A 47,227-nucleotide genomic window follows, 5' to 3' on the forward strand; every position below is an offset into this window, starting at 1 on the left:
AAGTTCTCCTTCAGGATAATATCTGATAGGCTCTATTTCAACATCTATTCCAGGAAGATGCATGCCTTTTTCTTCTATTAAAATTGCAGTTTCTTCGGATATATCGCCAGCCAAGGTTATGGGCTGATATTTTCTGTATCCTTGGTTCTTGATAGCGTTTCTAATCGCCATAATATCTAACGACTGCGCTATCGAGTATTTATCGTCAAGTTTGTAATATTCCCGTATTGCATCATATGCATCCTCTGCGCTCAAAACGTTTTCCAGTCCATATGATTTTAAAAATTCCTCTTTATCCATCTGCGCTAAAAATTTCATATTTTTGACCGAGATAGGGGGCGTTATGCCCTTATATCTAAGCAGGTTCTGCGCTTCATATACACTAAGATCCCCATCAATTTCCTCTCGAGTTCTAAGCATATCAAAGGCTGTCTGTGCGTCCTTTGTATCGCGCAGCTGATTTTTCTCCTGCCACTCGGCAATTTCCCGGTCATATGAAAATTCAAAGTTTCCATTTCCACCATACGTTATTGGAAAAACTATGTGCTGCTCGCCTTTTTCATCCAGTATATCCATCAATGCCACAGCCGTTTTTTCAAGATCCTCTTTCGGCATTTCACTAATAATAAGTTTAACTGTGAATGAAGGCACATTTCCTGCAAGCAATACACCATTTCGATCCGATATTTCTCCCCGCCATGCAGTCACAGGCATTTCTTTTATTAGCACATTTTCGGATATTTCAGCATATTTTGCGCCTTCAACAATGGTAAGACTGGCCAACCTAAACAGTAAAAATACAAAGATAACAACCACCATCGTCAATAGTTGATTGTTTCTATTCTTCATGAATTCATTCATTTAATCACCTACCGCCTGCTGTTCCATATTTTACAATTATATTTCCAATAAATTTATAGGCAATCCAACAAAATACAATATTCAATGCCAATTCGGGAAGTATCAAACGCAAAATTATTGAAGATAAATCAAATTGCATTCCAGCAAAATAATATATTACAATCATCACACTGTATTGGCAAACGGTTGAAAAGGCTATCATCACAATAGGCGTAACTCCGCTTTCCTCGAAAAAATTTCCGCTGATTGCGGAAACCGATACAGCTATTGTCAAATAAATCAACATATACATCCCAAAGGCTGGACTGAAGAAAAAATCTTGAAGAATTCCTCCTGCCACAGCTGAGCAAATGGCTATGGGCATTTCATATCTAATTGAAAAAACAACTACTAAAACTAGTGCCAGATTCGGAATGGCTCCAAGAATCCGCATATGCTGAAGCAAAGTCGTTTCTAGCAAAAAACCTATGGTCATGGTCAAAACAGTCAATCCATATTTCATGGTTGTTCCACTCCTTCTGCAGGCAGAATCACCATGACCCTATTTATTGTTTTGAAATCAACCACCTGTTCCACCTTTATTTTTTTCAACAACTCGTTTTTCTCAATGATTACATCGCTTACAGTCCCTATGAAAAGTCCTTCCGGATAGATTCCAAGACCCGATGTTACTACTGCCTGTCCCGTCGAAACTTCCGCCTTCGGATCAAAAAGGTATCCCGACAAACCTCTTTCGGTACCACCTTCGACTATACCAATTGCAAACGCTTTGTCATCTAGCAGCTTGAAGCTCACAGAGCTTTTGTTGTCGATTATTGAAACAACCTTGGCCCAATCCTTTCCCGCCTCATACACAATACCAATAAGCCCACTTCCGTTTATGACAGCCTGCTCCGCATACACCCCATCATCCATTCCCTTGTTTATTATGAACATGTTAAACCATGTTCCAGGGTCTTTCGCCACCACATCGCATGTCAGAAAATCATAGCCTTCCTTCTTTGCATAATTCAATGCCTCTCTCATTTCAGTAAGATCTTTTAGCTCCTTTTGTGAAAGGGTCGCATCAATAAATTTGCGCCTGAGCTCCTGGTTTTCCAGCAAAAGCTCTTTGTTAGTCTTGTCAAGACGCCAAATGTTCAATACAGGATTGATGATGTTCCCGAAAAAATCCGCTCCAACAGTCAATCCCCTCTGTACGAAGGTCAGATTCCTGCCTGCAAAATTTTCTATAGGACTTATTTCTCCACCTCCACCAAAAGTAGATATTATAAGAATTAGCAAAAATGCAATTGCAACCCCAGCAACTATTTTTCTCTTTTTGGGTTCATTCAAATTTCGTCACCACGCATGTCAATAGGTTCGTTTGGTTGTAATAAAAGCCCGCTTATGTTCATCAAGAGTTTCGATGGCAATACCTGTTCCTAGCGCGACGCAATCAAGTGGATTGTCGGCTACTCTTACAGGCATTCCCGTTTCCTGTCTTATCAATTTATCTAGTCCCGACAAAAGTGCGCCTCCGCCTGTGAGTATTATTCCATTTACCATAATATCCGATGCAAGCTCGGGAGGCGTTTTTTCCAATGTGTTCTTTATATTTTCAACTATAATCCTGACCGGTTCGCCAAGAGCATCCTTTATCTCTAATTCATTGATTCGTATTGTTTTAGGAAGTCCCGTTACCAAATCTCGACCGCTTATTTCCATTTCCTTTATTTCTTCTTCTACATAAGCAGATCCCACCGTCACCTTTATTTTTTCCGCTGTACGTTCTCCAATCATTAGGCTATACTTCTTCTTCATAAAGGTTATGATGGCTGTATCCATCTCGTCCCCGCCAACCCTTACCGAACGGCTGCTTACGATTCCACCCATGGATATTATTGCCATTTCAGTTGTTCCACCGCCTATGTCGACAATCATGTTTCCTATTGGTTCACCGACTGGAAGACCGGCACCTATTGCTGCCGCCATAGGTTCTTCTATAAGAAATGCTTTTTTTGCTCCAGCAGACATGGCCGCATCAATTACTGCCCTTTTTTCCACTTCGGTTACCCCGCAAGGCACTCCAAGAAGAATTCTCGGAGCAAAAATGAACGCATTTTTCGAGCACGCTTTTTTAATAAAATATCGAAGCATGCTCTCAGTAGTATCAAAATCGGCAATAACGCCATCCCTTAACGGCCTGATTGCTTTTATATTTCCCGGTGTTCGACCTATCATAAGTTTTGCTTCATTTCCTACTGCAAGCACCTCATTTGTTGCTGTGTCTATTGCAACAACTGATGGCTCTCTAATCACTATACCTGCACCCTTCACATAAACTAGTGTATTTGCGGTCCCCAGGTCTATTCCCATATCCTTCGCAAACAAATTTTTAAAACACATATTTCTATCCCCTTCCAAAAACTAAAATAAACCATTCTCCTTGAGACTGTAATAATTGCCATCCCCGATTACGATATGGTCAAGTACCTTAATGCCTATCAACTCTCCGGCCTCCGAAAGTCTTTTGGTTATCTGTATATCTTCCTGGCTTGGCGACGGATTGCCGCTCGGATGATTATGCATAAGTATTATGGCATTGCTGCTATACACTATTGCAGGTTTAAACACCTCTCGCGGATGTACTATCGAAGCATTAAGGCTTCCGACAGAAATATTCTCGTCCTTAAGTATTTCGTTTTTTGTGTTAAGATACAAGACCTTGAAAACTTCCCTATCCAAAAATCTCAATTCGCTCATGTAGCGGTTTGCCACATCCTTGGGTGCATGGACATCAAATCGTTTTGTAGCAGTTAACTTGTCCATCCTTTTCCCTAGTTCTAGAGCAGCCAAAAGCTGACACGCCTTCGCTTTCCCTATCCCATTTATTTTTACCAACTCGTCTACTCTGCATCTTCCCAGATAGGCCAAGCCATCCTTGTTCTTGTATAATATCTTCTTTGAAAGCTCTATTGCGGACATTCCTTTCATCCCGGTTCTAAGCAATATGGCAAGCAATTCCGGATTTGACAGGCTGCCTGCTCCATTCAATACAAGCTTTTCTCTCGGTCTTTCGTCTTCAGGCAATTCCTTCATAATGTATGCGCTTTTCATGTCATCCCCCTATTTTTTAAATTTATGCGCCAACCTTCCCACCGGAAGGCCTACAACATTAAAATAGTCCCCATTCACGGATTCCACTAAAGAAGCTCCCAAGCCCTGTATCGCATATCCTCCCGCTTTTCCCACCGGCTCGCCGGTACTGATATAAGCCTCTATCTCTATGCGGCTCAGATCTTTAATTTTAACGGAAGTATACTCGAAATAAACCTCTTTTTCTTCTTTGCTGATTATTGCAACACCCGTATAGACGCGATGAGTTTTTCCGCTTATTCTCTCTAGCATTTCAATTGCATCAGACTCTTTTTCCGGCTTTCCCAGAACTTTTTCATGAAAAACGACCGTATCGGCTCCTATGACTATACTGCTTGGTTCTTTTAAAAAAATATCCCAAGCTTTTTCGAAAGCCAAAGCCATAACTGTTGTAACTGGATCATCTCCAATAATTCGCTCAACTATATTGCTTGGTCTTGAAACAAAATCTATTTCCAACAAGTTTAATATATCAATTCTTCGCTTAGATGCCGACGCCAAAATGATTTTTCTTTTTTTCATAGAATCACCATCAATATTTTGTAGCTGTCAAAAGACCGATCAGGCCTCCGACGAGACCCAGCACATTGACATTAAACAACAATCCGATATGAAAATCAAGAACATACAATTTCAGCGAAAAATCATCCAACCCAAGAGAGATGGTTTTGGAAAAAAACGGAACAACATCGGACAGGGCGTTCCCCGCCAAGTTTCCAAGAATTATTCCAATTAAAACAGCAACTGAAATTACTAAAACAGACCTGTTTCCTCTTTTCAATCTACTCACTCCCAATCCTTAAAAAATGTTGAAATTCCAATATTTCAAACTACAATAAGTGTAACATTTAGTATCTGCCTTATCAAGCAATATTTAGGACAATCAAAAAAGCGGAAGCGCTTTTCAAAGCCGCTTTCCGCTTTCATTTTTACTTGAGTTTTATAACATCCTTTGGGCATTTTTCAACACATGCTCCGCATCCAATGCATTTCTCGACATCTACCTTATGGGTTTTTTTTAATTCCCCCTCTATTGCCTCTACGGGACAAACCTTGGTGCAAAGTGTACAACCAATGCAGGTTTCTTCATCTATTTCAGCTTTCTTTCTGTTTTCAAGATTGCCTGCAATAGCACCTGTAGGACATTTTTCTACGCAAATCATACACTCTGTGCATTTTGTATAGTCAATGACAGCCAGATTGTCAACCACATGTATTGCATTGAATGGACAATTCTTTTCGCAGATTTTGCAACCTATGCATCCCACATCGCAAGATGCCTTTACGTTCTTGCCAGTGTCCTTGCTGTTGCATTCTACAATAACTTCCTGTCCGTACGGAACAAGTGTAATCACATTTTTGGGACATGCCTCTATGCAATTGCCGCAAGCAGTGCATTTGTCATCAATGACTTCGGCTATGGCCTTGTCATTTATGAAAATAGCATCGAACGGACACACATCTACGCAAGTACCAAGTCCTAAACACCCGTATGAGCAACTCTTGCTCCCTCCGTTGACTATATTAGCCGCCTTGCAGTCCTGTATTCCAATGTATTCGTACTTTTCTCTGGCGTTGTCGCATGTACCATTGCAAATGACATGCGCAATCATCTTAGCACTGTCTTCAACAACAAGTCCCATGATTCCAGCCACTTTTTCGGCCGTTTCCGCTCCGCCTACAGGACATCCATTGACAGGAGCATCACCCTTAACCACAGCATTCGCGAATCCGTCACATCCGGGATATCCGCATCCGCCGCAATTGGCCCCGGGAAGAACTTCTCTTACCGCAACTGCCTTGGGGTCAATTTCAACTGCAAACTTTTGGGAAGCATAAGCCAAACCTGCTCCGAAAATTAGTCCCATTCCACCAAGGCTCAAGGTAGAATAGATCAAACCGTTTATATTCATATTCATCACCCTTTCCTTTTAGACTAGTCCCGCAAAACCCAAGAATGCCATAGACATAAGGCCTGCGGTAATCAGAGCGATTGGGAAACCTTTAAACGGTGCCGGCACATCCGAAATAGCGAGTCTTTCCCTAATTCCGGCAAAGAGAATGATTGCCAAGGAAAAGCCCACAGCCGCGCCAAAGGAATGGAAAATCGTCTGGACGAAATTCAGTTTATATTGTATGTTCAACAACGCCAAACCAAGAACGGCACAGTTTGTAGTTATCAAAGGAAGGTATACTCCCAATGCCTGATACAGAACCGGACTCAACTTCTGAAGAACAATTTCAACAAATTGCACGAGCGCCGCAATTACAAGTATGAATGCGACAGTCTGCAGATACTCTATATGGTAAAATACCAAAATATACTTTTGAACAAGGTATGTAATCATACCAGCCAAGGTTATAACAAATGTAACAGCCATGCCCATTCCAGTCGCAGTTTCAACCTGTTTTGAAACACCGAGAAAAGGACAGATTCCCAAAAATCTCGACATAACGAAGTTGTTTACGAGAATCGAACTGACCAGGATAACGAAAATACTAGCGTTTTCCACTTCAATCCCCCCTTATGACAAACTTTTTTTAGACTTGATCACATTATAAAGCGCCAACAAAATACCCAAGGCAATGAAAGCCCCCGGAGGAAGTATCATCATTATAGCCGGTTTGTATGCAAACGGCAATTGCCATCCAAACAAGCTTCCTGCTCCAAGCAACTCTCTAACCGAACCCAAAATCGTTAATGCCAAAGTAAATCCTAATCCCATTCCCAATCCATCGAAAATGGAAGCTACTACTGTATTTTTCGATGCAAAAGCTTCGGCTCTTGCAAGTATAATGCAGTTAACAACTATAAGAGGAAGAAAAAGTCCCAAAGCCTTGAAAAGCGATGGCATATAGCCTTCCATAACCATTCCGACAATAGTTACAAAGCTGGCAATAACGACAATGAATGCCGGTATTCTGATTTTGCTAGGTATAATTTTACGCATCATGGAAATGGCTGCATTCGAAGCGACCAAAACAGCCGTTGTCGCGAGCCCCATTCCAACTCCATTAATAGCCGATGTAGTAACCGCCAGAGTTGGACACATGCCTAATACTTGCACGAATATCGGATTCTCATCCAATAATCCATTCTTAAAAATCTTCATCAGATTCAATATAATTCACCTCCGGATAGTTTATAGGCCAGATACGAGCTTATAGGCATCAACAGCCATGTTGACACCTTTAGTGACCGCTTTGGACGTTATGGTTGCACCGGAAATTGCTTGTATTTCGTTTCCGGAGGCACCCGCCTTTACAACCGCTAGTTCCGACTTAGTGCTTTTGCCTACATATTGTTCGTAAAAGTCCGGCAATGTCGAATTTGCGCCCAAACCAGGTGTTTCCTGATGATTGCCGACACGCATGCCTGTAACCTCTCCGTCGGATGAGATGCCGGTTATTACCTCGACGCTTCCACCGAATCCGCTAGGCAATGTCTTCACTGTATAGCCAACTAATGTTCCCCCTGAAAGGCCTTCGTAAATCTCGACTACCAGCTCATTTTCAAGCTTGACCTTATCAAGCAAACCATCTTCAATCATTTCAAAGGACTCCGCGTCAGGCAATACTTCCTTCCTCGACAATTGGCTTGTCATTTCTCTCTGCGCCACAATTTTATCGATGGTGAAATCATAAGCAAGCGACAACAATGCAGCCGCAATAGCGCATATTAAAAGAAGAATCAATCCTAATTTGCTGATTTCTTTCATTATTTTTTCACACCTCCGAACACATTGGATTTAACATACTTGTCAATCAAAGGCGTAACAACATTCATAAATAGAATAGAGAAGGACACACCTTCAGGATAGCCTCCAAACAATCTGATCATAACCGTGATCAAACCGCAACCAACAGCATAAATGATTTGTCCCTTTGCCGTCATGGGAGAAGATACATAGTCTGTAGCCATGAAAATAGCTCCCAAAACCAGGCCTCCGGCAAGCAGATGGAACATCATGAAGTTAAAATTAAATCCACTGTATATCAATGTGAAAACAGCAACCGTACCCATATATACTAAAGGAATTCTCGGGCTGATAACTCCGCGATAAACAAGATAAATTCCTCCTATAATTAGAGCCAAAGCAGAAACTTCACCTATGCAGCCTCCTACTTTCCCGATGAAAAGATTGAAAATGGAAACGCTTTCGGGTAAAACGCCGCTTCCCTTTATTAGTGCAAGTGGCGTGGCTTCCGTCACTGCGTCTACCGGAAATTTCCATGTAGTCATCTCAACAGGCCATGAGGCAATCAAAAATACTCTGGCTGCCAAAGCGGGATTGATGAAGTTGTGTCCAAGCCCTCCAAAGGCCTGTTTAACTATTGCAATCGCAAATATCGACCCTACAACCGGCATCCAATATGGAATCTCCGGCGGCATATTGAGCGCAAGCAAAAGTCCTGTTAAAGCTGCACTGTAATCCATTACGGTGATAGGTTGTTTCCTCATGTTTTGTATTATTGCTTCAGTCGCCATGGCTGCCGCAACAGATAGCAACACAACAATTAAAGTCTGAAATCCGAAGTAATACATTCCTGCAAGCGTAGCAGGGATAAGAGCTATTACGACATCTCTCATTGTTTTATCAGTCGCTTCATTCGACCGTATATGCGGCGATGAAGTAACTATCAGTTTTCTTTCCATCTTAACCCTCCTGTTTATTTTGTTTTCCTTCGCTTGGAAATGATTTCCCTTTTGGCCATTCTAATGGAATGGAGCAACGGCCGTTTCGAAGGACAAATGAAAGAACACGAACCGCATTCAATGCAATCCATGGCATTATATTTTTCCGCCATATCGAACATTCCATTCAATGAGTAGGCACTAATTGCAAACGGTTGAACAAATGAAGGACATATATCTACACATTTGCCGCATCTTATGCAAGGATTGTATTCAGGCAATCTTGCTTGTTCTTCCGTAAACACCAATACACCGGATGTAGTCTTAGTTGAGGGTAGATTGTCAGTAAACTGCGCAAAACCCATCATTGGTCCTCCAAGAATGAGTTTTCCGGGATCGCCTTTGTATCCTCCGGCTTGGGCAACAATTTCACTTATTCTTGTCCCATTCTTTATCATAATATTTTTAGGTTCGACTATTCCATCGCCTGTAACAGTACAAATCCTTTCAATCAAAGGCATTCCTGTTCTTATTGCCTTGGATATTGCCGACATTGTTGCCACATTGCTCACAACAGCTCCTGCATCCATTGGAAGCGCTCCCGAAGGGACTTCCCTTTGCGAGCATGCATAAATCAGCTGTTTTTCTCCGCCTTGAGGATATTTTGTCTTGACTGTCACAACTTGAATGCCCGGATATTCCTTTGCCGCTTCTTTCACAGAAAGAACTGCATCCATTTTATTATTTTCAATGGCTATGTAAGCCTTTTCAAGTCCCAACACCTTCATCACAGCCCTTAAGCCGTAAACAACATCTTCCGGAGTCTCAAGCATCAAACGATGGTCCGCAGTCAGGTAGGGCTCACACTCGGCGCCGTTTACTATTAGCACGTCGATTTTCTTGTCCGGAGGCGGCGACAGTTTAACCCTTGTAGGAAAGCCTGCTCCACCCATGCCGACAATGCCTGCTTCGTTGATGATATCTAGAATTTCTTTCGGCTCAAGCGTCTCGACATCACCCTTTGGAACAACACTCTCATGGATTTCATTCAATCCATCGGACTCGATTACAACGCAAGTTCCAGTTCCGTTGATAATCATCCTTTTTTCAATTTTCTTCACCGTTCCGGAAACACTGCTATGAACTGGCGCAGATACGAATCCGCCCGCTTCACCAATTTTCTGCCCAACCTTGACTTTTTCGCCAACTTCTACGATTGCCTGGCAAGGTGCGCCGATATGTTGCTGAAGGGGAATTACTACTGTTTCAGGTTCCAAAGCCTTCTCCACCGGCAAATGCTCTGTCATCGATTTGCTGTGCGGAGGATGAATGCCTCCCCTGAAAGATAAAAGATTCATTGCTACTCACCCCTTTATAAATAGTTGTCACATATATATTTATTATATCGCTATATAATTTACAATATAAGTAATATCATGCGCTCAAAAAACACAAAAAAAAAGCATCTAATCCATTAACATAGTATCTTTAAAGGTTTTCAAAGTCAATCATTGTTAATTGCATAACAAGCATTTGATGGACTCGGGAAGATCATTGTCTTATGTTTTTAAGTCCCTCTCTCAAATAATCCCTTATCCAGCAAATCACATCCACATTATTCAAAGGTACGTCTTCTCCTAATATTTCCTTTATTTCTTTAGTGTCCAATGTGAAACATTTTTCGTTAATCCAGTGTTTGTATATGAAATCTATTTCTATATCCGATATTACGGCTGTCACAATCGTATCAACAATGTTACCGAGAGGAGCACGATCTATATGGTCATATCTGAATGAAACTTCAAGAATAGTTCCCTTGCCAATTTCAGATGTCATTTCAAATTTTCCATCGCAATTTTCAGCTGCAAATTTCATCATGGGAATTCCCAGACCTACTCTTCGGGTTATCCTGCTTGTATAGAATGGATCCGTAACTTTTGCGAGTGTTTCAGCATCCATTCCTCTACCGTCGTCCTTGACACAAATCTCCAAAACATTTTTTTCTATTTTTTCTCGAATCTCTATCTCCACTAAAGTAGAATCCGCATGAATCGAATTCTGCGCAATATCCAATATGTTCATTGACAATTCCTTCATTTGGCATCCCCTTTACTACTTTTTCTTAGCGCCTTGAATATGCTTTTAATACTAATGTCTTCAACTTCGAGCCAATGGTCTCTCTCCGAAATATCATGCAGATAATGGGCGTCCGAATTGAATATATACCGGTAGTTTTTGTACATTGGATTTTTGCCAATGAACTTTTCAAGCGTAGTCATTTTATAAAGCTCCAATGCATCCACATTCAAATCCGGCGAAATGAACCCTAGGTTGGATATTAGGCTAAATGCTTTCTTATCTATATGGGCCGGTATAGCAAGCCCCTCATAGTGATGGGCCAATTCAACCAATGCGTAAATGCTTAAATCTACAGAATGTATCAACAGACGTTTTTCCTCACCTATCAGTCTGTCATCCTCATCTAGAATCAACTGACGCCCCAAAATTTCTTCACGATTCGGAAGCCATTCGAAATGGGTGTTCAGCTCCTTTCCGAAGGCTTCAATTTTTTCAATGGTTTCAAATAAGCAAAGCACATGAACTTCCTCTTTGGTTTGCACTTCCATTCCGGGAATAACGATGATCCCGTTCCTACGGCCCAGAGCCGTGCACGCAGAGCAGTTTGCGGCGATATTGTGGTCTGTTAACGCTATTGCGTCAAGCTTTTTCAGCATTGCCATATTTATTATGTTATTGGGAGTCATATCCTCATCGCCACATGGTGAAAGCGCCGAATGGATATGAAAGTCATAATACAGCTTCATTTTAGTCCCAGCTCATTAAGATTGCAAGCCAATGTAAAGCTGTCCAGTTCCGAAGTGCAAACAACTATGTTTTCTTCATCTGCTTTCGCCAAGGTTTCTTCTTCGATCTCAATTGACTCCGGCACAATAATCATCGGAATTTCCAGAAGCGATGCCACGGCGATAATGTTAAGGTGGGTCTGTACCGTAATCCAAATATCTCCCTTGCTTCCGTTGGCCATGACCCAACTCAGAAGATCGCAGATATAAACCCCGTTAACAGTTTTGAGTGAGTCTTTTTCGCCACTAACTTGATTCAATTTTAATTCCTCGATAATCTCTTTGATAATCATTTTTTAGCCTCCTGTCCTTTTCTTATTATGCAGTCGTCGATTGAAGCTTCCCCACGCACGATGTCCTCTGCCAATGCCCTGCAACTTGGAGCACCACATGTCCCGCAGTCTATTCCAGGAAGCTGCTTGTATATCTGCTCAATCATATCCATTTTGTTGATGGCAACTCTTATGTCCGAATCCAGTTTCATTACATTTTTTGGCTTTATGTCGTCAATCCAATCCTTCATTTCCAAATTAATGATTTCTAAAGCTTTGGCTTTATCGATTGCTTCGAACTGGCTCTCTCCTATCTCTTCGGAAATACGCCTGATTCTCGCTTTTGCGATAAATGAATTCTCCATTGTCAGCGGTCCGCCTATGCATCCGTTCACACAGGCATATCCCTCGAAAAAGTCCACATCGTTGAGTTTTCCAAGCTCCATTCCTTCCAACACCTCGATGACATTTTCGACGCCGTCCACAGCAAGATAATTTTTTGCTTTGATGCTATAGCTTTGACCGTTTGCCTTTGCCCACCCTATGCCTATGCTCGATGAATTCTGAATTTGTTTCCTTATTTCTACATCAGGATAAAGCTTCAATATCTTCGAATAGACCGATTCTATTGAAATGGCCCTGTCCACATATGACTTCCTTATTCCGACCGGATTCTTTATGCTTGTTATTTTTGCCGGGCATTCCGTTATGTAGAATGTCCCTATCTCATCCATCGACAGGCCGGTCTTCTCCATCGCTTCTCGTTTAGCAAGCCTTGCAGCTATTTCCATTGGAGTCTCAAGTTTTATTATCCTATCGATAAGAGACGGAAATCTTATTTGTATCAACCTGATTATTGCCGGGCACAGCGTCGAAATGAGAGGGCCGTCTTGTTCTTTGTTTTCCAGTCTGTCCTTCAAGGCTATGGAAAGATAATCAGCAGCCTTAGCTACGTCATAGACTTCATCAAACCCCAAATTGTAAAAAGAGTTGAATATCTTGTTTATTTCCTTGTTTAAATGGAATTGCCCATAAATTGGAATGGAAACCAGCGCGACATTATATTTGTAGTATTTCATATCCGACAATTCGTCAGTCAACGCTCTTTTTGCATGGTAGGGACAAACCCTTATGCATTCCCCACAATCTATACATCGTTCATTGATAATTTCAGCTTTGCCATTACGCAAGCGTATAGCTTCAGTAGGACATCTTTTCAAGCAATTTGTGCATCCGTTGCATTTAGTTATATCCAAATTGACTGAATGCCAATAATTTTCCATCAAATTACCTCCATCAAATATTAAAAATCATTTCCACTATAGTATCCGATCCCTTGGAAGATTCAATACTGAATTGGTCACTTGTTCTTTTCATGTTTGGCAACCCCATGCCTGCACCAAAGCCCATTTCACGTGCTTCATTCGAAGCCGTAGAAAACCCTTTTGTCATTGCATTCTCAATATTCTCGATACCCTTGCCTTTGTCATGAGCAACAATAATTATTCTATCATGTGAAATTTCTGCTATAATTTTTCCGCCTTCCGAATGTATTACTATGTTAATTTCAGACTCATAGGCAGCGATGGCAACCCTTCTTACTATCGTTGAATCAATTCCTATTTGATTAAGCACCTTTTTAATATTGCTAGATGCAATTCCTGCCTTCGAAAATTCTTCCTTTCCGACTTCGTATTCTAGCTTTATTGTTTTTTCAGTTTCAGCCATATAATCAATCCCCTTCTATTTTAATCCCATTAAGTCCGTTCTTGTAAAGCAAACCGCTTGCCTCAAACAAAGTGTGCTTGACCCCCATCAAAACCATTTTCTTTTCTTTCGCCAATCTGCATACCTCTTCATTGGGCCTTTTACCTCTAACGAAGACAATATTTGATAAATCCAGCATTTCAGCTGTTCTTATGACCTGCAAATTGGTAAGGCCAGTCAAAAGAAGAACCTTATCATCGACAAAAGCTAAAACATCGCTCATTAGATCACATGAAAAAGCAACCTCCACACTCCTGTCCATATATTCATCTCCAGACAATATTTCAGCACCCAGTATTTCTTTCGCTTCTCTCAGTAACATTACAATCCCCCTTGGACTCGCATTATTCAATGCATATAAAGCTCTGATAAATCCGCCATAAAGCTTCTATATTCCAATCCGGTCGCCTTTTGAAAAGCTTTGCCAAGTGATTCATACCAAGCGCCAAGACTCCCAATGAAAATATCATCAGAATCTAGTTTTTCAACCCTCTGCCGCATGCTTTCTATTTCCGCAATACCCTTTATAATTTTTCCACTTAACGCTTCGCGAGTCAGATTCGAATTCAAATAATCAATATAGCCGGTCTGTATCTCTCCAATTATTGAAAGTGCCCTCTCATAGTCTTTTATGCAAACAACTGACTTTTCCTCTTCATTCTCAGGATATGAAACTTGAATCGTTCTTTCTATTTTAAACAAGAACGCATCTCCCACTATTTCCTTTGCTACACCCTTGAAATATTCGCCAAGCGCACTGTTTTCATACACAAAATTAAGCACCTTGAAATTATTTTCCTTCAGAATGACTCCGAACTCTCCATTTTCTTTCAACTCTTTCAAAAATGTTTCGGCATTTTCTATCGATGAAAAGCCTCCCAATTGATATGCATACAGGTTCACATTTATTTGTTTAGTCTTTTTCTCTATTTGTAAATCTCTATCGTCAGCATCAACTTTTTCGGTTTCTTTCGCTTCAAGCTCCTCATCGAATTCTTCAACAAGACTTAATTCACTCACCGGTTCACTTAATTGTGTTGTTTCCTCCTTGTCATTTCCAGCCAGCATGAATTTCACACCGTAAAACCCAATTAAAGCAGAAAACACACAAAGAATTAAGATTGTAAGAATAATTCTGCTCGTTTTGTTTCTTTTGTTTCTTTTGTTTCTTTTGTCTTTGTATCTTTTAGTCATATCATCACCTCTGCATCGTTAATATTATATCACATTTACCTGCCTATATTATCCATGGTTTTTTTTGTACTCTTTTTTCTCTCTGCCATTTCAACCGGCGACCTTATATAATCCCTGACCTGCTTGTAGTTTGCCGCCCTTAAAATCCTATTTTCCTCAAGGGATACGAATTTTGTCATTACGCCTGATCCGAATGCTATTACCGACTGCAGGTCGTTCATCATTTGTATGTTGTATAGGCAAGCCTTACCAAGCTTTGCATATCCTATGTTTTCCATGTTTCCAAGCATATACTTCTGACGATACATGTAATAAGGCTCCATTCCTAATGAAGTTGCTCCATTTTCCGCAAGGGCTATCATTTTCCTCACTGTTTCTTCATCCGGCAATATACTCATAACAGAACTCTTTCTCATTTCAGCATTCTTTTTCAGTGCCAGTGTATGAACCGTCAAGTTGTCCGGATTGATATTGTTAACAGCTTCCATCGTTCTGCTCATTTCATAAAGTCTTTCTCCCGGAAGCCCTACTATAAGATCCATATTTACAGATTGGAAGGCATATGGCCTCACCATCTCCCATACCCTATTAACATCTTCCGACGTATGTCCCCTTTTTACAATTTCTAGGGTCTTGTCGTTGAACGTTTGTGGATTTATGCTTATCCTATCCACCCCTCTATTCTTCAATACTGACAGTTTTTCCTCATTTATTGTATCTGGACGCCCAGCCTCTACCGTAAATTCCTTGAGTCCATTTAAGTTGAATGTGCCATGAATGACATCCATTATTTCATTGAGCAGTTTTGCGGAAAGTTCCGTAGGTGTGCCCCCTCCAATGTAAATAGTTTCTATTTCGAAAGGTTCGATTTCAGATGCATAATGTCTTATTTCATCAGTGAGAGCCTTGACATACGCAGTTTTAATGTCTTCCCCCGCATTTGCCATTGTCGGGAAGGAACAATACAGGCATTTGCTCGGGCAAAACGGAATTCCTATGTAGATTGAGATTTTTTTTGGATCGGGAGGATAAAGAAATTCATGTTCAATACTAGCCACATTCATAACCAAATTAATTTTTTCGTCAGAAATAAGATAATCATTTTTCAGCTTCAATCTTACTCTTTCAGGTTTCATGCCATCTTTAATCATTTCATGCACAAGTTTTGAAGGCTTTATTCCCGTTAGTGTTCCCCATGGCAAAACGATTCCGCTATTCTCGCCTAAAACGGCTTTGACTATTAAAAATTTCAGCCGCCTTCGCACTTGTTTTTTATTCTCGCGTTCATCCTTTGAAAAAAGTTTAACAGATTCGCATTTTTCAAAAATTCTATTTTCTCTGTCCTTCCAAAAAACTTTGACATTGCAATAATTCTCTTCTTTGCTGTGAAAAATAGCCAACAAGGGACCGCATACATCATGGTCCCTTGTTGTTTCTAATTTTTCTGTTTTAAAAATTGCTTTTGCCAAAGCTTCTATATCGTATCTAAACGTCGAATCCGTCATATATATTTTCATTTCACTGATTCCTCATCTGCAATATGAATGGATTGTTTTCTCTTTCATATCCAATTGATGTTTCGGATCCATGGCCAGGAAAGACCCGCGTCTCGTCAGGAAGTTTCATTAGCTTGTCCATTATTGATGACATAATAGCGCCCATGGAACCCTTGTCTAAATCCGTTCGTCCTATCGACCCTCGAAAAAGGGTATCTCCTGAAAAAAGAGTGTCCTCGATTTTCAAGCATATTCCACCCGCGGAATGTCCCGGGGTATGGATTACAAGAGCATTTATTCCGTCCACTGCTATAATGTCGCCATCCCTAAGCAAATCATCTTCAATAAAGCTTATTGCATTTCCTCCGGCTGTTGCAGACATATTTTTTTCAGCATCATGCAACATATACGCGTCTTTCTTGTGAATAACAATCTTCGCTTCTGTTATGCGTCTAAGCTCTTCGGCTCCGCCTATATGATCCAAGTGTCCATGCGTAAGCACTATTTTTTTCAAATTCAATTTTCTCTTTCGAAGATATCTTGCAATATCTTCCACATTGCCACCCGGATCCACAACTATGGCTTCGTTCAATTGTCCCCCATGTACTATATAGCAATTTGCCGCATATATTCCAGTTACAATACGTTCGATTTGCATTCGGCACCACCTAAAATTTTTTGTTGCTGTCAACAAGAATTGTGACAGGTCCGTCATTAACAATATTCACCATCATATGTGTTTGAAAAACACCCGTTTCCACATGTATGCCAAGCATCTTCGCTTCTTCAACAAACATTTCATAAATCTCATTCGCAGGTTCGGGTTTCGCTGCATCGGAAAAGCCGGGACGCCTACCCTTTCTGCAATCACCCAGCAGCGTAAACTGGGATATCACGAGCATCTCGCCCTTGATGTCAAGAAGCGAAAGGTTCATCTTGTCATTATCATCCTCAAAGATTCTTAGATTCGCAATCTTTTCAACCATTTTTTTTGAATCCTTGGGTCCGTCGCCTTCTTCTACACCCAAAAGCACATTCAATCCCTTTTCTATTTCTCCCATTATTTTTCCATCGACAGAAACACTCGATGCAGAAACCCTTTGCACAACAGCTCTCATCTTTTTCCTCCTATGAAGTCACACGCTTGACATCCATTATCTCCGGCTTGTTTTTCAATTTCTTTATAAGTATTTTCAGCTGGCCGGTATCGAAAATCAATATAGTCAGATTAATTATTGCGACTTTTTCCTTTGTAATCCTTGCATTTATACCGACAACTTCGAGATTTAATTCCGATATAAGATTTGTAACCTCCGAAAGCAGTCCCTTCTTGTCAGGAGCAATAATCTGTATCCCTGTTTCATAGGAATTCTCTTTATCCCTATTCCATTCAACATCAATAAATCGTTCTGCAGTTGTATCTTCATTCTTTATGTTGGGACAGTCGCTGCGATGAATGGTTATTCCTCTGCCGCGTGTTATAAATCCTATTATTTCATCCCCAGGTACAGGACTGCAGCATTTCGCAAAACGCACCAGAATACTGTCGATTCCCTTAACCGTTATTCCTTGGTCCTGTTTCTTATGCTTCTTGTCGCTCTTATCCGATTTCTTTTTTGACTTTTCCGCGATTTCCTCTTCGATGGACATTTTCTTATCGTCTTTATGGTCAACCCTGTATTTTTCCTTTAATTTAGGCATTACCTGATTGAGGGAAATCCCTCCATATCCCAACGAAGCATACAGGTCTTCAATTGCATTCAAACTAAGCTTCTTTACTGCGGAATTAAGCCAAGAAGCTTGCAAGAATTCCTTTGTACTATATCCTAGTCTTTTCACTTCTTTTTCAAGCATATCCTTACCCTTGACAATATTTTCCTCTTTGCGTTCCTTCTTGTACCACTGCTTTATCTTATTTTTTGCCTGTGTGCTCTTTACAAACTTTAGCCAATCCCTGCTTGGACCGTTTGAATGAGAGCTTGTAATCACCTCGACAATATTTCCAGTCTTAAGTTTGTAATCTAGTGGCACTATTCTTCCGTCAACCTTTCCTCCTATACAGCTGTTTCCCACTCCTGAATGTATTTTATATGCAAAATCCACCGGTGTTGAGCCAACAGGCAATTCAACTACATCCCCCTTCGGAGTAAACACAAAAACCTGATTTGTGAAAAGGTCTATTTTGAGGGATTCTACAAATTCCTTGGGATCCTTTAAATCTCTCTGCCATTCAAGCATCTGCCTTAGCCATGTAAGCTTATTGTCTATGTTTTCCTCTTCTACGCGGCCTTCCTTGTATTTCCAATGGGCTGCGATACCATATTCGGCAATTTTATGCATGTCTTTCGTTCTTATTTGTATCTCAAACGGCTCGCCTTTAGGACCGATTACGGTTGTATGGAGGGACTGGTACATATTTGTTTTGGGCATAGCTATATAGTCTTTGAATCTTCCCGGTATCGGTTTCCACAACGTATGAACTATTCCCAATACACCGTAGCAATCCTTAATGTTATCGACGATAACACGTATTGCCGTTAAATCGAAGATCTCCTCAAAACTTTTTTTCTGATATACCATTTTTTTATAAATACTATAAAAATGCTTTGGGCGCCCTGTAATATCGTATTCTATATCCGTATCTGCTAATGAATCATTGAGTTTATTAATAACATTTTCAATGTATTCTTCTCGTTCTCCACGCTTTTTATTGATCTTTTCGACCAACTCGTAATACCCCTCGGGATCAATGAACCTTAGAGATGTATCCTCAAGTTCACCCTTTATTTTCGATATTCCAAGCCTATCCGCTATAGGCGCATATATCTCTATTGTCTCCATAGCCTTTTCTTTTTTCTTTTCCTCGTTCATGTACTCTAGGGTTCTCATGTTGTGCAACCTGTCTGCCAGCTTTATTATGATGACCCGGATGTCCTTTGCCATAGCAAGAAACATCTTTCTCAAATTTTCTGCCTGTCTTTCCTCTTTCGATTCATACTTTAAACGAGTCAGCTTTGTCACTCCGTCTACAAGCGAAGCAACTTCATCTCCGAATTCCGCAGCTATTTCATCATATTCATACTTGGTATCTTCAAGGACATCATGAAGCAAACCCGCTATTATCGTATTTTCATCCATTTCAAGTTCCGCCAGAATCAAAGCCACCTGGAGTGGGTGAGTAAAATACTTTTCGCCGGACTTCCTGAGCTGCCCCTCGTGAGCACTTTCAGCAAAATGATACGCCTTAATAATATTGGCATATTCAATATTTGGATTATATTGTTGTATTTGTATTATGAAATTTTCCAACATAGGTATTCCTCTTTCCCTTGTGAAAATTTAAATTCATTATATACCAAGCGCCCTATTAAAACAATGCAGCGGACGCATCACATCCGCTGCTTAGTAGTGGGTTTCAATTTTTCTCAATCAGTATTTTACAACCGATTCCACTCTGTATCCTTCAAGACGCTCCCGCCCTTTTAAGAATTCCAGCTCCATCAGAAAGAGAATCCCTACCACTTCTCCTCCTAATTTTTCAACCATTTTAATTACTGAGATAATGGTTCCTCCGGTCGCTAGCAAATCATCTGTGACAAGTACCTTCTGCCCTTTTTTTATGCCGTCTTTATGCATTTGCAAGACATCTGTTCCGTATTCCAATTCGTATTCATAATCCAATGTTTCATATGGAAGCTTCCCGGCTTTTCTTACAGGAACAAATCCTTTTCCCATTGAGTATGCGATAGGCGCTCCTATCAAGAAACCTCGTGCCTCCGGCGCTACAATCAAATCGAAGTGAATATCCTTAACTTTCTCAATACATTCGTTTATAGATTTTTGGTAGGCTTCTCCATCCTTCAGAAGAGTCGTAATATCCTTGTAGCTTATACCCTCTTTGGGGAAGCCTTCTATAACTCTTATTTTATCTTTTAATTCCATTTTTTCCTCCTTGTATGAATCATGTTATCTATAGATATTCGTTCATGTTCTTTAATAGACCGTTTTCAAATATATCGATTTTTTCACCGGGTGCTTCGAGCACAGCATACATTCCTTCCTTAAAATCGATTAATTCGCAATCCTCCAATATCCAAAGGGATGCATTTAATTTAAGGAAAGGTAGGCCTAAACTTTTTTCGAGATCATATTGGCTGACAGGGCCGTTTTTCATAAGGACTCTATATATATCAACAAGGTGGCTCCTGTCAGGAATCATCTCGCAAACCATTTTATCGAAAGCATTCTTATCCCCGGGTTCCGATACATCCAAGCAATCCATGGCTCCCATCATTCCGTAGCCGTCATAGTTTACTATTTTTTTATATCCTCTTTTTGCCGCTGAATGTAGATTGGGAAACACTGCAATGTGCGACACTCCATTTAATGGTTCTTCATCTCCAAAAAAAACTGCTTCCACCGAATAAAAATCCCGAGGCAGATGCTCCTCCATTTGTCCAATAAGCTTGTGCAATCCTTCCAATGTATAAACCGCTACAAGTGTACCTTCCTCAAGAAGCATAGCCGGAACAAATTCCTTTCCCGATACTTTGCATCTGCCTTCAGACAAACTGTCTTTTGTCTTTATTTTTTCAAAAAATGGCAAGAAGGCTTTTAGGTATCTCCTTCCTAAATCGCCCTCGGCATAGTATGCAATTTCATTTATTCTAATGTCCTTTAAGTTCAATTGTATTGATTCCACATTTCTGAAAACATTTTTTTCAAGATTAAACACAACATCCATACTCTGTTTTCTTTTAAGAAAGGAAGCATACATATCCATGTTAAATCCAATGGCGTCAAACATTCTATTGCTTTCCGAAAATGCGGCCTTCAAATGCTTTTGGTTCTTTCCTACATAACGGAAATTATTCAATTTAAGATTGCGCAAAAGAAACTTGGGTCTTGCATTTCCGCATCCGAACGGAGCCAAACGATCAATGTCCTCTATAAGCTTAAAATCGATTTTTCGGGTATCTATTACACAATCGATACCTAGCCTTGGTGCAAGCTCGGCTTCTGCTATTTTTTCCATTGCCAAAGTTTCGAGATCCTTTGCAAAGGCATCTATATCCATTGAAGTAATGGAAAACCCAGCTGCTTGTTTGTGCCCCCCGAATTTAATAAAGTACGGCCTGCAAACATCAAGCAAATCGTACAAATTAATCGATCCATAAGAACGGCATGAGGCCTTTCCCACAGATTCGTCAATTGCAATCATTATAATCGGCCTACAATATTTTTCGCTGAGTTTAGAGGCTACAATTCCTATGATTCCGGAATCCCAGTCTACCTTTCCAATAACCATTATGTTCTGCTCGTTCAAATTTTTTTCTTTAATCAGGGCTTCCGCCTCGGAATATATTTTTTCTTCTATCTCTTTTCTTTCGGTGTTCATTTCATTTAGGGAAAATGCCAAATGCTCCGCCTGTACGCTGTCCCGCGACATAAGAAGCTCCAATGCCTTGTCCGCACTACCCATGCGTCCTGCCGCATTGATTCTAGGCGCCAACATGAATGCAATATTGCCTGCGTTTACAGGCTTTTCATTTAATCCCGAAACGGCTTTTAATGCAATCAATCCGAGGTTCTCACTAGAACTAATCACTTCAAGGCCCTTTTTAACAATTATTCTATTTTCATCAAGCAACGGGACTACATCCGCAACCGTACCCAATGCAGACAATTCAATATACGAGTTCAAATCGTCATTTTCATTAGATAAGGCCTGTACAAGTTTGAATGCAATTCCCGCCCCTGCCAATTCTTTGAAACCGAATTCACAATCATTCCTTTTGGGATTTACAATAGCATAGGCATCCGGAAGATTTAAAGGGGTCTTGTGATGGTCAGTAACAATGACATCCATTCCCATGCTGTTTCCGTAATTTATTTCCTCAGAAGAGGCAATACCGCAATCAACTGTCACTAGCAAGTTGCAACCTTTTTCGCAAATCATCCTGACTGCATCAATGTTTAGCCCGTATCCCTCGGTTTTCCTTTCCGGAATATGATGCATTATATTATCGTATCCAATATTTCTGAAATATGTCAATAGAATTGCAGTCGATGTGACCCCGTCAACATCATAGTCTCCATAAATGCAAATGGTTTCATTTTTTTCAACTGCTTTATTTATCCTATCAACAGCCTTTTTCATATCCTTTAGCAAAAAAGGATCTCTAAGCCTTTCCCATGACGGATTTAAAAAAGATTCGGCTTCGCTTATTTCCGTAAGGTTTCTATTGCACAACAAGCCAGCCGTTATTTCACTTATTTCAAATGCTTTGACAAGCCTTTTAATATCGACATCATCCGGTTTCGATTTAATATCCCATCTATTGCTTTTGTTTATCATTACAGCTCCTGCCCGCTACTTTTTCTCAACGACGTCTCCGCCAAGCTCTTCTTTCGCTTTTTCAATTTGTTTGACCGCTTCCTCTTCAAGTTTTGCCTTTTCCTCTGCAGACTTGGTCTCAGACGCTTTATATCGTCCAACTTCCTTTTCAAGAGTTTTTATTCTACCGTTCAGCTTTCTTGTTCTTAAACCGCTTTTGAATTTGCTAAAGACAGCGAATAGCCCCATTATGAGCGCTCCAAAAGCCGCCGAAATAAGTATAACCACTGATTGTGCAACCTCAATCTTTCCCAGAAAATAGCTGATTTCAATAATATCCGAATTGATTACTGCAAAAAGTGCTACTACTACAGAAAAAAGCAACGATAATATGAAATAAATTTGCATGGCATTCCCTCCAGTATTTAATAGTAATAATTTCTATATCTATACCCGTTTTCCTTCTCTATCAAAAATAAATATTAATTATAAAGATTTCTTTATACTACAAATGGCGGCAAAAGCCGCCATTTGTAAGGTTTATGTTTAATACTATGCAGCTTTGTAATTATGCTTCTTGCTTTCATGATTTTTCCAAAGTGCCCAAATAGGACTTGCTATGAAAATAGATGAATATGTTCCTGTCAGAACTCCAACTAAAAGAGGCAATGCAAATTCCTTGATAGACTCCACACCCAATACATAAAGACTTCCTATTACAAGAAGCGTTGTAAGGGATGTGTTCAAAGACCTTCTAAGCGTCTGATTTATGCTGATATCAGCTACCTCAAAATAGCTCTTTTTGTTCATATACTTTATGTTTTCCCTAAGCCTGTCAAAAACAACAATTGTATCGTTTATGGAATACCCCACTATTGTAAGAATAGCCGCAATTACTGAACTATTGACAGGTATCCTGAAAATCGAATACATGGCCAAAACAATCAGCACATCATGCAACAGGGCAATGATTGCCGAAACCCCGAACTTGTATTCAAATCTAAATGTTACATACATTAGCATTCCTAAGGATGCAAGCAATATTGATATCAATGCCTTTTCCTTTATCTCATCACCGATGGTCGGTCCGAACTGCTCCGTTTGTCCAAATGCAGAATCCTCTATTCCGAATGTCTCTTTCGCCGAATTGAAAATTTCAATTCTTTCATCGTTGGTAAGATTGGACTTTGTTTTTATTATGACCTCGTGACTCTCGGCCCCTGCGTGAATAATATCGGCATTAAGATTGTATGGTTCAAGAACAGTCTGAATTTCTTCAATACTGTAATCCCTTCCCATGTCAAATTGCATCATTGTTCCACCGGTAAAATCGATGCCAAAGTTCAATCCTGCTACCATTGCCACAATCATTCCTATGATAATTATCGATGTTGAAATTCCAAACCATATCTTATAGTTCTCGCAAATTTTAAATTTCATCTTTTCTACCCCCTAGGCGCCATACATCTTGGTATTTTTAGTCAGGTTCATGCCCACGATCATTCTAAGGAGCATTTTTGTGACAACAACAGCTGTGAACATGCTCGCCACTATACCTATCATCAATGTTACGGCAAACCCTTTGATCGGACCTAGTCCGAAGTAATAAAGAACTATGGCCGCTATGAAAGTAGTTACATTCGCATCCACAATCGTCCTAAGCGCTTTAGCGAATCCAGAGTCTACAGATGCTCTCAGTGTCTTGCCGTTTCTGATTTCCTCTTTTATTCGCTCAAATATGATTACATTGGCGTCAACCGCCATTCCTATTGACAGAACCATTCCCGCAACCCCCGGAAGCGTTAATGTCGCATGCATTAATATGAGAGAATAGAGTACTATTACAATATAAAGCATAAGAGCTATGCTTGCCACAACTCCAGGCAATCTGTAATAACCAAGCATGAACAGAAGCACCAAAAGCAACCCTATTAGGCCGGCTTTCACGCTTGTGTAAAGAGAATTGATTCCAAGTGTTGCCCCAATTGCCTTGGTTTGTACCTCCACAAGGTCTACAGGCAAGGCGCCTCCTCTTATAAGCGCTGCGAGATTCGAAGCCTCATCAACCGTGAAACTGCCAACGATTATTGCGGTTCCCCCGGCTATTTCACTGTCTACCCTCGGAGCTGAGATTATTTCGTCATCTAGCACTATCGCCATAATGTTGTTTGGCGATGCCATTTGAGCCACTTCTTTCGTTCCAAGCCTAAAAGCCTCAGTCCCATTACTGTTAAATTCTAGCGCAACGGCCGGCTTGTCCGTCTTGGGATCAAAAGTCAATTCAGCATTCTTAACCTGGTCACCGGTAAGAATAACGGTTCCGTCAACCTTCACGAATTGCAGTTGCGCCGTCTTTCCTATGGCTTTAATTGCATCTTGGGCATCGCTTACCCCCGGGAGTTCAACCCTTATTCTGTTGGTTCCCTCTCGCACAATATTGGGTTCGGTCAAACCCATTGCGTCTACACGCCTTCTTATTACTTCTTGGGTTTGATCCATAATTTTTGCCAAAGCTTCACCAGTTGCATCGGTATCAGCTTCCAAAACAACATATGCTCCACCCTCAATGTCAAGTCCCAGTTTCATTGAATCACTTACGGAACCGATTTTAAGGTTGCCCATATCGATACCATTTAAAGCTGTAAACACTGCCGCAATTACAACCAAGACTATGACTATGAAAAGTGTGATGTTCTTTGTTTTCATAGCATCCTTCCTCCTTGTTTTTTATATTTATAATCAGACGCAAGTTCTACGTAATTTCTTGCCGAAACTTCAAAATAATCCATTTCTACCTTTGTCAAAGAGCGAACAACCTTTCCCGGTATTCCCATTACCATGGAAGCGCTAGGAATTTTTTGCCCAGGAGTAACAATGCTCCCGGCTCCTATTATAACATCATCTTCAATAATCGCACCATTTAAAATAATTGCGCCCATTCCGACAAGAACCCTATCACCTATCATGCAGGCATGAACGATAGCCCCATGGCCTATTGTTACATTCTCACCCACTATACAGGGAAAATCTCTTGCTATGTGCAATGTGCAATTATCCTGTATGTTCGTACCTTTTCCAATTCTTACATAGTTTTCATCACCCCGGATTACCGTTCCGAACCAAACATTTACATCCTCTTCAAGAGTAACGTCCCCTACTATATCGGCAGTCTCGGAAACATAGCACGAATCATGTATTTTCGGCCTTTTATCTTTGTATTCCTTTATCATCTTTGCACCTCTATACTAGACTTTTCTGTTTTATTCCTTTTTCATTCAATACGGCCTTGACATAGATAGCGCATTCGACACGCTTTCTTTCCATCTTGCAACCCAACTCATACGGCTCAAAGATGTTTCCGTTTGAATAGTAGGCATTTGCATGGCAACCGCCTCCGCAATAAAATTTCGCCCAACAATTTCTGCAAGCTTCCTTTTTATAAACATGTGCATTCTTGAAGTCCAGCGGCTTCTTCAAGTCTTCGTATGCATCGCTTAGAGTACCCATTTTCATCGATTTTTCCCCAACGAACTGATGGCATGGATAAAGCTCTCCGGTTGGGGTTACAGCCAAATATTCTATTCCTGCCCCGCATCCGGACAAGCGCTTGTATGCGCACGGACCCTGGTTCAAATCAATTTCGAAATGGTAGTAATTGATTGGACGCCCTTCCTCATAGCGTTTTATAATTTCGTCGGCCAAGGCCTCGTACTGCTCCATTATTATTGGAAGATGTTCCTCCCTCAGAACATACGGTTCGGTAGGTTTTGTAACTACCGGCTCAAGCGACAGACTGTCGAAACCGATGTCCGCCAGAAAGCGCACATCCTCAACAAAGTTCAAATTATATGATGTGAAAGTTCCCCTCGCAAAATACAAGCGGTCTTCGCGCATGGCAACAAATTTTTTATATTTTTCGTAGATATCGTCAAAGGACCCCTTACCGCTGGCATAATACCTGAGCCTGTCATGATTTTCCTTCTTGCCATCTATGCTAAGCACCACATTATCCATGTATTCATCGAGAAAAGCCATGACATCATCAGTCATTAGGACTCCGTTGGTAGTGAGTGTGTACCGAAAATGCTTGCCGGTCTCATCTTCCCTTTTTCTGCCGTAGAATACAAGTTCCTTCACTACATCGAAATTCATCAGTGGCTCTCCGCCGAAAAAGTCAACTTCGAGATTCTTTCTGTTTCCTGAATTCTCTATAAGGTAATCGAGTGCCTTTTTCCCCGTTTCCAAAGACATAAGACACCTCTCGCCATTAAAATCACCCTGTGCAGCAAAGCAATACTCACATCTCAAATTACAGTCATGGGCTACATGGAGGCACATTGCCTTTACAACCGGTTTTGCAGTAAGAAGCGGGTTCTCTCCCAGCATATCGTCTGCAAAAAGCTCTTTCCTTTTAATCAGAGATTCTATTTCGAGCCTTGCCTCGTCAACTGTTTCCATCCCATAAATGTCAATGCAACTTTCAAAGACCGCGTCTTCTACATCTATTCCATTTTCCGAATATGAGTCAAGCAAATCGAATACAGCCTCATCAACTATGTGAACCGCTCCGCTATTTATATCTAAAACAATATTCATTCCCCTGTGTCTATACTTGTGAATCATCGGCTTTCCTCCCACTAAATACGCAAAGAGAAAAAGCAGCTTTCAAGCTGCTTTTTGAATTACTTTGTGTTTTCACAAACTTGGTTACCAACTGTACATGAGGTTTTGCATGCGGACTGACAAGATGTTTGACATTCTCCGCAACCTTTGCTTTTAATTTCCTTCAATTTACCTCTGCTAAGGGTTTTTATGTGCTTCATTCTATTCATCCGTCCTTTCTTTAAATATACTACTCCTTAATACCGAAACAATTCTATTGCTCTTCAACTGTCCCTATCGCCCATTTGCTGAGCTGGAGCTTTAATTTATCAGCTCCGATTTCTATTGTAAGAATTTCGTCGCTGCTTTTAATAATTGTTCCGTTGATTCCGCCAATGGTGACTACCTTGTCGCCCACCTTCAAGTTTTCTCTCATCTTCTGTATTGCCTTGTTTTTCTTCTGTTGCGGTCTAATCATAAGAAAATACAAAATTCCAATAAATAGCAATGGAAACAGAAGCTGGATAGTAGATGAATTCATCGATATTTCCCCCTTATTTTTTTTTACTTAGCCCTATATATCTTTCCCTATCATATTATCATAACCATAGTTTCTAAAAAAGTCTTTTTTTAGCGTTTTGAATGTATCTTCATCTATAGCTTTACGTATCTTTTCCATCAAATTAAGCAGAAAATGCAAATTATGATAGGAAAAAAGCCTAGCAGACAAAATTTCATTCGATTTATACAGATGCCTCAGATACGCTTTTGAGTAATTACGGCAGGTATAGCAATCGCAATCCGGGTCTAGCGGCGAAAAATCTCTAGTGTATTGTGCCTGCTTGATTGAAATCCTCCCTCGGCTAGTCATTGCCGTTCCATTTCTAGCAAGACGCGTTGGCAATACACAGTCAAACATATCAACGCCCCTTTCCACCCCTTCGAATAGGCAGTCCGGAGATCCCACACCCATAAGATACCTAGGGTTTTCCTCAGGCAAAAGCGGAGTTGTATAATCGAGCATTTCATACATTATATCCTTTGACTCGCCTACGCTAAGCCCTCCAAGAGCATATCCCTTAAACCCTAGTTCCACAAGCTCCTCTGCGCTTTGCTTCCTGAGGTCCTTATACATCCCTCCCTGCACTATCCCGAAAAGCGTTTGGTTTTCAGTGTTCACATGGGCTTCCTTGCACCTTTTCGCCCACCGCGTAGTCCTTTCAAGGGAATTCTTCACATATTTGTATTCCGCAGGATAAGGAGGACACTCATCAAAAGCCATAATTATGTCCGACCCTAGGGCCGTCTGTATTTCTATCGCTTTTTCAGGGCTTATAAAATGCTTCGAGCCATCTATATGGGATCTGAACTCAACCCCTTCCTCGCTTATTTTACGCATTGGACCAAGACTGAAAACCTGGAATCCTCCGCTATCTGTCAAGATTGGCAAATCCCAATTCATGAATTTATGCAAGCCTCCAGCTTCCTTGATCAAATCATGCCCGGGTCTCATATAAAGATGGTAGGTGTTGCTAAGAATTATTTGGGCTTTTATTTCCTTCAGTTCCTCCGGCGTCATGCTCTTTACCGTAGCCTGTGTTCCTACCGGCATAAATATCGGTGTTTCTATTGATCCATGATTTGTTGTCATTCTACCTAGCCGTGCAGCATTTTCATTAGATTTTTTTAATACTTCAAATTTAAAAGACATAAAACCCTCCCCGTCAGTAAATAAACATTGCATCCCCAAAACTGAAGAAACGGTAGCCTTCCGATTTTGCGGTTTCATATGCTTCAAGTATCGTCTCCCTATCAACGAAAGCACTAACCAGCATTATAAGTGTTGATTCCGGAAGATGAAAGTTCGTGATTATCGCATCAATTACTTTGAATCGATAACCCGGATATATAAAGATATTGGTCCATCCACTTCCAGAACATACAAGCCCGCTTTCATTCCCTAGGGTTTCAACCACTCGGTTCGCTGTTGTTCCTACTGCTATTACGCGATTCCCATTCTTCTTGGCTCTGTTTATGCGATCCGCATTTTCCTCGTCAAGAACATAGTATTCAGAATGCATCTCATGATCCTCTATGAGCTCTTCCTTGACAGGTCTAAATGTTCCCAATCCAATATGGAGAGTCACATAGGCTATTTCAATGCCCTTGTCCATAATCTTTACAAGCAGATCCTCGGTAAAATGGAGTCCTGCCGTAGGCGAAGCCGCCGAGCCACTTTCCTTTGAATAAACCGTCTGGTATCTTTCCTGATCCTCTAGCTTTGCCATTATATAGGGAGGAAGCGGCATCCTTCCCAATTTTTCGAGTATCTCCTCGAATACACCCTCATAGGTGAATTCTATTATTCGAGTACCCCCTTCGGCAACATCAAGCACTTCAGCTCTAAGCTCTCCGTTCCCGAATTCGAAAACGCTTCCCGGTTTAGCCCTTCTTCCGGGTTTAACCAATGTCTGCCAACGGTTAATGTCGAGCCTTTTAAGAAGAAGAAACTCCACTTCCGCCCCTGTCGTCTTTTTTCCGAAAATTCGCGCGGGAATAACTCTTGTATTGTTTAGAACCAGACAGTCTCCAGAATTTAGATATTCAACAACATCCTTAAACCTGCCATGCTCTATTTCACCGGTTTTTCTGTCCAAAATCATCAGTTTCGATTCATCCCTCTTGCTTAGAGGCTCCTGGGCTATAAAAGATTCCGGCAACTCGTAATAAAAATCGCTTTTGTTCATTGTTTTATGCTCCTACTCTATAGTTGTATCCGTGTAATAAAATGACAGTATATCTCTGTAGCCATATCCTTCTTCGGCCATGGCCTTGGCACCCTCCTGGCTCATTCCCAGACCGTGGCCCCAACCTCTGCCTTCAATAACAAATCCTTTTGCCCCCGGATTCTCTTTTTCTCCGAATTCCCCCAGCACATGACAATTCTCAAAATCGGTCTTGCTGATTTTTCCGTTGCCACTCAAAACCGAAATCCCCTTGGCTGGAATCCTTTCGATTGATGTTCCTCTATTAATACAGTAAAGATCATTATCCTTCCTTATTTCGAACAATGTGCTTTTCAACTTGTCATAGCCGAAAACGGTTCTCATTGCATTTTTTAGCAATTTGACATCGGCTTTTTCCGATTCTATCAGCAACTCCAGAACATGGTTGTTTTCGCTTCTTCTTGCAATGGACATATCTATCGATTTACCAACATCGTATCCCGCAGATCTCATGATTTCATAAATCGAATCTTCGGAGTATTTTATTTCCCAGCTGTAATGGGGTCCTCCAGCCGAAAAATCGTCCCGAATTCCCTTCAGATAAGGAACCTCTGTAGACCATATGTTTTCACTATTTTCCGTAAATCCGCCACTGTTTGCATGATAAAATGCGCTTACAACATTGCCATTCCACATAAGCAACTGTCCCTCTGTCTCATCCACAGCCCGATTGCACACCGGCCCTTCATAGTCGTAACCGACATAAGCCTGGGAATTGTTGGTACCGCACAGATTGAAACCCAGGTACGAATATTTACTATAATTGGAAATCGCAAAATTTCGTGCCGCTATCGCCTGAGCCTTAAGTGCCTCCAGCGGCCATGAGTTTGACATTTCCCACGGCAAAACACCGTATAAGTATTCATTCATGTCAAGGTAGTTGATAACAGTCAAATCACTTCCGACATAGCGTTTTATCATTACCCCGCCCCTATATTGATGGCCGTTGTATGAAAACACGGAGTCTTCGTTTTTTTCGCCAAAGGGTTTTATCAAATATTCATTTCTCATGGAGTCATAAGCTAAAACCGTTCCGCCTTCGGACTCAACCAGAATCAACGAATCGTATTCGCTTACATTAAAATCAATTTTATCCGTTTCATTTGAAAAACTCTTTGCTTTTGATTCCGCCTCAGACTTGCTTGAATATGGTCCAGCACACATGCTCCATCCATCGTCGTATATTGAAAAAAATACTTCATCCATGTCTTCCAGCATTGCAATATCATCGGACAAACTTTGCAAATCCTCTGAAACAGATCCTGCCTTTACCAGAAACACGCTTTCGTCAAAATCCGACGCTTTTTCTATTCTCAATTTTTTGAAATCAATATATGGACAAAGGTTTTCATAGTTGTCGCCGTTTACAACTCCGAATTCGAATCCTTCACTCGATGCCACTGCAACGCTTTCAACAGATGGATTGTCGAATGTCAGTCCTATCCTTATGGTCTGCGGAACATTTTCAGCGCCATATGACAAATAAAACGAAAACATAAATGCCAACAAAGCCAGACCCGAACTTTTTATTGCTCTTTTCATTGCCACAGCCCCTTTAACTATATTCCTGAAAACAGATTAAGCAAAAGCTTCAATATAATACTGACAATTATACTCGAAACCAACGGAAAATAAAAGGCGATTACAAATGTTCTTCCTCCAAATCCCATATGGTTATCTCTTCTTCGCCATTGTTAACCATTCCAAGATGCTTGTATCCTCTCGAAGTGACCACCCTTCCCCTCGGTGTTCTGTTTATAAAACCAAGCTGCAAAAGATAAGGCTCATACACATCTTCTATTGTATTTTTTTCTTCTCCTGTGGATGCCGCCAGCGTATCAAGCCCTACCGGGCCACCATCAAATTTTTCTATGATTGTCATTAGAATCTTTCGGTCAACTCCATCCAATCCCAATGGATCAACCTCCAGAAGCTCCATGGCCTTTGCAACCGTATCTTCATTTATGGTTCCATCGCCCATGACCTGTGCGTAGTCTCTAACCCTCTTAAGCAGCCTGTTTACAATTCTGGGTGTTCCCCTGCTTCTTGCAGCAATTAGCGAAGCTGATTCGTCATCTATCGGCACCCCTAATATCTCAGATGATCGCAAAACTATCTTTTTGAGGTTTTTCACCTCATAAAGATCAAGTTTGCATATTACTCCAAAACGATCTCTGAGCGGCGAGGTCAGAAGGCCTGCCCTAGTCGTTGCCCCTATAAGCGTGAATCGTGGCAAATCCAAACGCACGGTTCTTGCGCTCGGTCCCTTGCCTATTATTATGTCAAGAGCGTAATCCTCCATCGAGGGATATAGTACTTCCTCGACGCTTCTGCTCAGCCTATGAATCTCATCTATAAACAAGACATCGTTTTCCTGTAGGTTTGTAAGAATCGCTGCAAGATCTCCGGGTCTTTCGATTGCCGGCCCCGAGGTTATACGAAGGCTAACACCCATCTCATTTGCAATAATAGATGCAAGTGTAGTCTTGCCCAATCCCGGAGGACCATAGAGCAACACATGGTCAAGCGACTCATCTCTCTGTTTTGCAGCATCTATAAATATTTTCAGTTTTTCTTTAAGCTTTTCCTGCCCTATATACTCATTCAAAGACTTGGGTCTTAGCGACTTCTCTATTTCCGTTTCATCCCTTTTTTTATCGGGGGTTATGACCCTATTGCTTGGATTGTTCTCAATCATTTCCGCCTCCTCATCTCTTTAGCAAGCTCTTGAGCGCTTCTTTTATTATTTGCTGCGCTTTCATTCCATCTTCGTAAACAAATTGTACAGATGCCGCAGCATCCGTTCTGCTGTATCCCAAAGCCATCAAAGCATCAACTGCATCCCTGTGTTCCCCTTTGAAAAGAGACATCCGATCTTGCCTTGACCTGTCCATGATTTCCATTTCTCCGAATTCCTTGATTACTTTTTCCTTCAAATCCAAAATAATCCGCTGAGCTGTTTTTTTGCCAACCCCCGAAACGCTTGTAAGCGAAACGCTGTCGGCCGATGCAATGCATCTTGCCACATCGTTGTAGTCTATCGTAGACAATACCGCCAATGCCAATTTCGAACCTATGCCGCTGACCTTATTTAGCATTCTAAACATTTTTAATTCGTTCTTTTCATAAAACCCGTAAAGGCTTATATTATCTTCCCTTACCACCATATCCGCATAAATCTTGATTTCCTCTCCGTCTTGTATATCTCCAATTGTATTCATGGAAGTGAATACCCTGTATCCTATTCCATTATTTTCCACAACTATGTAGTTTTCTCCCGTATCTTTTACAATTCCTTTTATATAATCAATCAAGTCCTGTCACCTCATCTTATTTTAAAATATTTTCCCATCACTCCCGAATGCGCATGGCATATGCCTACCGCTAAAGCGTCCGCAGCATCATCAGGTCTGGGTATTTCCTTAAGATTCAGTATCGTCTTCACCATTATCTGAACCTGCTTCTTTTCAGCTCTTCCATAACCAACAACCCCCTGCTTGACCTGAAGCGGAGTGTACTCAAAAATTTCAAGCCCTGCTTTTGCCGCCGCAACGACTGCCACGCCTCTAGCGTGCGCCACCATTAATGCCGTTGTTACATTCTTATTAAAAAACAACTCTTCTATTGCAACAGCATCAGGCTTGTATTTCTCGAAAAGATCATAAAGCTCATTGTATATTTTTTTCAACCGATTTGGCAGTTCCACATCCGAACTGGTCGTGACCGTACCGTATTCTATCACATCAAATTTATTCCCTTCATACGAAATCACTCCGTATCCCAAAATTGCGTATCCGGGATCTATTCCTATAATCAGCATGCCTTCATTCGCCTGCCTTCCATTTCTTTAAATTCGTTTGGCCCATATTAAAGGGATACAGCAAACACCGTATCCCGCATCATCAGCCAAAAAGTGATACCAAACCACCAAATGTAGACAAAACCATAACAATCGCAATTGCTATTGCAATTAACTTAGCTGTTCCCCTATTCATGACTTCACCCTCTCTTATTATTTAAATGATTCTTCATTTATACCATCATACTTTCTTCCATCATTAAAGTTCTTCAATTTTTTATTTATTATACCATAAAAAATTCAAAAAAACTATTTACACAGAACGTTTGTTCTATTATAATGAAATCAAAAGAACATTTGTTCGAGGTGATATTATGAAAAAGAGTTATCGTATTGCAAACCGAAAAAAATTCATATCTAGTACCGCTCTTTTGCTTTTCCTTTCTTTCTGTCTACTGTCAGTTCCTTTTAAACTTATTCAGGCAGACGGTATTCAGGAAAGACAATACATTGAGGTTGTCATAAAACCGGGCGACACACTATGGGAAATAGCCGAATCTCAAAATTTGAATCGCGACATCAGAGAAGCCATTTTCGAAATAAAAGAAACAAACCGTCTTTCAGGCAATATAATACAACCCGGGCAAAAAATACTTGTACCCGTTAAATTTACTAAATAAACAAATTCGGCAGACACCACTAAAGACGGAATCTGCCGAATTTGTTTATTGTTTTGTATTTTCTATTTTATGATTTCCATTCAGGTAATTATTCTTTAAGCTTTTCCTCTGCTTTATGGTAATTCTCCTCAAACTCAAACCTTAATTTTTTGATCTTATTTTCTTCATTCTTGAAAATCATAACATTTCTTCCCCGAACATTCTGCGTCTCCACATATCTGTAGCGGTCGTTATACAATTTCATTATGCTATCTAATCATATCCACAGGTGGGGCAACAATTGAGATTATAAAAAGATACATTGAGGAGCAAAATTCTCCTCAATAAAAACTAATCTTCCATTTCCCAGTTGTGATGAAGGTTCTGAACATCGTCATTATCTTCAAGCATATCTATCAGATTTTCCATTTTGGTTATGTCTTCGCTGTTTTCAAGCCTTGACATAGTTTGTGGAATATATCCTAATTCCGCCTTTACAAGCTTGTATCCATCCTTGAGAAGATAGTCCCTTACTCTAGCAAATTCTTCCATCGATGTTATGATTTCCGTAAATCCGTCCTCAACCTGTATGTCTTCTGCCCCGGCATCCAACGCCTCCATCATCAATGTTTCTTCATCAAGCTCATTGTCTTCCTCAGAAAGAACCAGTATCCCCTTCCTGTCGAACATGAAAGATACGCATCCGTTAGATCCCAAGTTTCCACCGTTCTTTGAGAATATATGCCTTACATCCGCCGCAGCACGGTTTTTATTGTCAGTCAAAATTTCAACCATTATGGCAACGCCGGAAGGACCATATCCCTCGTAAACGAATTCCTCAAACTGCTCTCCATCGGTCTCGCCTGAGCCTTTCTTGATTGCTCGTTCAATGTTGTCGTTCGGCATATTGTCAGCTTTAGCTTTTTCAACAGCACTCTTCAAAGACATGTTGTACTCTATTTCAGGACCGCCTTCTCTAGCAGCTACCATTATAGCTCTTGCATGTTTTGTAAAAATCTTTCCGCGCTTGGCATCCTGCTTGCCTTTTCTGTTGATTATTGTTCCTATTCTTCCCACTTTTCCACCTCATATCCTTATTTATAAACCCTATTAACAATTAAAATAACTTTCCCTATAGTACTACAATAAAAGCCTTTTCCCTAAACATCTTTCCTAAAATTCAGGCGCCTCCGGGGGCATTTTTCTTTTGTGCTCCGAACGCGAATGCATCGTTTCAATTATCTTTCTATCCTTGTCCGGTATGGATTTACCCTCTAGATAATCGTCGATCATGTCGTATGTTGTTCCCATTTCATCCTCGTCGGTCTGTCCGTCCCAAAGTCCAGCCGAAGGGGGTCTTACAAGTACTGATTCAGGCACGTCCAACATCACTCCCCATTTGTAGACATCCCTCTTGGAAAGCCTCGATATTGGAAGCAAGTCAACTCCTCCATCGCCATACTTTGTGAAGTATCCCGTGTGGGTTTCTGCAGCATTGTCTGTACCAACTACTAAATAATTCATTGCTCCCGCAACCGTATAGAGGGTGCTCATTCTAAGTCTTGCCCTCAGGTTTGCATCTGTAAGCTTCATGCGACTTTCATCTAATGGTTTAACCTCTCGCAGTTTTTTCATGGTGTTATTCAGTATAATCTCATGTGCAGAAGTCAATTCAACTTCTAAGGTTTCTATTCCACAAGCCTCAGCACATAGGATTGCATCCTCTCGGTCCTTGCCGCTGCTCTTGCATGGCAGTATAACTCCAAGTGAATCATTCGGGAAAGCACGCTTTATTAACCCTGCCACTACAGTGGAATCAATCCCGCCTGAAAGCCCTACCAAAAGTCCCTTCGTTCCGCTGGCCTTGACCATTTCCCTTAGCCAGTCCACCGTCATATCAATCTTCTGTTCTATCGTTTTTTCCATTTCTCCCTCCCAAAATACATCATTAAGAAATTATAGCATATATGCCCTTTGCCATCTACAGTATTGTGTTTGCCCTTCCATTCAATTCCGCCATCACACAACCCTCTGTTACAGCTTCAAAACCCATTTCCTCGGCTTTCTTTATTATCTCCTCGCCAGTGGTTCCCGGTTGAAACCATACATGAACTATGCCGGCTTTTTTGAACGAATCCAAAAGGCGTATGCCTATTTCAGGTTTAACAACCATATCAATGCATTCCGGAACGACAGGCAGATCTCCAACGCGGGGATATACCTTATCTCCATCTATAGTCTCGCATCCGGGATTTACCGGATACACTTCATACCCGAATCTTTTAAGTGTTTTGTAAATCTTGTATCCGAAATTCTTCTTGTGATGACTGGCTCCTACTACTGCCCATATCTTTTTCCCAAGCATTGCTTCCTTGCGTTCTTCTTGAGAGTTCATCTTTTCTCCTCCTTTCAATCCAACAGCTTACCGTCCTCTATAATATGAAAACCTGCATCAGACCTTTCCATTTCCGCTTTCCCGTTTGTAATATTGACGATGCTATTTGTGAATTCATCCTCATCCTCAGGCCGTGCATATATGAACATATGAACGCTATCGTCAAATTCGGTTTTATCAAGAATGTACTTGCTGTCATAAAGAAAATTTTTGACTTTTCCGTGCATCGAGTAATCTACCTTAACAACGACTTTTAACATAAGCGTCTTGCTGACTATCCCAGCCTCGTCTAAAGCCCTTTGAGCTACATGCGTGTACGCCCGCACAAGCCCACCTGTTCCAAGCTTGATTCCTCCAAAATACCTGGTCACTACAACCACAAGATTGGTCAAACCCTTGTTTTTTATCATCTCAAGAATGGGAATACCTGCAGTGCCGCTTGGCTCTCCGTCATCGCTGTATCTCTGCATCTCCTGCTCTTCACCCAAAACAAAAATAGGAACATTATGCCTTGCATCCTTGTGCCTCTTCTTTATTGCGTCTACAAATTCATTTGCCTCTTTTTCGGTTTCAACAGGCTTTACATAGGCGATAAATTTTGATTTTTTTATCTCATCTTCCCATGAAGCAGGGCCCCGCAAGGTTTGATATTCGTTTTTCATCATTCTTCCTCTTTCACAATCAAAAATTCCCTGTATCTGCCCACATCGAGTCGGCTCAATTCAACAAAAGCCTTTGTGCCGTTTTCTTCGTAAATAGTTTCCAAAACATTGTGTCTTTCCTTTAGTTCAGAATACACTCCTCCCTTATCAAAGGGAATAAGAAACCAAACCTTGACCATGCTTTGAAACAATTCGCCGTGGATTTTTTCCATCAGTCCATCGATTCCCAAACCTGTTTTCGCAGATATATTTAAGGTTTCTTCTATGCCGCGAATCAGCGCAGTTCCGTCCTCAACTAAGTCCATCTTATTGTACACAACAATTTCCGGAATTTTTTCCGACACTCCAAGTTCCTTCAATACACGATTGGTGGTATCCTTTTGCATAAGATAATCGGGATTCGAAGCATCAACGACATTGACTAGCAAATCAGCATCTAGAACCTCCTCCAGCGTTGATTTGAAAGCCTCGACAAGCATATGTGGCAAATCGCTTACAAACCCCACCGTATCTGTCAATACAAATACCTTTCCTTTTTCCATCTCCATTCGTCTGGTTGATGTGTCAAGCGTGGCAAAAAGCATGTCTTCCTCGTAAACCTTGGTACCTAAAATCTCTTCATCCAAACTTCTTTCGATAAAATAATTCATTAAGGATGACTTGCCTGCATTTGTATAGCCAACAAAAGCCACCATCGGAATTTCATTTTCAGTACGTTTCTTCTTCTGAACCTGCCGCACCTGGTCGATTTTTCTGATTTGTCTCCTTATTTCTGCAACCCTATTCATTATGTGGCGTCGGTCTGTCTCTAGCTTTTGTTCTCCTGGTCCTCTTGTTCCTATTCCCGCACCCGTTCTAGATAAGGAATTACCCATTCCTCTTAGTCTGGGCAAGCGATACTTTAGCTGAGCCAACTCCACTTGAAGCTTTGCCTGCCTTGTAGTAGCTCTTAGCGCAAAAATATCAAGTATGAGTATGGTTCTGTCTATGACAGTCTTTCCAATGACCTCCTCGAGATTCCTTACTTGCGAGCCTGTAAGTTCGTTGTTGAAAATAATTATGTCCACTTCCAGGCCTTCGGCAAAGCTTCGGATTTCATCAACCTTTCCCTTCCCTATGAAAAAAGCAGGGTCCGGTTTTTCTCTCTTCTGCGTGACCCTATCTATAACTACTGCTCCTGCCGCCTCGCAAAGTCCCTGCAGTTCATTCATTGATTCATTTATGGGCAATTCTGTCATCCTCATTCCATCAATGCCCACCAACATCGCTTTTTGCTTATTTCCATCTTTATTATTTATCAATATTATCGCCCCTATTTTTTGTGTATATTACAATTCTTTCATTATTGCTAATCGAGTTACATCTTTATGTTATAATATTATAGCATTTAAATACAATCATAATTGCTGAAACAAACTCGTGGAGGGATAAAATGGATTATAATAAACCAAAACCCAAAAAAAAGAAAAAAGGATTTAAAAACGCACTTAAGGTTATTCTAATTGTAGTAATAATTGTCGGATTTTTGGCAGCAGGCGCAACAGCAGGCCTAGTTGCATCAAGCCTCAAGAACATCAAAAAAATTGATACGTCCAATATAAATCAGATACTTGACGAAAACTCTTTCATCTTGGATCAGAACGGACTCGTCATTGAAAAAATACAAAGCGACGGTCTTCGCACAATAGTCGATTACGACGACATAGACGAGGATCTTAAAAACGCATTCCTTGCAACCGAAGACAGAACCTTCTTCCAGCATCACGGATTCAACTATAAAAGACTCGTGGGTGCAGTTTTACAGGGTGTCACAAGTGGTGGACGCATAAAAGGAACAAGCACAATAACCCAGCAATTGGCAAGAAACCTATATCTTTCAGAAATAAAAAGCGATCGTACATATTCACGGAAAATCCAAGAAGCCTACTACACAGTTCAGCTAGAAAAAGACCTCAAGAAAGAGCAGATATTCGAGGCCTATTTAAACACTATTTACCTCGGAAGCGGAGCGTATGGCGTCAACGCTGCTTCTCAAACCTATTTCAGCAAGAATGCTGATGACTTAACAATCCCCGAATCAGCGCTCATAGCGGGAATCACCTCGTCTCCTACAAACCATTCCCCTATAAAAGTTTTAAAAAAGGAAGATGTAAACGAAGACGACTATATAATCGATTCAAACGATGAAATTTACACCACAGTATTCAACCCAGACAGCATAGACAGGTATCACAGTGTATTGGGATTCATGAAGCTCGAGGGCTATATAACAGAAGCGGAGTACCAAGATGGCATGACAGTCGACTTGAAAACCATCCTTAATCCAAGTAAAAACAAGAATTCTGAAATTTCCTCGTACTTTTCTGACCTCTTAAAGGAAGATGTAATAGCAGCCCTTGAGGAAACACTTAATATCACTCGGGAAAGGGCCCAGGAAATACTATACACACAAGGCCTTAAAATATACTCGACCCTCGATTTAGAAATGCAAAAAACGCTTGAGGACGTCTATGCAGATTCCGAAAACTTTCCGAAGCTTCAATATAGCAAGGATAGGCAGGGAAACATACTTGTACACCAGACTATTGTTCTATACCAATATGACAATATTATAGATAAAAGCGGCGACTTGATAATACCTGAATCAGACTATAAATATGATGAAAATGGCAATCTCGTTCTTCTAAAAAACAAGCGTATAAATTTCATATCGCTATATGAAAACGGAAGCGTAGTCGGAATACAGGTAATAGTAAGTGACACTTATAAGGCCGACACCTCTAAAGAACAATATCTTCCCAGCAAGGATGAATATCTGATTCCCGAAATATTCATCTACAAGGGTCAAAAGGTGCTTCTCCCGTCCGAAAGCAAGAGCTACGATGAAGATAAAAACCTTGTGGTTGCCAAAAGCTTCCTTGACAGCAATCCATCCTTCTTCAATAAAGATGATTCAAACAACCTAGCAATCGACAAGGAAAATTTTTCAATCAGTTCAAAAGGTGTTGTTCAGCCACAGTCGGCTTCGGTTATAATAGACTATTCGACTGGATCGATTAAGGCTCTGATGGGAGGACGCAATATAAGCGGACAAAAGATATTCAACAGAGCGATAAATCCGCGTCAACCCGGTTCTTCAATAAAACCCCTGTCAGTTTACGCCCCGGCCATAGAAATGGGCATGACTCCCGCAACGATAATAGACGATGTACCACACTACGGAGCGGATGGATCACTTTGGCCCAAAAACTGGTACGCTGATAAATACTGGGGCCTTTCAACTATACGCGAAGCTATAGTCTGGTCTCAAAATGTCGTTGCCGTAAAAACGGAAGAACAAGTTGGGCTTTCCAATTCAGTCGATTATCTTAAAAAAATGGGCATATCTACAATCAGAGAATCTGGAAACTACAACGACATGAACCTCTCAGCCCTTGCACTTGGAGGCATGACAGAAGGCATTTCTCCTCTTGAAATGGCTGCTGCATATGGTTCTCTTGGAAACGATGGAGTATATATAAAACCCAGAACTTTTACTAAAATCACTGACAATAGCGGCAACATCATATACGAAAACAATCCCTGGAAGGAGTTTGTAGTTAATGAAAAAACAGCCTTCCTTATAACCGACATGCTTCGCGAAGCAGTAACAGCGGGCACGGGCGCCCGTGCCAAGTTCGAATCCAGCAACTCAAAAATACCGGTAGCAGGCAAAACCGGAACAACATCAGACAATTACGATGCATGGTTCGTAGGTTATACTCCATATTACTCAGCAAGCGTATGGATTGGAAACGACCTACAAATAGAGCTCGATAGCGGAAGCAAATCAAGCGCCATTCTATGGCAATCATTCATGAACACCATCCATGAAAATTACGCTGATATCTCCTTCGAAAAACCCAATGGAATAGTAACCGTAGCGGTAGATACGAAATCAGGCAAACTTCCAACGGAGCTTTCATACCTCGATCCCAGAAACACTGTGAGAAACGAATACTTTGCTGAGGGTACACAGCCTACCGAATATGACGACTTGCATGTACAGTTGACTGTATGTGCCGATAGCGGTCTAATCCCTACAGGATACTGTCCCATAACTTCATTGGAAAACAGGGTTTTTGTAAAAAGGAATCCCCCAAATGAATTTGCCACGGTTCCAAGAGACTGGATTTATGAAATACCGCAGAAATACTGCAACATACACGGATACGGTTATCTGTATCAATACAACAAAGATAATCTTCCTGAAGGAACCATACAGCTGCCAGACGGCACCATACAGCTTCCCGGAAACATATTGCTTATGGATGACGGGTCATTCATGCTTCCAAACGGTCAAATCATTCCACCACAGCAGAATGTCAACGACTACATCGAAAGCAATCCCGACCTTGTGAATTCACCGGATCCTATGACAGGAGAGCTGCCACCACCAACTAGTTTCACGCCTCCAGAGCCACCTGTTGAAATTCAGCCTGAAGTCGAATCCGATACACTAAACATCGATGAGGATGAAACCAAAAAAAATAAAAAATCCGAATAGACAAGTTGCAAAAAGGATGCCGATAAATATCGGCATCCTTTAGTAATATATTAATTCTTTTTTTTACCAACGCTCTCGCTTCGGTCTCGTCAAGCTGGTTATTATCATATTTACGAAGGTCAGCACAATGGATGCGAATACAGCCGTCATGAAGCTGTCTACCCCGAATCCTGCCACAAAAAAATCCACAACCTTCAGCAGAAATCCGTTAAGTATGAATGTGAAGATTCCCAATGTCATTATGTTGATAGGAAGCGTCAAAACAATCAGAACCGGCCTTACTAGCATGTTAAGCATGCCAAGCACCAATGCCGCTACCATAGCCGCAAAAAAGCCCCTTATGTAAACTCCTTCAAACAACCATGCAATCACATATATTGAGATTGCATTTCCAAGCCATCTGTTAATAAATTTATTCAATGATAGCCCTCCCTTATTAATACAAGGTAATTTCCCTCGTTGTTTTTCCTAAAATAGCGCTTTCTATTAGTATATTCGCATCAAGATTCTTTTCAGATGCCAACATCCTAGATAGTTTTGGCTTCGTCAAAGGTTTCTTGGGAAGGAACACTGAACAACAGTCCTCAAATGGCAGTATTGATGTTTCAAATGTTCCTATCCTCTGTGCGATCTCCATGATATCAACCTTGTCCAAAGCAATCAGCGGCCGAATTACCGGCAAATCCACAGATTGGTTCGTTACTGAAATACCTTCAATAGTTTGGCTCGCCACCTGCCCCAGGCTTTCACCCGTAACCAATGCCTGGCAATGCCTCTCATCCGCAATCTTTTCTGCAATCCTCATCATAAAACGCCTTGAAAGTATAGTCATCTCCTCTTCCTTGCATTTCTCGTTTATAGCCTTCTGAATGGGTAAAAGATTCACGCTATGCACAACCATTCGGTTCACATACCTGCATAAATGCTTCGCAAGATCCATAACCTTTTCCTCTGCCCTTTCGCTCGTAAACGGATAGCTGTGAAAATGCACCGCCTCTATCTCGAGACCCCTTTTGGCCGTCATCCAACCTGCTACCGGGCTGTCGATGCCGCCAGACAAAAGAAGCATTGCCCGTCCGCCCGTCTTGTAAGGAAGGCCTCCCAATGCATATATGCGCTTAGTAAACACAAGATTATAAGAGCGAATCTCTATGAAAACCATCATGTCCGGATGATGCACATCAACCTCGATGCCATCTATATTCTCAAATATCAATCCGCCAAGTTCTCTGCAAACCTCCGGTGATTTCATTGGAAACTGCTTGTTTACCCTCTTCGTTTCAACCTTGAAGCTTTTTATAGGAATTTCGCTTATATGTTGCCTCGCCGCTATAAGTACGACTTTTTTTATTGTTTCCATGTCCCCTTCAAACTTAAAGGCCGGTATGATTGAATAAATTCCGAACACTTCCTTAAGCTTGCCAATGATCGCTTCCTCGTCTCCCTGCTCATATTCCTCAATATAAAGGCGCCCCTGGTCTCTTAAAACAACCGCCTTTTCGAAATCTCTTATATTTAGTTTAATGTTCTTTACAAGCTGACTTATGAATATTGACTTGTTCCGGCCTTTCAAACTGACCTCTCCATAATTGATTGCAAGTATATTTTCCATCGTTTTCCCTTCCTTATCTTTTTATGATTTTTCTTATCTCTTCAACGTTTTTCTTAAGGCTATCTATTAGTATTTCAATTTCAGATGGGTCATTTTCCCATGTAAAACTGAACCTTAGCGCCCCACCAATGTATTCTTTTGGAATTTTTAAGGCCTCCAGCACATGACTATTCCCTTTCTTTTTAGAAGAGCATGCCGAACCTGATGAAACATATATACCATCCTGCTCCAAATAATGAAGCAAAACCTCGGCTCTAATGTCCTTAAAGCATATATTTACTATATTGGGAGAGTACTCTTCTCCCTCCGATAGAATCATAAAATCGGTCATTTCTCTTTTCAAAGCACTTATAAGTAAGGCCTTATAACCAGCCATACACTGTTTGTTTCGTTCCCTCAATTCCATCATATCAAATACAGCAGTTCCGAGACCTGCAATTGCGGGTACATTCTCCGTACCGCTTCTCAGTCCTCCCTCTTGTCCTCCTCCGTAAAACAAAGGATTTATCCGAATTCCCTTACGTATATAAAGAAAGCCAATTCCCTTCGGTCCATGAAACTTGTGTCCACTACCCGAAAGAAGATCTATCCTCATCTTTTTAACATCGATGTCTATTTTGCCCAAGGCCTGAACAGCATCCACATGAAAAGCAGTTTTGGGGTTAGATTTCTTAATTATTCTGCCGATAGTCTCTATTGGCTGCATGGATCCTATCTCATTGTTTATTGCCATCACACTTACCAGAGCTGTATTGCCATCCACATTTTCTTTTAATTCTTTTATGGATACGAAACCCTCTTTATTTACAGGTAATAAGACCGTTTTGCAGCCTCCTTCAAGAAACTCGAACAGATTCAACACAGACGAATGCTCTATACATGTTGTTACTATCTTTCTGCCAAGATGGGGATTTCTCTCAATAAAACCTCGTATGCCCATATTGTTTGATTCTGTCCCCCCTGATGTGAATACTATTTCAGATGGCTCGGCATTTATTGATTTAGCAACGGCAGCTCTTGCCTCTCGCAAAACTTTCTCGGCATCCATACCTTTTCTATGCAGTGATGAAGGATTGCCATACATTGTGTCCATAGCTTTATTCATAGCTTCAATCGCATTTTTTGAAGTTTTTGTAGTAGCACTGTTATCTAGATATATTCCCATCATTTCCTCCTTTAAGTTCTAATAAATTATACACCATCACGCCTCTGATTAAAATATATGAATTTTATGTCAATTCAACTTGCAAATTTTGTCGAATTTTGTTACAATTTATTTGAAGCTATCCCCCTGATAACTTCAAATTATATTATTTTTATTCCCAATACCCTTTTTAAGATTTTGAAGGCCTTGCCTTTTGCGAAGCCTTCGCTTTTTTTTTGGGGTTTTTTAGTTTATTATATTCTTATGACATAAATTTTTGCGAGGAACAACCTATGATACACATTAAAAAAATCCTTTCACTTCCTTTTCCAATAATACATCCGGCCATCGAAGCGTCAGTCAAGAAGAATGGATTAATTTTCGACATAGAGACAACCGGATTAAATCCCCATAAAAACCAGGTAATTCTTATAGGATTTGCACGATTTGACAAAAAAGGACGATTTGTCTTGAATCAATTATTTCTTGACAACCCCTCCGAAGAGGCTGAAATGCTTTCAATCTTTCACCGTATTGCAGCCTCAAGCGGATTCTTTGTTACCTATAACGGCAATAGTTTCGATTTACCGTTCATTAACACTCGAATGAAAAAACATTCGCAAAAACAAAAATTAGATTCCTTCTATAATGTAGACTTAATGCGTGTACTCCAAACAAAGTATTTCAATTTGCCCATACCTGACTACAAACTCAAAACTGTCGAAAAATACATGGGGATTTCTAGAACTGACCGCATAAGCGGCAAAGAAAGCGTAGAACTTTACGAACGCTATCTTTCAACCAAGGATCCTTTCATACAATCAAAGATTCTTCTGCATAATTCAGACGATATAATAAATCTATTCAAATTGCTTAAAGTTTTTGAACTTACAGATAATCCCGAGATATTTTTCGATTTAAGCAATGAAGTAAATATTGCCAACATCACCTTCCGTTTTCAAAGATTCAAAATATCCGGCGATTTTATCCTTTTAAGCGGCATATGCCTTGAAGCCCAAGCCCTAGACTATGCCTACAATGATGCGCTCTTTTCATTTGAACTGAATTCCAAAGATGGGCTTTTCAATTTACGCATTCCGGTTTTACACAAAAACATCAATAGCACAGCCTATTCGCTGATTGACAGCAACTCCATTGCTTTTACAAGTGAATTAATTAATTCCTTCATTTTTGACAATCCTCACCATATGGTGATTTCAACCAACGGAATAATTGACAAGAACAATATCTTAAACTTAAGCAGTATTATTCTTAAAAAAATTTTAGCACCATAAAAAAAGCTGATTCATAAGAATCAGCTTTTTTTATGGTGCCCAGAGGCGGAATCGAACCACCGACACGGGGATTTTCAGTCCCCTGCTCTACCGACTGAGCTATCTGGGCAAAATGGTGGGCCTTCAGGGACTCGAACCCCGGACCTGCCGGTTATGAGCCGGATGCTCTAACCAACTGAGCTAAAGGCCCCAATGGTGGGCTTAAGTGGACTCGAACCACCGACCTCACGCTTATCAGGCGTGCGCTCTAACCTGCTGAGCTATAAGCCCTCAATGGTGGTCGGGATGACAGGATTCGAACCTGCGGCCCTTTGGTCCCAAACCAAATGCGCTACCAAGCTGCGCTACATCCCGACGAAAAAACTATTCAAATATGGTACTAATGGCAGGGGTAGCAGGATTTGAACCCACGACGCATGGTTTTGGAGACCATCGCTCTACCAACTGAGCTATACCCCTAAAAATCAATGGCGGAGAAGGTGGGGTTCGAACCCACGCACCGGTCACCCGGCCTAACGATTTAGCAAACCGTCCTCTTGAGCCACTTGAGTACTTCTCCTAGTTGCTTGCTTATATTCTAATGTATTACTGGCGGAGAGGGTGGGATTCGAACCCACGTGGGCTCGCACCCTAACGGTTTTCAAGACCGCCCCGTTATGACCACTTCGGTACCTCTCCTCGTTTGGTGACCCATCCGCGACTCGAACGCGGGACACCCTGATTAAAAGTCAGATGCTCTGCCAACTGAGCTAATGGGCCGTGATGGCTGGGGATACTGGACTCGAACCAGTGAATGCAGGAGTCAAAGTCCTGTGCCTTACCGACTTGGCGAATCCCCATCGTATGGCGTGCCCACAAGGATTCGAACCCCGGACACACGGTTTAGAAGGCCGTTGCTCTATCCTACCGAGCTATGAGCACAACTTTTTAAAATTAATCTGGAGCGGGTGAAGGGGATCGAACCCTCGCAACCGGCTTGGAAGGCCGGGGCTCTACCACTGAGCTACACCCGCATATTGGAGCGAAAGACGGGATTTGAACCCGCGACCCTCGCCTTGGCAAGGCGATGCTCTACCACTGAGCCACTTTCGCATGGCATTTGGTGGAGGGAGAAGGATTTGAACCTTCGTAGGCTGCGCCGACGGATTTACAGTCCGTTCCC

At 41.0% G+C, this 47,227-nt stretch carries 50 protein-coding genes, 12 tRNA genes and 1 pseudogene; 3 read left to right on the forward strand and 60 right to left on the reverse strand.

What is annotated here, in order from left to right; translation table 11 throughout:
- The 39 genes and pseudogenes from JJE29_03035 to ruvC form a co-directional block, all read right to left on the reverse strand.
- Positions 1 to 861, reverse strand: an 861-nt coding sequence (locus JJE29_03035; protein ID MBK5251604.1) for a hypothetical protein, incomplete at its 3' end; no start/stop codon positions are given.
- Positions 862 to 865: 4 nt separating this feature from the next.
- Positions 866 to 1,363 carry a rod shape-determining protein MreD gene (mreD, locus tag JJE29_03040; protein MBK5251605.1) on the reverse strand — a complete coding sequence of 166 codons (498 nt, stop codon included), beginning with the start codon at positions 1,361 to 1,363 and terminating at the stop codon, positions 866 to 868.
- Complete coding sequence (gene mreC, locus JJE29_03045; GenBank protein ID MBK5251606.1) at positions 1,360 to 2,196, reverse strand: rod shape-determining protein MreC; 837 nt, start codon at positions 2,194 to 2,196, stop codon at positions 1,360 to 1,362. Before mreC ends, mreD begins: the two co-directional genes overlap by 4 nt.
- Positions 2,197 to 2,214: 18 nt before the next feature.
- Entirely contained in the window at positions 2,215 to 3,249 is a 1,035-nt protein-coding gene (locus JJE29_03050) for a rod shape-determining protein (GenBank protein ID MBK5251607.1), read from the reverse strand.
- 21 nt (positions 3,250 to 3,270) lie between these two features.
- Entirely contained in the window at positions 3,271 to 3,960 is a 690-nt protein-coding gene (gene radC, locus JJE29_03055) for a DNA repair protein RadC (protein MBK5251608.1), read from the reverse strand.
- Positions 3,961 to 3,969: 9 nt separating this feature from the next.
- A complete protein-coding gene (gene maf / locus JJE29_03060; GenBank protein ID MBK5251609.1) occupies positions 3,970 to 4,521 on the reverse strand; it encodes a septum formation protein Maf in 552 nt (183 codons plus the stop codon).
- A 10-nt stretch (positions 4,522 to 4,531) separates the two neighbouring features.
- Positions 4,532 to 4,780, reverse strand: coding sequence for a DUF4321 domain-containing protein (locus JJE29_03065; protein MBK5251610.1), 249 nt, complete (start codon positions 4,778 to 4,780; stop codon positions 4,532 to 4,534).
- Positions 4,781 to 4,928: 148 nt separating this feature from the next.
- Positions 4,929 to 5,912 (reverse strand): Fe-S cluster domain-containing protein, encoded by a 984-nt coding sequence (locus tag JJE29_03070; protein ID MBK5251611.1) that lies wholly within the window; start codon positions 5,910 to 5,912, stop codon positions 4,929 to 4,931.
- An 18-nt stretch (positions 5,913 to 5,930) separates the two neighbouring features.
- Entirely contained in the window at positions 5,931 to 6,512 is a 582-nt protein-coding gene (rsxA, locus tag JJE29_03075) for an electron transport complex subunit RsxA (GenBank protein MBK5251612.1), read from the reverse strand.
- 12 nt (positions 6,513 to 6,524) lie between these two features.
- A complete protein-coding gene (locus tag JJE29_03080; GenBank protein MBK5251613.1) occupies positions 6,525 to 7,121 on the reverse strand; it encodes an electron transport complex subunit E in 597 nt (198 codons plus the stop codon).
- Positions 7,122 to 7,142: 21 nt separating this feature from the next.
- Positions 7,143 to 7,718: an RnfABCDGE type electron transport complex subunit G gene (locus tag JJE29_03085; GenBank protein MBK5251614.1), complete on the reverse strand. Its 576-nt coding sequence runs from the start codon at positions 7,716 to 7,718 to the stop codon at positions 7,143 to 7,145.
- Positions 7,718 to 8,656 carry an RnfABCDGE type electron transport complex subunit D gene (locus JJE29_03090; GenBank protein MBK5251615.1) on the reverse strand — a complete coding sequence of 313 codons (939 nt, stop codon included), beginning with the start codon at positions 8,654 to 8,656 and terminating at the stop codon, positions 7,718 to 7,720. Before JJE29_03090 ends, JJE29_03085 begins: the two co-directional genes overlap by 1 nt.
- 14 nt (positions 8,657 to 8,670) lie before the next feature.
- Positions 8,671 to 9,993: an electron transport complex subunit RsxC gene (rsxC, locus tag JJE29_03095; GenBank protein ID MBK5251616.1), complete on the reverse strand. Its 1,323-nt coding sequence runs from the start codon at positions 9,991 to 9,993 to the stop codon at positions 8,671 to 8,673.
- Positions 9,994 to 10,186: 193 nt separating this feature from the next.
- Positions 10,187 to 10,732 (reverse strand): sensor histidine kinase, encoded by a 546-nt coding sequence (locus JJE29_03100; protein MBK5251617.1) that lies wholly within the window; start codon positions 10,730 to 10,732, stop codon positions 10,187 to 10,189.
- Complete coding sequence (locus tag JJE29_03105; GenBank protein MBK5251618.1) at positions 10,729 to 11,460, reverse strand: PHP domain-containing protein; 732 nt, start codon at positions 11,458 to 11,460, stop codon at positions 10,729 to 10,731. Before JJE29_03105 ends, JJE29_03100 begins: the two co-directional genes overlap by 4 nt.
- Entirely contained in the window at positions 11,457 to 11,792 is a 336-nt protein-coding gene (locus tag JJE29_03110; GenBank protein ID MBK5251619.1) for an AraC family transcriptional regulator, read from the reverse strand. Before JJE29_03110 ends, JJE29_03105 begins: the two co-directional genes overlap by 4 nt.
- Positions 11,789 to 13,054 carry a 4Fe-4S dicluster domain-containing protein gene (locus JJE29_03115; GenBank protein ID MBK5251620.1) on the reverse strand — a complete coding sequence of 422 codons (1,266 nt, stop codon included), beginning with the start codon at positions 13,052 to 13,054 and terminating at the stop codon, positions 11,789 to 11,791. The genes JJE29_03110 and JJE29_03115 overlap by 4 nt, the downstream gene beginning before the upstream one ends.
- Positions 13,055 to 13,067: 13 nt before the next feature.
- Positions 13,068 to 13,499, reverse strand: a complete 432-nt coding sequence (locus JJE29_03120) for an anti-sigma regulatory factor (GenBank protein ID MBK5251621.1) — start codon at positions 13,497 to 13,499, stop codon at positions 13,068 to 13,070.
- 4 nt (positions 13,500 to 13,503) lie between these two features.
- Positions 13,504 to 13,860 (reverse strand): hypothetical protein, encoded by a 357-nt coding sequence (locus tag JJE29_03125; GenBank protein ID MBK5251622.1) that lies wholly within the window; start codon positions 13,858 to 13,860, stop codon positions 13,504 to 13,506.
- Between the two features lie 26 nt (positions 13,861 to 13,886).
- Complete coding sequence (locus JJE29_03130) at positions 13,887 to 14,732, reverse strand: hypothetical protein (GenBank protein MBK5251623.1); 846 nt, start codon at positions 14,730 to 14,732, stop codon at positions 13,887 to 13,889.
- Between the two features lie 35 nt (positions 14,733 to 14,767).
- Positions 14,768 to 16,249, reverse strand: coding sequence for a coproporphyrinogen dehydrogenase HemZ (gene hemZ, locus JJE29_03135; protein ID MBK5251624.1), 1,482 nt, complete (start codon positions 16,247 to 16,249; stop codon positions 14,768 to 14,770).
- 1 nt (position 16,250) lies between these two features.
- Positions 16,251 to 16,886, reverse strand: coding sequence for an MBL fold metallo-hydrolase (locus JJE29_03140; GenBank protein MBK5251625.1), 636 nt, complete (start codon positions 16,884 to 16,886; stop codon positions 16,251 to 16,253).
- Positions 16,887 to 16,896: 10 nt separating this feature from the next.
- Positions 16,897 to 17,346, reverse strand: a complete 450-nt coding sequence (locus tag JJE29_03145; GenBank protein ID MBK5251626.1) for a D-tyrosyl-tRNA(Tyr) deacylase — start codon at positions 17,344 to 17,346, stop codon at positions 16,897 to 16,899.
- A gap of 10 nt (positions 17,347 to 17,356) precedes the next feature.
- The gene (locus tag JJE29_03150; GenBank protein MBK5251627.1) at positions 17,357 to 19,540 is read right to left on the reverse strand and encodes a bifunctional (p)ppGpp synthetase/guanosine-3',5'-bis(diphosphate) 3'-pyrophosphohydrolase; all 2,184 of its coding nucleotides are present in this window, start codon (positions 19,538 to 19,540) and stop codon (positions 17,357 to 17,359) included.
- A gap of 117 nt (positions 19,541 to 19,657) precedes the next feature.
- The gene (locus tag JJE29_03155) at positions 19,658 to 20,170 is read right to left on the reverse strand and encodes an adenine phosphoribosyltransferase (protein ID MBK5251628.1); all 513 of its coding nucleotides are present in this window, start codon (positions 20,168 to 20,170) and stop codon (positions 19,658 to 19,660) included.
- A gap of 28 nt (positions 20,171 to 20,198) precedes the next feature.
- Positions 20,199 to 22,586: a single-stranded-DNA-specific exonuclease RecJ gene (gene recJ, locus JJE29_03160; protein MBK5251629.1), complete on the reverse strand. Its 2,388-nt coding sequence runs from the start codon at positions 22,584 to 22,586 to the stop codon at positions 20,199 to 20,201.
- A 15-nt stretch (positions 22,587 to 22,601) separates the two neighbouring features.
- On the reverse strand, positions 22,602 to 22,973 hold the full coding sequence (locus JJE29_03165) for a LapA family protein (protein ID MBK5251630.1): 372 nt from the start codon (positions 22,971 to 22,973) through the stop codon (positions 22,602 to 22,604).
- Positions 22,974 to 23,117: 144 nt separating this feature from the next.
- A pseudogene (gene secD / locus JJE29_03170) lies at positions 23,118 to 25,271 on the reverse strand (protein translocase subunit SecD).
- The gene (locus tag JJE29_03175) at positions 25,268 to 25,795 is read right to left on the reverse strand and encodes a gamma carbonic anhydrase family protein (GenBank protein ID MBK5251631.1); all 528 of its coding nucleotides are present in this window, start codon (positions 25,793 to 25,795) and stop codon (positions 25,268 to 25,270) included. The pseudogene secD and the gene JJE29_03175 overlap by 4 nt, the downstream one beginning before the upstream one ends.
- Positions 25,796 to 25,805: 10 nt before the next feature.
- Positions 25,806 to 27,188, reverse strand: a complete 1,383-nt coding sequence (gene scfB / locus JJE29_03180; protein ID MBK5251632.1) for a thioether cross-link-forming SCIFF peptide maturase — start codon at positions 27,186 to 27,188, stop codon at positions 25,806 to 25,808.
- Between the two features lie 59 nt (positions 27,189 to 27,247).
- The gene (gene scfA, locus JJE29_03185) at positions 27,248 to 27,388 is read right to left on the reverse strand and encodes a six-cysteine ranthipeptide SCIFF (GenBank protein ID MBK5251633.1); all 141 of its coding nucleotides are present in this window, start codon (positions 27,386 to 27,388) and stop codon (positions 27,248 to 27,250) included.
- A 53-nt stretch (positions 27,389 to 27,441) separates the two neighbouring features.
- Positions 27,442 to 27,708, reverse strand: coding sequence for a preprotein translocase subunit YajC (gene yajC, locus JJE29_03190; GenBank protein ID MBK5251634.1), 267 nt, complete (start codon positions 27,706 to 27,708; stop codon positions 27,442 to 27,444).
- Positions 27,709 to 27,741: 33 nt separating this feature from the next.
- Positions 27,742 to 28,878: a tRNA guanosine(34) transglycosylase Tgt gene (tgt, locus tag JJE29_03195; GenBank protein MBK5251635.1), complete on the reverse strand. Its 1,137-nt coding sequence runs from the start codon at positions 28,876 to 28,878 to the stop codon at positions 27,742 to 27,744.
- 13 nt (positions 28,879 to 28,891) lie between these two features.
- Positions 28,892 to 29,914, reverse strand: coding sequence for a tRNA preQ1(34) S-adenosylmethionine ribosyltransferase-isomerase QueA (gene queA / locus JJE29_03200; protein ID MBK5251636.1), 1,023 nt, complete (start codon positions 29,912 to 29,914; stop codon positions 28,892 to 28,894).
- A 12-nt stretch (positions 29,915 to 29,926) separates the two neighbouring features.
- Entirely contained in the window at positions 29,927 to 31,495 is a 1,569-nt protein-coding gene (locus JJE29_03205) for a SpoIID/LytB domain-containing protein (GenBank protein MBK5251637.1), read from the reverse strand.
- 17 nt (positions 31,496 to 31,512) lie between these two features.
- Entirely contained in the window at positions 31,513 to 31,623 is a 111-nt protein-coding gene (locus JJE29_03210) for a DUF2905 family protein (protein ID MBK5251638.1), read from the reverse strand.
- Complete coding sequence (ruvB, locus tag JJE29_03215; GenBank protein ID MBK5251639.1) at positions 31,596 to 32,651, reverse strand: Holliday junction branch migration DNA helicase RuvB; 1,056 nt, start codon at positions 32,649 to 32,651, stop codon at positions 31,596 to 31,598. Before ruvB ends, JJE29_03210 begins: the two co-directional genes overlap by 28 nt.
- Positions 32,652 to 32,661: 10 nt before the next feature.
- Complete coding sequence (gene ruvA, locus JJE29_03220; GenBank protein ID MBK5251640.1) at positions 32,662 to 33,267, reverse strand: Holliday junction branch migration protein RuvA; 606 nt, start codon at positions 33,265 to 33,267, stop codon at positions 32,662 to 32,664.
- 11 nt (positions 33,268 to 33,278) lie between these two features.
- Positions 33,279 to 33,773 (reverse strand): crossover junction endodeoxyribonuclease RuvC, encoded by a 495-nt coding sequence (gene ruvC / locus JJE29_03225; GenBank protein MBK5251641.1) that lies wholly within the window; start codon positions 33,771 to 33,773, stop codon positions 33,279 to 33,281.
- A 353-nt stretch (positions 33,774 to 34,126) separates the two neighbouring features.
- On the opposite strand from ruvC, the gene JJE29_03230 reads away from it, so the two are divergent.
- A complete protein-coding gene (locus JJE29_03230) occupies positions 34,127 to 34,432 on the forward strand; it encodes a LysM peptidoglycan-binding domain-containing protein (protein ID MBK5251642.1) in 306 nt (101 codons plus the stop codon).
- A gap of 88 nt (positions 34,433 to 34,520) precedes the next feature.
- Here JJE29_03230 and JJE29_03235 read toward each other — a convergent pair whose 3' ends face one another.
- From JJE29_03235 to hflX, 6 genes are all read right to left on the reverse strand, one after another.
- Positions 34,521 to 34,676: a hypothetical protein gene (locus tag JJE29_03235; GenBank protein MBK5251643.1), complete on the reverse strand. Its 156-nt coding sequence runs from the start codon at positions 34,674 to 34,676 to the stop codon at positions 34,521 to 34,523.
- Positions 34,677 to 34,762: 86 nt separating this feature from the next.
- Positions 34,763 to 35,488, reverse strand: coding sequence for a YebC/PmpR family DNA-binding transcriptional regulator (locus tag JJE29_03240; GenBank protein MBK5251644.1), 726 nt, complete (start codon positions 35,486 to 35,488; stop codon positions 34,763 to 34,765).
- Positions 35,489 to 35,584: 96 nt separating this feature from the next.
- Positions 35,585 to 36,337, reverse strand: coding sequence for an NAD(+) synthase (gene nadE, locus JJE29_03245; protein MBK5251645.1), 753 nt, complete (start codon positions 36,335 to 36,337; stop codon positions 35,585 to 35,587).
- 55 nt (positions 36,338 to 36,392) lie between these two features.
- A complete protein-coding gene (locus JJE29_03250) occupies positions 36,393 to 36,806 on the reverse strand; it encodes a CoA-binding protein (GenBank protein ID MBK5251646.1) in 414 nt (137 codons plus the stop codon).
- Positions 36,807 to 36,820: 14 nt separating this feature from the next.
- Positions 36,821 to 37,468 (reverse strand): YigZ family protein, encoded by a 648-nt coding sequence (locus JJE29_03255; protein MBK5251647.1) that lies wholly within the window; start codon positions 37,466 to 37,468, stop codon positions 36,821 to 36,823.
- On the reverse strand, positions 37,468 to 38,733 hold the full coding sequence (hflX, locus tag JJE29_03260; GenBank protein MBK5251648.1) for a GTPase HflX: 1,266 nt from the start codon (positions 38,731 to 38,733) through the stop codon (positions 37,468 to 37,470). Before hflX ends, JJE29_03255 begins: the two co-directional genes overlap by 1 nt.
- Positions 38,734 to 38,900: 167 nt before the next feature.
- Between hflX and JJE29_03265 the strand changes: the two genes are divergently transcribed.
- The gene (locus JJE29_03265; GenBank protein ID MBK5251649.1) at positions 38,901 to 42,014 is read left to right on the forward strand and encodes a PBP1A family penicillin-binding protein; all 3,114 of its coding nucleotides are present in this window, start codon (positions 38,901 to 38,903) and stop codon (positions 42,012 to 42,014) included.
- A gap of 63 nt (positions 42,015 to 42,077) precedes the next feature.
- Here JJE29_03265 and JJE29_03270 read toward each other — a convergent pair whose 3' ends face one another.
- The 3 genes from JJE29_03270 to JJE29_03280 are packed head-to-tail and all read right to left on the reverse strand — an operon-like array spanning position 42,078 to position 44,791.
- Positions 42,078 to 42,434 carry a phage holin family protein gene (locus tag JJE29_03270; GenBank protein ID MBK5251650.1) on the reverse strand — a complete coding sequence of 119 codons (357 nt, stop codon included), beginning with the start codon at positions 42,432 to 42,434 and terminating at the stop codon, positions 42,078 to 42,080.
- Between the two features lie 16 nt (positions 42,435 to 42,450).
- On the reverse strand, positions 42,451 to 43,626 hold the full coding sequence (thiI, locus tag JJE29_03275; protein MBK5251651.1) for a tRNA 4-thiouridine(8) synthase ThiI: 1,176 nt from the start codon (positions 43,624 to 43,626) through the stop codon (positions 42,451 to 42,453).
- 13 nt (positions 43,627 to 43,639) lie between these two features.
- Positions 43,640 to 44,791 carry a cysteine desulfurase gene (locus JJE29_03280; GenBank protein ID MBK5251652.1) on the reverse strand — a complete coding sequence of 384 codons (1,152 nt, stop codon included), beginning with the start codon at positions 44,789 to 44,791 and terminating at the stop codon, positions 43,640 to 43,642.
- Positions 44,792 to 45,063: 272 nt separating this feature from the next.
- Between JJE29_03280 and JJE29_03285 the strand changes: the two genes are divergently transcribed.
- Positions 45,064 to 46,065 carry a ribonuclease H-like domain-containing protein gene (locus JJE29_03285; GenBank protein ID MBK5251653.1) on the forward strand — a complete coding sequence of 334 codons (1,002 nt, stop codon included), beginning with the start codon at positions 45,064 to 45,066 and terminating at the stop codon, positions 46,063 to 46,065.
- 33 nt (positions 46,066 to 46,098) lie between these two features.
- On the opposite strand, the gene JJE29_03290 is transcribed toward JJE29_03285, so the two are convergent.
- From JJE29_03290 to JJE29_03345, 12 genes are all read right to left on the reverse strand, one after another.
- Positions 46,099 to 46,174 (reverse strand) — tRNA-Phe (locus JJE29_03290).
- Positions 46,175 to 46,178: 4 nt separating this feature from the next.
- Positions 46,179 to 46,255 (reverse strand) — tRNA-Ile (locus JJE29_03295).
- 3 nt (positions 46,256 to 46,258) lie between these two features.
- Positions 46,259 to 46,335 (reverse strand) — tRNA-Ile (locus JJE29_03300).
- 7 nt (positions 46,336 to 46,342) lie between these two features.
- A tRNA-Pro gene (locus tag JJE29_03305) sits at positions 46,343 to 46,419 on the reverse strand.
- Positions 46,420 to 46,448: 29 nt separating this feature from the next.
- Positions 46,449 to 46,524: transfer RNA gene (locus JJE29_03310), tRNA-Trp, on the reverse strand.
- A gap of 9 nt (positions 46,525 to 46,533) precedes the next feature.
- Positions 46,534 to 46,624 (reverse strand) — tRNA-Ser (locus tag JJE29_03315).
- A 30-nt stretch (positions 46,625 to 46,654) separates the two neighbouring features.
- A tRNA-Ser gene (locus JJE29_03320) sits at positions 46,655 to 46,743 on the reverse strand.
- A gap of 5 nt (positions 46,744 to 46,748) precedes the next feature.
- Positions 46,749 to 46,824: transfer RNA gene (locus tag JJE29_03325), tRNA-Lys, on the reverse strand.
- A 4-nt stretch (positions 46,825 to 46,828) separates the two neighbouring features.
- Positions 46,829 to 46,904: transfer RNA gene (locus JJE29_03330), tRNA-Gln, on the reverse strand.
- Between the two features lie 5 nt (positions 46,905 to 46,909).
- A tRNA-Arg gene (locus JJE29_03335) sits at positions 46,910 to 46,986 on the reverse strand.
- A gap of 18 nt (positions 46,987 to 47,004) precedes the next feature.
- Positions 47,005 to 47,078 (reverse strand) — tRNA-Gly (locus JJE29_03340).
- 4 nt (positions 47,079 to 47,082) lie between these two features.
- Positions 47,083 to 47,157 (reverse strand) — tRNA-Gly (locus JJE29_03345).
- Between the last annotated feature and the right edge of the window lie 70 nt (positions 47,158 to 47,227).

It is taken from the genome of Peptostreptococcaceae bacterium (assembly GCA_016649995.1).
Taxonomy (GTDB): domain Bacteria; phylum Bacillota; class Clostridia; order Peptostreptococcales; family BM714; genus BM714.

What these genes read in the sequence shown, in the direction of transcription:
- JJE29_03230 (MBK5251642.1), top strand. Translation starts at nt 34,127, where the DNA reads ATGAAAAAGAGTTATCGTATTGCAAACCGAAAAAAATTCATATCTAGT.
- JJE29_03100 (MBK5251617.1), bottom strand. Translation starts at nt 10,732, where the DNA reads ATGAAGGAATTGTCAATGAACATATTGGATATTGCGCAGAATTCGATT.
- maf (MBK5251609.1), bottom strand. Translation starts at nt 4,521, where the DNA reads ATGAAAAAAAGAAAAATCATTTTGGCGTCGGCATCTAAGCGAAGAATT.
- rsxC (MBK5251616.1), bottom strand. Translation starts at nt 9,993, where the DNA reads ATGAATCTTTTATCTTTCAGGGGAGGCATTCATCCTCCGCACAGCAAA.
- nadE (MBK5251645.1), bottom strand. Translation starts at nt 36,337, where the DNA reads ATGGAAAAAACGATAGAACAGAAGATTGATATGACGGTGGACTGGCTA.
- scfA (MBK5251633.1), bottom strand. Translation starts at nt 27,388, where the DNA reads ATGAAGCACATAAAAACCCTTAGCAGAGGTAAATTGAAGGAAATTAAA.
- JJE29_03235 (MBK5251643.1), bottom strand. Translation starts at nt 34,676, where the DNA reads ATGAAATTGTATAACGACCGCTACAGATATGTGGAGACGCAGAATGTT.
- yajC (MBK5251634.1), bottom strand. Translation starts at nt 27,708, where the DNA reads ATGAATTCATCTACTATCCAGCTTCTGTTTCCATTGCTATTTATTGGA.
- JJE29_03165 (MBK5251630.1), bottom strand. Translation starts at nt 22,973, where the DNA reads ATGCAAATTTATTTCATATTATCGTTGCTTTTTTCTGTAGTAGTAGCA.
- radC (MBK5251608.1), bottom strand. Translation starts at nt 3,960, where the DNA reads ATGAAAAGCGCATACATTATGAAGGAATTGCCTGAAGACGAAAGACCG.
- JJE29_03155 (MBK5251628.1), bottom strand. Translation starts at nt 20,170, where the DNA reads ATGGAATTAAAAGATAAAATAAGAGTTATAGAAGGCTTCCCCAAAGAG.
- hflX (MBK5251648.1), bottom strand. Translation starts at nt 38,733, where the DNA reads ATGTTGGTGGGCATTGATGGAATGAGGATGACAGAATTGCCCATAAAT.
- JJE29_03105 (MBK5251618.1), bottom strand. Translation starts at nt 11,460, where the DNA reads ATGAAGCTGTATTATGACTTTCATATCCATTCGGCGCTTTCACCATGT.
- JJE29_03255 (MBK5251647.1), bottom strand. Translation starts at nt 37,468, where the DNA reads ATGAAAAACGAATATCAAACCTTGCGGGGCCCTGCTTCATGGGAAGAT.
- JJE29_03130 (MBK5251623.1), bottom strand. Translation starts at nt 14,732, where the DNA reads ATGACTAAAAGATACAAAGACAAAAGAAACAAAAGAAACAAAAGAAAC.
- JJE29_03150 (MBK5251627.1), bottom strand. Translation starts at nt 19,540, where the DNA reads ATGTTGGAAAATTTCATAATACAAATACAACAATATAATCCAAATATT.
- JJE29_03145 (MBK5251626.1), bottom strand. Translation starts at nt 17,346, where the DNA reads ATGAGAGCTGTTGTGCAAAGGGTTTCTGCATCGAGTGTTTCTGTCGAT.
- JJE29_03125 (MBK5251622.1), bottom strand. Translation starts at nt 13,860, where the DNA reads ATGTTACTGAGAGAAGCGAAAGAAATACTGGGTGCTGAAATATTGTCT.
- recJ (MBK5251629.1), bottom strand. Translation starts at nt 22,586, where the DNA reads ATGATAAACAAAAGCAATAGATGGGATATTAAATCGAAACCGGATGAT.
- JJE29_03285 (MBK5251653.1), top strand. Translation starts at nt 45,064, where the DNA reads ATGATACACATTAAAAAAATCCTTTCACTTCCTTTTCCAATAATACAT.
- mreD (MBK5251605.1), bottom strand. Translation starts at nt 1,363, where the DNA reads ATGAAATATGGATTGACTGTTTTGACCATGACCATAGGTTTTTTGCTA.
- JJE29_03205 (MBK5251637.1), bottom strand. Translation starts at nt 31,495, where the DNA reads ATGAAAAGAGCAATAAAAAGTTCGGGTCTGGCTTTGTTGGCATTTATG.
- JJE29_03120 (MBK5251621.1), bottom strand. Translation starts at nt 13,499, where the DNA reads ATGGCTGAAACTGAAAAAACAATAAAGCTAGAATACGAAGTCGGAAAG.
- JJE29_03050 (MBK5251607.1), bottom strand. Translation starts at nt 3,249, where the DNA reads ATGTGTTTTAAAAATTTGTTTGCGAAGGATATGGGAATAGACCTGGGG.
- JJE29_03090 (MBK5251615.1), bottom strand. Translation starts at nt 8,656, where the DNA reads ATGGAAAGAAAACTGATAGTTACTTCATCGCCGCATATACGGTCGAAT.
- ruvC (MBK5251641.1), bottom strand. Translation starts at nt 33,773, where the DNA reads ATGCTGATTATAGGAATAGATCCCGGATACGCAATTTTGGGATACGGA.
- JJE29_03265 (MBK5251649.1), top strand. Translation starts at nt 38,901, where the DNA reads ATGGATTATAATAAACCAAAACCCAAAAAAAAGAAAAAAGGATTTAAA.
- JJE29_03140 (MBK5251625.1), bottom strand. Translation starts at nt 16,886, where the DNA reads ATGCAAATCGAACGTATTGTAACTGGAATATATGCGGCAAATTGCTAT.
- ruvB (MBK5251639.1), bottom strand. Translation starts at nt 32,651, where the DNA reads ATGATTGAGAACAATCCAAGCAATAGGGTCATAACCCCCGATAAAAAA.
- queA (MBK5251636.1), bottom strand. Translation starts at nt 29,914, where the DNA reads ATGAACAAAAGCGATTTTTATTACGAGTTGCCGGAATCTTTTATAGCC.
- JJE29_03070 (MBK5251611.1), bottom strand. Translation starts at nt 5,912, where the DNA reads ATGAATATAAACGGTTTGATCTATTCTACCTTGAGCCTTGGTGGAATG.
- hemZ (MBK5251624.1), bottom strand. Translation starts at nt 16,249, where the DNA reads ATGAAAATATATATGACGGATTCGACGTTTAGATACGATATAGAAGCT.
- JJE29_03115 (MBK5251620.1), bottom strand. Translation starts at nt 13,054, where the DNA reads ATGGAAAATTATTGGCATTCAGTCAATTTGGATATAACTAAATGCAAC.
- JJE29_03210 (MBK5251638.1), bottom strand. Translation starts at nt 31,623, where the DNA reads ATGGGATTTGGAGGAAGAACATTTGTAATCGCCTTTTATTTTCCGTTG.
- JJE29_03085 (MBK5251614.1), bottom strand. Translation starts at nt 7,718, where the DNA reads ATGAAAGAAATCAGCAAATTAGGATTGATTCTTCTTTTAATATGCGCT.
- scfB (MBK5251632.1), bottom strand. Translation starts at nt 27,188, where the DNA reads ATGATTCACAAGTATAGACACAGGGGAATGAATATTGTTTTAGATATA.
- JJE29_03175 (MBK5251631.1), bottom strand. Translation starts at nt 25,795, where the DNA reads ATGATAAAGGAATACAAAGATAAAAGGCCGAAAATACATGATTCGTGC.
- tgt (MBK5251635.1), bottom strand. Translation starts at nt 28,878, where the DNA reads ATGTCTTTTAAATTTGAAGTATTAAAAAAATCTAATGAAAATGCTGCA.
- JJE29_03110 (MBK5251619.1), bottom strand. Translation starts at nt 11,792, where the DNA reads ATGATTATCAAAGAGATTATCGAGGAATTAAAATTGAATCAAGTTAGT.
- JJE29_03250 (MBK5251646.1), bottom strand. Translation starts at nt 36,806, where the DNA reads ATGAACTCTCAAGAAGAACGCAAGGAAGCAATGCTTGGGAAAAAGATA.
- thiI (MBK5251651.1), bottom strand. Translation starts at nt 43,626, where the DNA reads ATGGAAAATATACTTGCAATCAATTATGGAGAGGTCAGTTTGAAAGGC.
- JJE29_03280 (MBK5251652.1), bottom strand. Translation starts at nt 44,791, where the DNA reads ATGGGAATATATCTAGATAACAGTGCTACTACAAAAACTTCAAAAAAT.